Origin of the sequence: Chitinophaga japonensis (assembly GCF_007830125.1) — a bacterium.
GTDB lineage: Bacteria > Bacteroidota > Bacteroidia > Chitinophagales > Chitinophagaceae > Chitinophaga > Chitinophaga japonensis.
This window is the reverse complement of sequence record NZ_VLLG01000002.1, coordinates 1,701,264-1,758,934: the sequence shown is the minus strand read 5'-3', so window position 1 is coordinate 1,758,934 and position 57,671 is coordinate 1,701,264. Positions and strand designations below refer to the sequence as shown.

Below are 57,671 nucleotides of genomic sequence, written 5' to 3'. Positions count from 1 at the left end.
TGCCGGGTTTCGGAGTTATACAGTGCCCAGCCGCCCAGGCTGTATGGTGTTTTATGCCAGGCAATGGAAAAACCGGTCTCAAACTCTTTTGCGTACTGCGGGTGTATCATACCGCCTTTTTCCAGGGCCAGTTGCCGCCGCTGCTCCAGGGATAGCGCGCCTACTTTAGCGGCGGTTTCATAAAAATTATAATAGCCGATCAGTATGCCTTTCTTTCCCAGGTAATCATTGGAGGGATAGAAGATCTGCGTCAGCTCATTGTTGGTATGCGTAATGCCGCCGTAAATGCCCTCATCCTCTTCCCAGAAGCGGCGTTTGAACTGCAGCCCCATTTTGCCGGTGGTCATATAAGGTATATAATCGATAGCGCGGCTTACGTCCGACGAAAAGTTATGATCAATATTGCTCAATACCGGCAGGGGAATGGTGCAGATGCAGATATCGCCGGAGAGCTGTTTTTCCCCGTTCTTATCCCGGTAGGTAACCCGCACGCCTTCAGCCTGGTTGTGAATGGCGCTTACCTTGCAGCCCAGGCGGATCATGGGCGCCACTTTCTTTTCCAGCGCCGCAGCGATCCTGTCCATACCACCGATAGCCTGGAACATGGTCATCTGCAGCTCGTACGTATATTCCGCCACGTTATAAAAGTCAGGGTCCATCAGGCCGGAGCTGATAATATCCGCCAGCCGGTAAGGGTCGGCAATCGTTCCTACCTGCGCTCCTGCTCCCGGCGGCGCAGTATACCCGCGGCGGCTGGAGGCTTTGTACAGCTTGTCTATATCCAGGCCGCCTTCTGCCCGCAGGTATTCAATGATCTTCTGCGCATCCTCTTTGGTAAGGCCGGCATCCACCTGGTGCTGGTCAATGGCCTTTGCCAGCATTTCGGTCATATAGCCGCGTAAGTCGTTATGTATTTCGCGTATCCTCACTTTTTTATTGGACAGGGGTCCCTTGCCTTCGCTGAAGTAGTAGGCCGCTTCGTTGATATTATTATACACCTGCAGGGGTACGCCCAGCTCTTTGCAGTAGTGTAACGTTAACGCATGATGGTGGGGAATGCGGGAGGGGCCTGCATTGAAATATAAGCCGTCGTCGAAAGTGGCGGTTTGCAGCGGCTGCTCCGTTTCCTGCAGGGCAGCGCCTTTGCGGATGCTCCAACAGCGGCCCCCCGTGCGGTTCCTGGCTTCGAGCAGGGTACAGCGGTAGCCCAGCTTGCTTAATTCATAGGCGGCTGTCATACCAGCAAGACCTGCTCCTAAAATAATGATGTGCTTGTTGTTTCCATTGCCACTTAGCTCGAAAGCATGTGCCGGGGCTGACCGTAGTAATCCTAACGCCATCATGGCCGGGTAGGCGGCAAAAGCCGTTTTACCGGCGGTAGTTAAAAATGCTCTTCTTGAAATTGGCATTGTTCAAAATACATTATCATATATTCTATATGCTTAAGTTAGACAAAAAAACTCATTTCACTTGTATAAATTACATGGATGTACAAACATTATCATAATGTATATGTTTAAATTAGGGTAAGAGACTGGCATTATTCTTGGTTTGTTCTCTCCAAACAGTAACTTTAAAAAAATTACAGTTATGAATACCATGAGAAAAATACAGCTCCTGCTCTTTGCAGCCGCTATCGGCATATGTGCCACCCTTGCGGCTACGGAAAGCCGCGGGCAGGGTATTGACACGGCAGTAAAGAAGGTAGGCAAAACAGGTAAGAAAATAGGCCAGAAAACCGCCTCCGTAGCGGTAAAAGGCGCTTCCCGGATCACAGATAATGTATATAAGGGCAAGGTAGGCCCGGATGGCCAGACGGTATATATCAATAAAAAGGACCGCAAGTATTATGTGGACGAAAAAGGAAAGAAAATATACCTGAAGGAGTCTGAATTACGTGATAAACCGGAGGAGTAGGAGGTAGGAAGTAAGAAATAGGAAGTAGGAAGTAGGATTACCCACATCTTACTTCCTACTTCTTATTTCTTACGTCTTATAATGACCGCCAATACCAGCAGCACCGCCAGCATCCCTGCTACTTTTGCCGCATTGGCATCATGCTGCTGCACTGCTTTCACCGCTCCCTTGTAGATGATAAACAGCATACACAGTAAGCCAGCAATCCTGGCGGACCTGGTAATTTTGAAGCCCAAAGGGATGGGCCTTAATCTTTGTTTGGATGGCATACCGATACTCTTTATTACTAAATACAACCGGAGCTATCAAACAGGGGGGTGCACACCACCTTTTACCTCACTGCTATCTGCAGCGGCACCAATGCCGTGGTCACGTCTTCTCCCTTGGTCGCTACCAGGTATAGCCGGCAGGCAGCCGGGTTTTCCGGTATCTGCAGCTTCAGGGAAGGCCCGCTGCCTACCTGCTTCATGGCCACGGCCTGGCCCCAGTAATTGGTCCTTACCAGTCTCCATTCAAACCGGACGTCCTGACCCGCACGGTCAGCCGCCAGCGTCCATTGCTGTTGCCTGCGCAGCAGGGCGCGGTAGGTGAGCGCTTCGCCAGGCTTTGTAAGCGCCGCCGGCCGTAGTACCTGCACCTCCGGCAGCAACGCCGTACCGGCAGGCAGGCCCCAGCGCGCACCCAACTGGTAATAGGCGGGCTTGTACCTTCCCCAGTGGTCCACAATACCATTAAAAGCCAGGTGTCCCCGTTCGCCGGCATCCTGCCAGGAGCCAATGAAAACAGCGCCGGTACTTGCAGGCAACTGCAGGTAATGCGGCACTGATACCTGGCTGATGAAGCAGGGCGCCGCCAAAGCCTTGATCTGTGCAATGCCGGCGGTGTCGCTGTTAATGATCAACCCGAATGCGTCCACCTCCGGCAACTGGCGCTGCAGCCGCCGTATAGTAGCCGCCAGCCGCTCATTCATGCTTACATCCATGGTCACCGGCCGGTAGGGGTCTGCCCGCTTTATACGGATCAGCAGCTTCTTCAGCCAGGCCATGTACGCCTGCTGCGGATACAGCGCTGCCGGTTGTGGAAACCGGGCGGCCAGTTGCTGCCACAGGGTATCGCCAATGTTCCAGGCCATAATGCTTTTATCGTCTTTCAGGGCTTTTACGGTGTGCATGATCTCCTCCGCCAGCGCATCCGGTGCAGGTATATTACCGGCGGCATCCGGCCCGGGAATATGAAAGCTGTAATGCACTTTCATGTGCAGGTCCTTTGCCACGGACAGGATATTCCGGTCGTACACGCCGGGGCCGGTACGCCGGATCACATTTACGCCCAGGCGCTGCATGGCGGTCAGGTCCTTTTCTATCTCCCGCCGGGTCAGCGCATGGAAATTCCGGTACCAGTGCCGGCCTTTTTCATAGTGCATGCCGCGGATGGTATCCATAAGGTGCAACCGCTGCCGGTCCGGGCTGTCATACACAGCCAGGGCGGGTATGGCGCTGTGCTTTCCCGGAGACGGTTGACCGCTGCCTGCACGGAACTTTGCTGTAGCCAGGGTAAAACAGGCGGCCTGGTCGCGCAGCTTCCAGTTCAGCACACCGCTGCCGGGCGCACCCGGTACATTGCTGTCTATATCCGAGTTAAACAGCACCGTCGCTTTTATTTCCGGGAACTCCTGCTGAATAGCCGCGAAGGCGCCATTCAGCCATTGCTCCTGGCTGCCGGGCGGGCCCAGGGAGCCGGTTTCCGCCACCATCACGGGCAGGCCTGCACGGAAAAGCGGGTGCCGGTGAAAGGGCGCATACAACTGTTTAAACGTATAATCGTTGCCATCGGGATTGAGGGCGCCATAATTCAGGCAGGTCACGCCTATCCAGTCCACATAGCCATGGCCGGGAAAATAATCGTCTATTGCGCCCGGTTTCCAGGGGCTCCATACCCACATTACATTATAGGCCTTATGCTGTATAAAAAGATCATGCACATGGCGCCAGGCGGCCCGGAACTCTTCCGGGGTATTCTCCCCGGCGGCGGACCAGGGATAGGAAGGATTATCCATTTCGTGCGCAAAGCGCAGGTACACCGGGCGGTGCAGGTCCCGCAACTGTTCGGCAAACTTGAGCAGGTAACGGTCAAAAGCCCCTTCGGTGATCCGGGCCAGCATCTTCTTTTCGGAGGATAGCTGTTCATGGCCGGCCGCCTGCCGGAATAGCGCCGCCCAGGGCTCCCAGGTGATCATGGGATAAGAGCCGTTGTTATAAATGGAGTCCAGCAACTGCTGCGGTACATAGCAGCGTTCCTCATCACCCCATGGAATGTATAATGATATAATGCCAAAATGCGTGTTATACCTGCGCTGGTAATCATACACATGCTGCAGGGAGGTACGACCGCCCGGGGCTGCAGGACTGAAAATGCCGGTATAGAAAACAGAACGCTCCTTTGTTTGCACCGTTACCGGTTCCGGCAACCTGGACGCGCCGGTCAGGAAATACAGGGCCGTGAAGGAAACAAACAGGATCAGCAGCAGGGCAAACCTGCGGATGCCGGTGTACAGGCCATGTCTCAAATGCCAGAGCTGCTGCTTGACCTGCAGCCAGTAGATAAAGGCCAACTTTATCACCGCTACCCTGGCCCTTAGCCGCCGTAGGTCACGCTGACGGCTAACCGCAATATTGAACAGCATAATAGCGCAGTTCATAGCCGCAATACCGGCCATCACCCAGGTATACGGATTCCAGTCCCGGTATAGGCCATATACAATCGCTGCAAGGGATGCCACGGCAATAGCGGCATTGGGAATATTCAGCCGCCAGTTATCCTCCCCGCTGTCATCTTTAGGCGTGGGTATGTAGGGCACTTTTTTACGCATGATGGTATACACCAGCCCAAGGATGTAGATCCACCAGGTGCCAATGAGCAGCAGGCCGCCTACCACATGGTTGCCCCGTTCATTTTCCCCCATTACCCAACGCTGCACAAAATGCCGGATGGCCAGCGTAGCGCTGAGAAAAGGCAGGCCTGTGAGCGCAAAGGACAGCAGGTCCACCCGGAACGGGATCAGGTCCAGCATCAGCGAAAGTATAGGCACCAGGAAGTTGATGAGGAAAATAACCCCTGAAAAATAGTGGAAAGGAATAGTGCCGTAATGCAGGCGCTGCCGCCAGGTAAATTTGCTGAACAGGCGCGGAAAGGAAGTCACCAGCAGCTCAAAGGTGCCGCGCGCCCATTTCAGTTGCTGCTTATAGTAGGCCGATAAGGTGGAGGGCACCAGGCCATAGGTGAGCACCTCCGGTACGTATACGGATCTCCATCCTTTGGCGTGCAACTGCATGGCCGTATGCATGTCCTCCGCCAAACCTGCTGCATGGCCGCCAATAGATGCCAGGGCCGTTCTGCGGAAGGTGCAGTTGGCCCCGATGGCCAGCACCGTGCCATAACGGTTCATGGTCATCATCATGGGGCCGTAGAACTGGAAAGTCTGCTGCGCCGCGCCTTTGGCGATCAGGCTGTCGCGCAGGTTGTCATAGGCCTGCACCACCTGTACAAAACCTACCTCCTCATTATTAAAGTGCGGTATGATGGGGTCCAGGAAACCCGGCAGCGGCACATGGTCCGGGTCCAGCACCACGCACAGCTCCCCGCCGGATTGCTTTAAGGCATTATTGATATTACCGGCCTTGGCATCCTGTTTATCCGTGCGGGTAACATGGTGCACGCCTAACTGCCGGCATACTTCCGCCAGGTAGGGATCATTGGCCTCATCGCACAGGTAAGTGCTATGCGGATAGCGGATAGCCTGTATGGCCTGCAGCGTTTCCACGATCATGGAGTAGGGCTCGCCGGCGCAGAAGGTGGTAAAGATGTCTACGGTAAACGGCCGGCCAGGTGGCGGTACGCGTGGTACCGTAATATAAAAGTAATGATACCACTCATGCAGTATACGCAGGCAGGTGAAAACGGTACCGGCCATCAGCAGCCAGTAGAACGGTGCATACCCTACCTGCAGCGGGTTAAACAGGCAATATAAAAAATAGCCCATCCCGGCTATGCCGATCCCTATCATCAGCCGCAATGTATATAGCTCCGCCCTGGAAGGTGGAACCGCTTTTTTGGGTGTTCGCATAATGCAATAGTTCACATGGTTAATCAACAACGTAAAAGGGGGTATTGGCCGTCGCAAAGTTTCCGTATCCGTCCATTACCTTTACATATATCCTGTAAGGGCCTGCTTTTGAAGGGGCCCTGAACGTCAGTGTATGGCTGCCGGCAGGCGCAAGCAGGGTATCCGGCATTTTCAGCGGGGCCAGACCGGTTTCGCTGAACCAGTCCTCCTGCCATATTTCCCATTGCAGTGCAAGGGTATCCGGCCCCCCGTTCTCCAGCAGTATTTCAGCGCGGTGCCGGGTACCGGGCGCCAGCATGATATTGTCCTGCGCGCCCTTATCATCTACCAGCATGTATTTCAATTGCGGTGCGGCATGGGCCGGAGCCCTGCCGGTCCACAGGTGCTGCATTACGCTCACCGCTTCCGTGGCGGCCGCCTGTTCATCAAACATGCTGAACCAGGTAGAGGTGGTTTCCTGCTTTTGTCCCCAGTAAAATACCAGCGCGCCCAGGAAGCCGGGCGCCTTCACCGGCAGGTGCCGGTGCAGCTCCCGGTAATGCTCCGCCTTCTTGGTGCTGGTGCTTTCAATGGGCGCATCCCACGCCGTGAGCGCGGACTCCCAGGGGCCATAAGTGCCCCATTCCGTCACCAGGAAAGGGCCGCTCCAGAGCCAGGCAGATCTTTTCAACTGTTTGTCCAGTGTCTTCAGCTTACCGAAGGTGTTAAAGGAAAGCAGGTCCAGGTCATGCACTTTCCACTTTACCAGCAATGCCTGTACGATATTGAAATTGGCGATGGTGGTAGTAACGGGATGGTCAGGGTCCGTGGCATGGATCATGTCCAGCAGGCGGTTGAATGTTTTGTAGAACGCGCTGTAACCGGGCTTGTAAGGAAAGCCCAGCTCATTGCCCAGGCACCACATCAGCAGTGCGGGATGGTCCTTATAACGCTGTACGGTACGGGTAAATGCGCGGTATTGCGCGCCTGTTCTGGCCGTATCCTTATAAAAGTAATCCAGGTAGCCGCTGCCGGGCATGGGCAGCCCCACGATCACGGCCAGGTGGCAACGCCGGGCCTCGTCCAGGATGGCGCCTATGTTGGTAGTGTCCCAGGTACGGATGGTATTGCCGCCTATTTGCTGCAGCCTGTCAAGATGGGTGTAACCGGATGCGCCCCTGATGGTGAAAGGCTTTCCGTTGCGATAAAGGGTGTATTGCTTTCCTGCTTTCTGGACAAAAACTTTCCGGTGGTTAATGGGAGATGATGAGGGCGTGTTACAATAAATCGAAAGCAAAGGAAGCACCCAAAGCAGGTATTTCCGTAATGTCATGGTTCTTCAATAAAAAAGCTATGGCGTACTTGTCCCTTTTAAATTAAGAAATGGTCAGATTTTTTTTGGTACTCATTCTAGCACTTTTCGTGCCGGATTTCCTAGCCAGGCCGCCTTTTTGTATATAAAACAGGAATATTGAGCGGCGCCTGGGCGGTGGTCACATCACTTCCCCGGGCGGCCACCAGGTACAGGCGGCAGGTGGAGGGGTCTTCAGGTATCTGCAGGCGCAGTCGCGCGCCGCTGCCCACGCGCTTCATGGCCACGGGGTTGTGCCACTGGTCCGTTCGTACCAGGTACCATTCAAAGCGCAGCCCTGCCTGCGGGTGAGCGGAGGCCAGTTGCCACTGGCTGTTACGGTACAGGATAGCATGGTAGGTCAGCGTTTCGTTATACCTGGTGAGGGCGGCGGGGCGGAGTATCTTTACGGGCGACAGCACAGGAACGGCTTCTTTCTTTACCCAGTACTGCTTCAAGTAGTAGTAATTGCGTTTGTGCCGCCCCCAGTGATCCACCAGGCCCTCGAAAGCCAGGTAATCCCTGTCGCCAATGTCCTGCCAGGCGCGTATAAAAGCGCTTTTGCCGCGGTTCCCCATCTGCACATATTGCGGCACAGATACCTGACTGATAAAACAGGGGGCGGTCAGACCGCTGATCTGCCGGGCGCCGGCAGTGTCCTCCTTCGGGATGATCAGCCCGAAAGCATCTATTTCCGGCACCTGCTGCTGCAACTGCTGTATTACATCCTCCAACTGGCCATTTACCCGCACGTCCATGGTGACGGGCCTGCCCGGGTCCTCCGCCCTGATCCGCGCTACCAGCTCCCCGAGCCATGCCGCACAGGCATACTGCTGATAGGTAAGGGTGGGCTTATAGAAACGGGCGGCCAATTGCTGCCAACTGGTATCCGCAATGTTCCAGGCAATGATGCTGCTATCTCCCTTCAGCTTTTTTACGGTAGCCAGGATATCCTGCGTTACTTTTTCCGGCCTGGCCGGCTCCGATGCCATTTCCGAAACATCTGGCACGCTAAAGCTGTAGTGCACCTTCATATTGCACTGCGCCGCTACGGACAGTATGTTCCGGTCATACACACCGGGACCGGTGCGTTTGATGGTATTGATGCCGGCCTGTTTCATGGCGGTAAAATCTTTCTGTATCTCCCGCCGGGTCAGCGCATGAAAGCTGCGGTACCAGTGCCGCCCTTTCTGGTAGTTCACCCCGCGGATAGTGTCCGGCAAAGCCAGGCGCTTCAACGGCGGCCGCGTAGCCGGCGCCAGGGCGGGCAGCCGGCCTGCTCTATCCGGGAACCCGTTGCGGTTGAAAGCACGGTAGCGGTCCATCACGCTCCTGGACAGGTTGCTGTCAATGCCCCCGTTATAACATACCAGGGCCTTTATTTCCCTGTAGGCGCGGTCGGCCGCTTCCAGGGCTTCCTTCAGCCTGGCTTCGCGGCCGGCGGCGCTACCGGCAGGAACGGCGCTTTCCAGCACCATTACCGGTAATCCTGAGCGGAAAACAGGGCTCCGGTGAAAAGGGGCGTAAGCAGTGGTAAAGGAGGGGTGGCGGCAGGGCACACAAAGCCAGTCCACATACCGGGCGCCGGGAAACCAGGCCGCTACCGCCTCCGGCTGTGCGATGCTCCATACCCATACTACGTTATACACCCCACGCTTTCCAAAATAATCGTGCACATACTGCCAGGCGGCCCGGAAAACAGCGGGGGCCTGCACGCCTTCTCCAGCCCACGGACCGGCAGGATCATCCGGCTCCGGTGCAAAACGCAGGTACACCGGTTTGTTCAATGCCTTTAACCTGGAGGCCCATAACGCCAGGTAGGGATCATAGTCCCCGGCAAGGATCTGCTGCAATATATTTTCCCGGCCGGCAGGCGGCATCCAGGTGATCAGCGGGTAAGAGCCGTTGGCGTAAATGGAATCCAGCAGCAATCCCGGCATCGCTGCACTGTCCCGGTTGTTCCAGGGCAATTGCAGGGATATGATATTGAAATGGCAGTTATAGTCCTGCTGGTAAGCATTCACCTGCTGCATGGCGGTAGACGCGCCGGGGCTATATATACCGGCGTAAAAGATATCCTGCTTCTGGATGCGCCGGCTCATGCGGGTAGGCATTTTGGAAGCGGCAGCCATAAAGAGGATGGTGGCGGTGAAAATGCAGATCAGCAACAGCAGGGCGAAACGCCGCACCCCGTTATAGACCCGGTGCCGGAAAAACCAGAAGCGGAGCTTCAGCAGCACTACATATTCCATTACGCTCCTGACCGTTCCGGACTGGTTGCGGATGCGCGCCAGTTGATGCCGGCGGCTGATGACGATGTTGAACAACATAATACCGCAGTTCATACCCGCAATGCCGGCCATTACCCAGGCAAAGGGGTTCCAGTCTGTATACAACCCGTATACGATCGCTCCTGCAGAGCAAAGCGCTACGGCGGCATTGGGAATGTTCAATGTCCAGCTATCCGGCTCACTGTCATCTTTAGGCGTGGGAATGTAAGGCACTTTCTTGCGGATAATGGTATATACCAGGCCAAGGATATAGATCCACCAGGTGCCTATCAGCAGCAGGCCGCCTACAATATGATTGCCCCGCTCGTCTTCCCCCATAACCCAGCGCTGCACAAAATGCCGGATGCCCAGTGTAGCCGTCAGAAAAGGCAACCCTGCCAGGGCAAAGGAAAGCAGGTCTACCCGCAGGGGAATAAAGCCCAGCACCAGGGAAAGCACCGGCACCAGAAAATTGATCAGGAAAACGATGCCCGATAAATAGTGGAATGGGATAATACCGTAATGCAGGCGCTGCCGCCAGGTAAATTTTTTGAAGAGCCGGGGGTAGGAAGTCACCAGCAGCTCAAAGGTGCCGCGCGCCCACTTCAGTTGCTGCTTGTAGTAAGCGGACAGCGTGGAGGGTACCAGCCCATAGGTGAGCACTTCCGGCACGTATACCGACTTCCATCCTTTTGCATGCAACTGCATGGCCGTATGCATATCTTCCGCGAGGCCGGCCGCGTGGCCGCCGATGGACTCCAGCGCCGTTCTGCGGAAGGTACAGTTGGCCCCGATAGCCTGCACCGTACCGTAGCGGTTCATGGTCATCATCATAGGGCCGTAGAACTGGAAGGTTTGCTGGGCAGCGCCCCTGGCAATCATGCTGTCGGACTGGTTGCTGTATGCCTGCACCACCTGTACAAAGCCGATGGCTGCATCATTGAAATATGGTACAATGGGGTCCAGGAATTCCGGCAGGGGCACGTGGTCCGGGTCCAGCACCACGCAAAGCTCCCCGCCGGATTGCTTCAATGCATTGTTGATGTTGCCGGCTTTAGCGTCCCGTTTATCCGTGCGGGTAACATGGTGCACGCCTAACTGCCGGCATACTTCCGCCAGGTAGGGATCATTGGCCTCATCGCACAGGTAAGTGTTATGCGGATAGCGGATAGCCTGTATGGCCTGCAGCGTCTCCACGATCATGGGATAAGGCTCGCCGGCACAGAAGGTGGTAAAGATATCCACGGTGAACTGCCGGCCGGGCGGTGGCGCCGGCGGCACCGTAATATAAAAGTAGTGGTACCATTCATGCAGTATGCGCAGGCAGGTAAAGAAGATGCCAGCCATCAGCATCCAGTAAAAAGGCGCATACCCCACCTGCCGCGGGTTCAGCAGGTAATAGAGCAGGAAGCCCATGCCGGCTATCCCGATCAGGATCATCAGCCGCAGGGTGAGCAGCTCGGTACGGGAAGGAGGATGTGCTTTCCTGGGTACTTGCATGATGCGCGAACAATTTTTATCTCAACAGGTGCTTCGTTATTCCTGTTCCACTACATAAAAGGGAGTATTGGCAGTAGAAAAGCTGCCCTGGCGGTCCGTTACCTTTACATATACCCGGTAGGGGCCTTCCTGCCGTGGCGCGGTAAACGTCCATTGACTGCTGCCGGTGATCAGGGTATCCTGCACTTTTACCGGCTGCTGCTTACCCAGCTCGCTGAACCAGTCCTCCTGCCATATTTCCCAATGCAGGGCGAGCGAATCTGCCGGTGCGTTCTCCATCAATATTTCCGCGGTTTGCGCAGTGTTGGCGGGGAAGATAATATTATCCATTGCGCCACGGCCGTCCAGCAGCATATACTTCAGGGGCGGTGCGGCGTGCGCGGGCGGGTGGCCGGTCCACAACTCCTGCATGACGCCTGCTGCTGCCGTCATCCCCCCCTTTTCATCCAGCAAACTGAACCAGGTGGGGGTTAGTTCCTGCTTTTGGCCCCAGTAAAATACCAGTGCGCCCAGGAAGCGAGGGTTGCGGGCCGGCAATTGCGTATATAATTGCTGGTATTGCTCCGCTTTTTTGGTACCGGTATTTTCCACGGGCGCGCCCCAGGCCGTTCTGCTCACCTCCCAGGGACCGTAGGTACCCCATTCGCTTACCAGGAAAGGGCCGTTCCAAAGCCATGCATACTTGTCCAATTTCCGCTGCAGGCCAGGCAACTGCCCGAATATATTAAAGGAGACCAGATCCAGGTCATGCACTTTCCATTTGATGCACAGCGCCTCCCATATACTGAAATTGATCATGGTAGTGGTAACGGGATGATCCGGGTCTGTAGCATGGATCATATCCAGGAGGTCATTAAATGCTTTTATAAAGGGACGATAGCGCCATTTGAAGCTGAATCCCGGCTCATTGCCCAGGCACCACATCAGCAGCGCCGGATGATCTTTGTACTGTTGTACCGTACGGGAAAAAGCGCGGTACTGGGCGGCTACCCTGGCGGTGTCTTTGTAAAAATAGCCGGTGTAATCGCTGCCGGGCATGGGCAATCCTACTATCACCGCCAGGTGGTGGCGCTGCGCCTCATCCAGGATAGCGCCTATATTGGTGGTATCCCAGGTGCGGATGGTATTGCCGCCAATGGCCCTCAGTTTCCCGGGATGCGTATAGCCGGCAGCGCCTCTTATGACAAATGGCTGCCCCTCACGGTAAAGCGTATACTGCTTTCCTTCTTTCCGGATAAAAACTTTGCGGCTATCTGCAGGGGCCGGGGAAGTATTGCATTGCGTGAAGAAACAAAATACCAGCGCCATCAAAATTAAACAGTATCCCCTTCCCTTTCTAATGCTGATCCACATGAATTCCTCTGTTAATCTCCAAATACCAGCAGCCGGATGACATCAGTGATGCATCGGGGCTATTGGTAATTTAACGAATTTAGCTGAACCGGCCTATAACATCTAAGTACATTCATCGGCGGCAGCGCTTTAACCTTCCAGCTCGCTCAGCTCCAGCCAGCGCATCCCTTTTTCATCCAGCAACGCCATCACTTCTCCCACGCGGCGGGTAAGGGGCTCCAACTCTTCATAGGGCAGGCTGCCGGCGGCCAGTTTGTCGTCGATGGATTTTTTCTCTGCTTCCAGTTTGGTCATCTCCTGTTCCAGCAGTTCCAGCTCCCGCTTCTCCTTGTAGGAGAGCTTGCGCGGCTTGCCGGCAGCAGCCGTGTCCGCTTTTGCTACATTCGTGTTATCTGCCGGCAGGGCGGATTGTTTGGTCGTGCTACGGCTTTCCTCTTTCTCCCATTCCCGGTACTGGGTATAGTTGCCGGGGAAATCGCGCACTACCCCATCGCCTTCAAAAACAAACAGGTGATCCACCAGCTTGTCCATAAAATAACGGTCATGGCTCACAATGATGATACAGCCCTGGTACTCCTGCAGGAAGTCCTCCAGGATGCTGAGGGTGGGCAGGTCCAGGTCATTGGTGGGCTCATCCAGCACCAGGAAATTAGGGTTGCGGAACAGGATGCTGAGCAGGTGCAGCCTTCTTTTCTCCCCGCCGCTTAGCTTGGACACGTAGGTGTACTGCTTTTCCGGGGGAAAGAGGAACAATTGCAGGAACTGGGCGGCGCTTACCCTGGTGCCGTCCGCCAGGGGAAAATATTCTGCAATGTTCTTTACAAACTCAATAATGCGCATGTCTTCCTGCAGCACCAGGCCCTGCTGGCTGTAGTAGCCAAACACCACGGTGTCCCCTACGTTGACCTTGCCGGAGTCCGGCTGCTCTATGCCCAGCAGCATATCCAGGAAGGTGGACTTACCGACGCCATTCCTGCCTACAATGCCTATGCGCTCCCCTTTTTTGAAGGTGTAATCAAAGCCTTTGAGGATATGCAGGTTGCCGTAGGATTTATACACTTTCTTCAGCTCCAGTATCTTGCCGCCCAGGCGGGTCATTTTCACATTCAGCTCCAGTTGCTGTTTTTCCAGGCGTACGCTGGCTTTCTCCTTTACATCATAGAAAGCGTCTATGCGGGACTTGGCCTTGGTGGTGCGGGCCTTGGGCTGCCGGCGCATCCACTCCAGCTCCTTGCGGTACTGGTTGCGGGCCTTTTCCACGCTGGCCTTATCGCTTTCCTCGCGGGCAGCCTTCTTCTCCAGGTAGTTCTCGTAATCGCCTTTATAGATGAATAGCTGCTGCTGGTCCAGCTCAATGATCTCATTACACACGCTATCCAGGAAATAACGATCGTGGGTCACCAGCAGCAGGGTCACATTCTCCTGGTTCAGGTAGCTTTCCAGCCATTCTATCATGGATACGTCCAGGTGGTTGGTCGGCTCATCCATGATCAGGAGGGTATGCTTGTGCTCAAAACCGATGTCTATCAGCACTTTGGCCAGGGCCACCCTTTTAAGCTGGCCACCGGAGAGGGTGCCCATGAGCTGGTCCAGGTGGTGGATGTTCAGCTTGCCCAGTATCTGTTTTACCTTGGCATCAAAGTGCCAGGCGCCCAGTTCATCCATTTTGGCAATGGCCGCCGCCAGCACGCCGGCATCCGGCTCCCGGCCTTCATCGGTCAACTGCTCGTATTCCTTGATGGCGTTGAGCACAGGGTGGTCGTAAGCAAAAATATTGGCCAGTATGGATCTGTTAAGGTCAAAATCCGCCTGCTGTTCCAGCATTACCACTGTTACTTCCTTATGGATCCATACCTTGCCCTCGTCCGGCACGTCTTTACCGCATAAAATGCGCAGGAGGGTGGATTTGCCGGTACCGTTGAGCGCCACCAGCGCTATTTTATCTCCCTCCTCGATATGAAAAGAAATATCCCTGAACAATGGCTTTTCGCCGTAAGATTTTGTAAGCCCTTCAACCGTTACGTAATGCATGGGGCGAAGATAGTAAATCTGGTTGCTTATAACTGGCATAGTGCTTGTGATTAACTGCGGATAGCAGTTTTTTGTTGCACTTTCAGAAAACTTTTTGTACATTCATCTGAGCCACTTTCTGACTGTAGTATAGTACCTGCCTTATGGGATGAAAACCTTGTCAGTTGCTATACGAGATCGGCCTTTATCCATTTGTTTATCGCTTACCTGCAAACTGCTGCTGTATGTATGTACCCTGAGGGCGTAAAAAAACCCCCCGTTGATCACGGGGGGGAAAAGCGCTTCGTAAGCCAGTGCGTTTTTAATTACTTCTTCAAGATAAGGTCCGGTCTTTCTTCCTGTGTTTTTCCGGTGACCATGCTAATCAACATATACAGCATGGTAATCAATAGAATAACAAGCAAATGTAGTACAATGGCAGGCATCATAGGTATGTTGTAATGGTTATTAATGCTACTATACTACTAATATAAGGCATTCCTTTGCCTTATGCACCTACCCTTTTGTGCTATTCTGCTGTCACCTGTCGCTAAAAATCGTAATAGAGTTGGCGGAAGCTGCTCCGCAATCCTACCTGGAAGATGAGTTCGTTACTTCTCCAGGCATCATTCCGTTCCTGGCGGCGGATAACGGATACCTCCAGGCGCATGTTGTTTTTAGGATTGAGCAGGAAGGCGATGGTGCCCTGCAGGTACAGCAGGTTGGTGGACAGCCCCTGGCCGATGCTGTTGCCATATTCCAGGGTGCGCGTTTCGTAGGATTTGAAAATGTCCTTCCCGAAATTGGTGCCCGTTGTATCCTGGCCATAATTCGCCAGCATGATCTGCCCCCGGAGGAACCAGCGCCTGTACTGGTAATCGGCAATATTTACCCATTCCACAAAATTGGCCCCCATGGGATGCGCGAGCGGCTGGTTATAATGGCCGTAGTTATTGAGGGTGGTACGTTGGGAGTAGGTGAAGGGCCTGGCAGCATTTACTTCCGTGAGTATATTCAGGCGGTTTACTTTGAAGATATTATTGGAGCGGAAGCCCAGTTGCCCGCCGAACTTATTTCCCCACCAGCCGTCACCGTTAGTTACCTCTTTCAGCTTGAACTCATCCAGCAGGAACTGGCCGTATAGGGCACTGTTGCGGCTGAAGGTGTATTTAGCGTTCAATCCCATAACAGCATTATCAGCCGAGCCTACGGAAAACTCTACCGGGCGCAGGAAAATGATGGGATTGAGGTAGCTGACATCGAAGCCGCGCTTGCCGGAGGAATCGGAATCCTGCCAGATCACCCCGCCGAAAAGGCCAACCGATATCTTTTTGCTCACATTCCAGTCCAGGTAATTGAACACGCCCCATTTTTTCCTATAACCGTTGTCGTAAGAGGCCTTGGGATAGCGCATATCGATGAACTGCGCCCACATGGTAGTGTATTGTATACGGCCCACATTGGCCACTATTTTCAGGAAGGGATAGTTAAAGGGCACGTCCGACAGCAGCATGGAGCGGTAGCCATCGCCTACAAAGTTCTTATCGTATCCCAACTGGAAGTTAAAATGTTTTCCCGCTTTATAGTTGATCAGTGCGGAGGCATAGGCAAAGTCAAAGGCATCCGTATTATAGGTTTTCCACTGCCCCTGCCCCGGTATTACTTTGGTAGCACGGGCATAGGCATCCACATACAGCGGGAACTTGCCCTGGTTCTCGTAGAATTCCGTGTAGAAGGTAAGGTTCTTTCCTATCCGGCCCCCTGCCACTACACCCCGGGTATTGAGCCAGGTGGTGCCGTTCCGGTTGCTGTGCCCTACCTGGAAGTCGGGCAGAAAGCTGGCATAGAAATCGTAATCGTCCCCGCTGAACTCCAGGAGATGTTCCCGGAACAGCTTGCGGTGCCACCAGGATCTTTTCCGGGCGGTATCCCCTGGCAACTCAAAGTTGGGCTGCACCATGTAATCCCTCAGGGAGGAGTGATAGCCGCTGCTGTCCGACATGGGTTGGTAAAAACCCAGCGAATACTGTCGGCCGGCGCTTTGGGCCTGCACATAGTGGCTGGCAGCCAGGCAGCAAATGGTAAGCAACGCTGATACATGGAGTTTTTGGTGCATAAGTAACGATTTGTGAGCTAAGGAGCAAAGATAGGAATATTACGAGACACAAAAGTAATGCCGGAAAGCTTCCCGGGGGATGCTCTGGAGGTTGGAAAAATACAGGGGATACTTTAAATCATTAAGACCTATTGCCCATTAGCAATGCTTTGTATGGTTTTATCCAATCCTTCCCGCAGTGTAAATGGAGCCTTATAACCCATTGAGGCTATTCTATCGGCGGAAAACCGGGTGGTAGCACAGAACTTTTTGATCCTGACAGCACTGATGGGTAACTTCTTATTGATGATTTTCGCCACCAGATCCAGGAAAACTCCTCCCAGGTACCCAATAGCATAAGGGATTTTTATAGGGGCCACTCTCTTATTTAATGATATACTTGCCTGCGCCACCAGCTCCCTGGTACTCAAATCAGGTTTATCGGCATAGTTAAATAGCTGGTATCCTGTAATATCCTGATCAATACAATACTTTAAGAAATGTACAATGTTTTCCACATAGGCCATCGACTTCTTGTTATTCCCGGAGCCGATCATCAGGAACTTTCCGGTGGCGATCTGCTTTAGCAGGTTGTAAACGTTCCCCCGGTTTCCCGGTCCAAAAACAACGGTTGGCCTTATAATAATTAATGTCCGATTCCCGGGATCCTTGTTATACCACTCTCTCAATACCTCTTCTGCCTGCCATTTACTTTTGCCATAATGGTTAAATGGGTCGACCGGATGTGTCTCTGAGGGGTTTTCCTTATTCAGGCCATAAACAGCTACAGAACTGGTAAAAATTATCTTTTTAATTCCCTTCTGATCCATAACATCCAGCACATTCCTTGTGCCATTGACATTCACCTCGTAATACAACGAAATGGGTTCCACATTGTCCTGGTGTTCTGCGGCCAATAATATTACCCATTCCGTTTGCTCAACAGACTTTTGTACATCGGATACATTACGTATGTCCGCTATCCTGGCATAAGGGATATTTACCGGCCTTTTATCTATAACACAGTATTTACTACCTGTTTCTCCCAATTTTTCTATTAAACTGGTCCCTATAAAACCAGCTCCCCCGATAATTGTAATATTCATAGGTTTGTTACTTTAACGGTAAAAGTCAAGGCGTGAAGAAATAGATTGCGGTAAAATAAGACTATTATCCGTTAAGGTTCCGGTCAAACCCTCTTTTTACAAAATGTTATTATTAATTTAAAATTGGAACATATTGATCAGCTCCAGCCGGTATGCTGCACCTGCTCGTATACCTGGCGGATACCCTCTTCCAGCCCGATGCTGGCTTTCCAGCCAAAGCTATGGAGTTTGGTCACATCCATCAGCTTCCGGGGCGTGCCATCCGGTTTGGAGGTATCGAAGGTAAGCGCGCCTTTATAACCCACGATCTCCTGTACGAGCCTTGCCAGGTCTGCAATGCTGATATCCTCTCCTACGCCAATGTTTACCAGCCCGGGCTCGTTATAGTTTTGCATGAGGTAAAAGCAGGCATCGGCCATATCATCTGCATGGAGGAACTCGCGTTTAGGCGCCCCCGTGCCCCATATCACCACTTCCGGGGCGCTGTTGACCTTTGCCTCATGGAACTTGCGCAGCAGCGCGGGCAGCACATGGGAGTTCTGCAGGTCGTAATTATCATTGGGACCGTATAAGTTGGTCGGCATCACGGAAATGAAGTTACACCCGTATTGATCACGGTAGGCATCGCACATTTTGATGCCGGCTATCTTGGCAATGGCATAGGGCTCATTGGTAGGCTCCAGCAAGCCGGTGAGCAGGTATTCCTCTTTGAGGGGCTGGGGAGCCAGCTTGGGATAGATGCAGGAGGAGCCGAGGAACATGAGCTTTTGCACGCCGGCTTTATAAGCATGATGGATCACATTGCTCTGGATCATGAGGTTATCATACAGGAACTCCGCCCGGTAGGTGTTATTGGCAATAATGCCGCCCACCCTGGCAGCGGCCATGAACACATAGTCCGGCTTTTCCTGTGCAAAGAAAGCGGCTACCGCCTGCTGGTCCCGCAGGTCCAGCTCTTTGGAGATACGGGTAATGATATTATTAAAACCGTCCTGTTGTAGTCTTCTAACGATGGCAGAGCCTACCATGCCGCGATGACCGGCCACGTATATTTTGTGCTGTTGGTTCATGGGCTATTCGAATTGGTTCAGTATTTTATAACCGGCATCTTTGAGCAGTTTTTCGCGCTGGAACAGCTCTATGTCTGCCGCCACCATTTCCTTCACCAGGGCGGGGAGGTCGTACTTCGGCTTCCAACCCAGCTTTGTCTGCGCTTTGGTAGGGTCCCCTATCAGGAGGTCTACCTCCGTGGGGCGATAGTACCGGGGATCAATGGCCACTACCTCCTGCCCGGGTTCCAGGGCAGTGATACCGGTGGCAATACTTTTGACGATCCCTTTTTCTGCAGCATCCTTGCCTTTAAACTCCAGTTCCACACCTGCTTCGGCAAAGGCCATTTTAATGAAATCGCGCACCGTAGTGGTAATACCGGTAGCAATCACGTAATCTTCCGGCTGGTCCTGCTGCAGGATGAGGTACATGGCCTCTACATAGTCCTTTGCATGGCCCCAGTCCCGCTGCGCGTCCAGGTTACCCATATACAGCTTGTCCTGCATGCCGGCCACTATTTTGGCCACCCCCCGGGTGATCTTGCGGGTTACGAACGTTTCGCCACGGAGCGGGCTTTCATGATTAAAGAGAATACCGTTGCAGGCGTACATATTATATGCCTCCCTATAATTGACCGTGATCCAGTAGGCGTACAACTTGGCCACACCATAGGGAGAGCGGGGATAAAAAGGTGTTTTTTCCGATTGCGGCACCTCCTGTACCAGGCCGTACAGTTCGGAGGTGGAAGCCTGGTAGATCTTTGTTTTATCCGTAAGGCCCAATAACCTTACGGCTTCCAATATTCTTAAGGTGCCAATCCCATCCGCATTGGCGGTATATTCGGGGGTCTCAAAGCTCACTTTCACATGGCTCATAGCCCCCAGGTTGTAAATCTCATCCGGCTGTACCTCCTGGATGATGCGGATCAGGTTGGTGGAGTCCGTCAGGTCGCCATAGTGCAGCTTGAAGTGAATATGCTGTTCATGGGGGTCCTGGTAGAGATGGTCTATCCTGTCCGTATTAAACAGGGAGCTGCGGCGTTTGATGCCGTGCACCTGGTAGTTTTTGTGCAGGAGGAGGTCGGCGAGGTAGGCGCCGTCCTGGCCGGTGATGCCGGTGATAAGTGCTATTTTCATGGATTGGAATTTTCTCTTTACTCATGTGCGTAATATATAATATCTACATACAAATCATGTTCCTACTTTTTCTAAACTTTTAAAATTTCATAATGACCTACATCCTCCCAATAAGAAAAAGCGGCGAATCTTACACGGCAATTTATTTCAAATGTGTTAGATTTATTTCCTTAATACTATGTGGGATCCTTTAATACCTAAATCATGCAAATCATAGGTCTTGAGTGAAAAATCATTATTGAGAGGGATTTGTTTTAGTACTTTAATGTCTTCCTCAGTAGGTAAAATTGGAGCATCTTCAACTAACTCGAAGCAAGTTTGCTGTATTATCTTCAAATAATCGCTATGCCGTAATCTATTTTGATAATGTAACGATGGATTATAGCGTTTCCATTCTTTTTCTGAATACCGTAGAAAATTATAAATAGAAATATTCTTATCAAAATAGGACCAATGATCCTTATAATCTATTGTAAGAGAAAGTATTCCCCCTCTTTTCAAAAGCCTATAACATTCGTTCAAGATTAAAAGTAATTCCCTTCCTGGAATGTGTTCAAAAGTAACGGACGATGATATAAAATCAATTGTTTCCTGCTTAAAGCCAGTATCTCTAGCATCTAAAGGAGCTTTGTACTTTATATTGTACTCCTTACCTAAGGTTTCCATGCATTTATCCTTATTTAGCGAGATACTATTTATTTTATCAAATTCAAAAGGTAGTTTATTTCTAAGTTTGACAAATTGACCTAGGGAATTTTGAATTAATTCTGGGGTAGCTAAATATTTTATATCAATGCAGGTAACTTCAAAACCAAGTAAACTGATAGATATAGGAATGATCAAGTCCCAACCGGCCCCAAACTCATAGTATTTATTACCATTATTTTTTAACTCATTAAACTCTTTGAATTTCCCATAGTGGGTAAAAGCATCATTTACTTTCCTCAAGAATTTTTCATCAGAAGCTGGTAAACTGTTAGTGATCCGTCTCTGAAAAAGATAATTCAGGTGTTCCCCATAAGGAATTTTGGAAAAAAATTGCTGTAATAGACATTTGTAGACAAAGTTCATATACGTTACTTTTATGCAGTGTTATAAATGTTCCGTCAACTCCTGCCAAATATTGCTCAATACTTTTCCAGTCTTTCTGATTTTCTTTTTAATGAGTAAAATTTTTGCCGTTCCCTGACCGCTTTATATGTATTTAATACAAGAAAACACGAGAAATATAAAAGAGCGGGTAAGATATTAGGCTTATGTAGTCGCAATACCTCCCAGTTATATTTGATTAATTTAAACTTATTGCTTGAAAGAGAATTGTCTCTTACAGTGTACTCAGCTAAAGGAAAAGTTATTCCTTTTGTTTCTTTTATTGCCTTTAAAATAGAAAGCCAAGTAGCCCAGTCCTGACGTTTGCGTATATTCGGCATATATACTTTACCCAACACTGCGGTATCATAAATAACTGTTAAGCATCCTATACGTGGATTAAGTAATGTGGCACTATAAGTAATCTTCAAGGGAGCCTTCCTCAGAATTTTGATTTCATCCTTAACAGCATAATACGCAGAATAAGTAAAGGACACCTCGTTGGTTAACATGAAATCAAGTTGGGTCTCCAACTTTCCAGGTAACCATACATCATCACCATCTAAGAAGGCAATAAATCTCCCACCGCTCGCTTTTATACCAGCATTTCTTGCAGCGGCCGCCCCTTGATTAACTTTCAACTTTATCAGTTTAATTCTCCTATCGGCTTCCGATGCTTCATGTACGAGTTTGCTGGTTGCATCTGTCGAACAATCATCGATGATGATTAATTCCCAATCGGAATAAGTCTGGTTTACTACTGATTGAATTGTCCTCCCTATATATTTTTCACCGTTGTATACAGGAGTTATAATTGAGACCATCTTATTTGCACTCGACATTGTGTTATTCCAGTTTGTCTTTCGGTTGATTGCTGTTAATTGTTTAAAGTCCGCCTTGCAGATTATTTTACCGTATCAGAAGATTAACTTTATCTTTAGGGTTGTCATTTAATATCATCTGCTTAAACCCACTAATTTTATTATTAGAAGCTTCGATTGTTTTAGAGTTAATAGCTGTATTATTTTTTTTTAGGTAAAGGAATACAGATCTATTGTCTGTATTTGTATGTTGATTTACAAAATCATTGTTCTTAATCTCCAGCTTTTTATAGTTTATAATTCTAAAAGCCTGAGCGTTTTTCTCATTCATAATGAATGAATTATTCTTTACTGTCAAATCCGATAATATGCATTTTTTATCTGCTTCTGTTTCCGGATTAACAAATATTCCATATTGCTTCAATCCATTAAACTGATTATTTTCTACATTTATATTCAGGGGATTAACAAAATTATAAGTCAATAGCACTCCCCCAATACCACCATATGCTCTATTTCTTTCTATTAGAATATTTCTTCCTCCTATGGATTTAAATACGTATTCAAACCCAGTGAGAGGTTGAGATTTAGTATAGTCTTTAAGAAAAATTGTATTATCTCTAATTATAATATCTGAGCTGCTTACTGCATCTCTCTTTCTGTTATTACTAATATAAACTGCATGCCTCATGATATAACCATGGGGGGAGTTTGTACCAATATTATTACCTTCTATTACTGCTTTATCACATTCGTTCAGAACAATACCATAGCCATAAACCCCCGCATATGTGGCATTCTTTAATGGTTGTTGATACATTCCGTTAAATGTACAGCCTTTTACAATTATACTTTTACAGCTCTGGAATCCAACTCCAGCAGAGGAACTATTAAAAGAACAATTTATAATATTTACTTTTATTATATTATAAAATTGCATACAAATAACTAATTTATTCTCACCCTCCTTCACATTACCTTCAAGTCTAAGTCCCTTAATAGTAATATCATTATAATGATTAGGCCCAAAGGTCTTCAGCATTTCCTTAACATTGGTATTAAGTAATACTGATTTCTGATTCACGCCAAGAAGTTCCTTATTGCTGTTAAGTGGTATGGTTCTGGATATCTTATATGTTCCCGAGGGAAAAAATATCACCCTTGCATTAGATCTAACTGCATCAATAATGGCTTTAGTATCATCATTTTTCCCATCTCCAACAGCCCCAAAGAGTTTTACATTTGCTGTATCTGCACCTGAATTAACTACATTCACTACCTCTTGCCTATGCAAAAAAAAGGTACACAGCCATAAGAAGCTCATGGGTAGAATCGTTAAACTATTCATGATATTTGAGTATATTATTATATATACTAATCACATATTCAACATTTTTATTCCATTCATATTTCTCCTTAACTAATTCCCTGCCAAAATTACCCATTTTCTCTCTTATTGTCTTGTCTAGATATAATCGTTCAATTGCCTCATAAATGGCATCTGCATTTTTTCGTTCAACAATTATTCCATTCTTTTCATGCATCACAACTTCTTTAAAGCCAGCAACATCTGAAACAATGACCGGAATTCCGCAAGCATTCGCTTCAATTACTGCAACCCCAAAACTTTCGCTGTCTAATATAGAAGGAAAGACAGCTATATTAAGTGAGTTATAAAATCCTACTATATCTGAGTGTTTTAATTTTCCCAGGAAAGTTGTATGCCCCGCAATTCCAAGTTCATCTGCCAATTTAACTAATGATTCTTTCAAAATACCCTCTCCTGCTATTTTAAGTTGTATGTCGCTATTTTGATTAGCATATACTTCTCGGAATTTTGCGTATCCCCTCAGTAAATATTCCACTCCATATTTTTCTTCCAGTGTTTTGGCAATTCCAATTACAAAACCTTTTGAATCTGCTTTCTGATCATATTCTGGTTTAAAGACGTTGGTGTCGACCCCAAAAGGAGTTATGTCAATACCCTTCTGTGTATACCGTCTTGTCTCATCCGCCATCACATGACTTGTTGACAAAACCAATGTTGCTTTGGATAAATTAAACTTAAGAATGTAGCGATGCAACAAAGATTTTATTGGGAAATCATACACATCACTTCCCCATACAGATAATACAAATGGTTTGAACCCCACCAACGCACCTATCAGTCCATAACTAGATGCAAAATGAGCATGTATAATATCAATTTTCTCCTCTTTAATTAATTGTTTGACTTTATTAACTAAACTAAGATAACTTAGCTTCCCAACTGCCTTTGCGTTCCTACCTGTTTGGGAGGCTGGTAATTGTAGAGAAATTATACGGATACCCTCGTTGTACAATGTTGGGTCATAGGTTGTAGCTCCCGCCAGAATAATTTTTATTCCTCTGTCATACAAAGCATTTGCCCACCTTATTGTATGAATACTACTAAGAGGGGCTAGCATTAAAATTTTAATTTCCATGCGGCTTATTAGCTTTTCTATTCGCGTAAAATACTGTTTTCATATATAATATAGGCCTATATCCTTTAAACAGCTTATAAAAGAAAAAAATCAGCACGATTAGGTAATATTCCCACATCCGCTTATACTTTTTATAAAAAAGTCTGGTTGAACTCTCCACTCGAACCAATCTTTCAAATTCTGACCATACATTTTTTGTTGTCCCCTTACCAATGTGTTGTACAGTACTATTAAGCCTTTCCACTGAACCCCCATAATTATATATTATATAGAATATATCCATATCCTCTGCATACATAAAATAATCTTCCGGCCATCCATTAATCTGTTCAAAAAAATCTCTATATATGATAATACTTGCTCCCAAATACCAATAATCAGGATTTTGTCCAAAGATGTATTTAAATATGTTCTTTATAGTAGGTATCAGATAGCGACTATGTGTAATCTTACCTAATTCGTCACTTATCCTGTTTACAAAAACCCTTTTCTTATCCTGGTTATTCTCTATTATTCTCTTATAATCAGGTTCGATAGACTTATTCAATATTGCGTCAGGGTTAATGAAATGCAAAATATCACCTTTTGCATGTACGGCTGCAATATTATTTCCTTTTGCAAATCCTAAATTGTGTTCAGATTTGATCAATACTATCCGTTTATCATTAAGTTCTTCAATAAAGAGATAAGAACCATCCGTTGATTGATTATCTAAAACTACTATCTCAAATGGAAAAGTAACTACATCAACAATACTGCTAATACATTCTTCCAGGAGTGTTCCTGAATTATAATTTACAATAATAAAACTTATGAGCATAACATTTGTCAGAATTTCAATTTTATCAAAAGAGATATCAAAATCAGCATGAAGAATGAGATAAGAAAAGTCGCAAAGGAAAAAGGATTGTAAATAGGCGTATAAAATACCCAAGCGAGTATATATATTTTTAGTGCTTGTCCCGTAATACTTCCCGATTTAAATATATATCCTATAATAATTCCAAAAAAAATGGGAGGTAGAATTATTCCTATAACCCCAAAGTCTTGATACAGATCCTTTACAATTGAGTAAATATTCGTTCTAAAAGGGATATACACCGGGTCAGCAATTAAGCTTACTCTTTCATTGTGAGCAATAAATCTATTATAAATATTTACTATTGGATTAAATGTGATGTCTCCGTACGTAAATTCAATATGTTGATGTTCATAATAGTTGGAAAACGCAAACAATGAGCTAAAATAGTAGGTGTAGACTGTGATGACAGAATTAAAGATTGGCGGTATATCATAATACAAGAAGTTTTTAAAGGCTGATACAGATCCTTCAAAATTATCAAAGCCACCTCTGATCATCCTAGGTAAATTAAGTATCAGAAATAAAGCAGTAATACCTATGATCACACGCAGGTTAATCCTAACTTTCCTAAACAGGATAAAATAAGCAAATAGGATAAACAAACAGTACAAAATTCCAATTCTGCCAAAGGTTAGCAAATCCGTAAATATAACAAGAATAAAAGTCAAAACAGATAACACAATGCAATATTTACGACGGGTGTAATGATATCCTATCAGTAACAATGCAAACAAACAATATAAAAAACTATTAATATATGTAACATAAACCGGAATGATTCCTTCAGATTGGCCAATGCTTGATTCTCTAATTACAAAGGAGTGTGCAAATATATAAACGAGGCTGCCGTAATGTTTAATATTCAGATACCAGGCTAACAGTGTTGTCATACAACAAATCATAAAAAGGATAATGACAACCGCTTTGAATTTTATGTTGACCGGTCTTTCGATCTTAATAAAGGGTAGTGCAAGGCCGAGAATGACACCATGCAGCAAACAAATAACATAAAGAAGAAAAAGCATCAAAGGTACCGCAGCAATTCCTGTATACTTAATGACAATATTCCCGAGCAATGAAAAAACAATATATCCTATATAAAAAATCAAAATTATACGAACTATCTTTGCCTCAGGTATAATTGTTGACTGTCTGTTCAATTCCATCGCTCTTTTCAAATCCCATTTCTTATCCTTCATTGTTCTTGTGTCTTTAATGAACGATATTTTAACAAAATCAAAATAAGCAACACTGCTTCTGCTAATAGCATTGAGTATGCCGCCCCTACCAATCCAATATAACAGGAGAGAAGTGATGCGGAAAAAATAGCTATCACTCCACTTATAACTACATAGAACATCAGGCTCTTTCTCTGATTCATATTAATAAGACCAGTGAATCCAAGTAAGTAGTTTACACCGCCTAGTGTTACTACAAAACTTAATATTCGCAAGCAAGTTGTTACCTCCCGATTCTGGGAATGGATAAATAACCTTATCCAATAAGGAGCCGTGAGGAAGACAAACACACTTACCAGTATAAGTCCAATTGAAATATATCTTGTTGGCCTTAAGATAGCTTTAAGTTTTCCGGAAATTGTTTCATATGTTTCCAATTTTCTGCTCATGTAAGGAAAGAGAGCTTGCGCCAAAGAATTAACAATAGCCTGTAATCCTTTTATAAGTTTTTCTGCAACGGAGTAGTATCCAACAGTCACGGCATTAGTAAAAAAACCTAGTAAAATTGGATTTGCACTTCTATAAAACGATATAGAAAAATTCGATATAAAAACTGGGAAACTGTCTCGCAACTGATACTGTATCTCCTTTAGACTAACACGCTTAATGCTGATTTTATAGCTATAGCAGGCAATAAAAATTCCGATGCCGCTACTAATAATAAATCCCAGGCCCGTAAAAACAGGTACCAATAAATAGTCGCTTTCTTTTTTAACGAAGATAAAAATCATCAACGTAAACAAGATCTTCGCAATGAGGTTTAGGACAGTCAGGTGCTTCATCTTCTCTATTCCCTGAAAAAACCAGGTGGGTAGGAATGCATATCCAATAACAGTCAGATAGGTCAAATAAAATAACATACTATTATCACGGAAATCAGGAACAAGCCAGATAATAACAGCAAGTACAAATATGCCTATAACTATAATAAACAGCTTAATAAGTAGTACTGCAGAAAAAACTGATGATATTTTGGATAAGTCATCTCTATGAATAGCAATTTGCCTGGTAGCAGTCATATTAAAGCCATAATCAACCAAAATCTGGAAATAATAAATAACTGCCTGAGAGATATTAATAAGCCCATATTTTTCTGGATGTATAATCTTCAGCAAATATGGAATAGCGATCAAAGGTAGTATTCCATTTAAGGCTTGTATAATTGACAAGGAGAAAAAGTTTTCCAGTATAGACTTATTATAAATGAAAAAACTTCTTATAAGATTTCTATTTTTAATGAATCGAAACATTCTTACCTTTTTCTCATTTTAGTAATGTCCTGCTACATTCTTATAGTCTTCCATCAGTTAATCTACGATCTAATATTGCCTTAACATCAAAAATAACGGTGTGCTCTCCTTTTCTAATTGACTTATAATCAAAAAATTTAAACTCTTCATGGGCAACCGCTACAATTATAGTGTCATATTTTTGGGTTACTTTATTCAATAAAGTAATATCGTATTGCTTCTTGACATCCTCTTTAACTGCATATGGATCATAGACATCTACAGTAAGTCCAAATTGCAGAAGCTCCTTATATATATCAATAACCTTTGAATTTCTTATATCAGGGCAGTTGTCTTTGAAGGTAATACCTAAAATAAGAGCTTGTGCCCCCTCTATCTTTTCACCTTTCTTGATCATTAGCTTAATTACCTTATTGGCAATAAACATTCCCATGTAATCATTTACCCGTCTTCCCGACAGAATTACCTGTGGATGATATCCCAAAACCTCTGCTTTATGCGCTAAGTAATAAGGATCAACTCCGATACAATGCCCCCCTACTAAACCAGGTGTATATTTCAAGAAGTTCCATTTTGTTGCCGCTGCTTCTATAACATCATTTGTGTCAATCCCTATTTTATCAAAAATAAGGGCCAACTCATTAATAAAGCTAATATTGACATCACGTTGCGCATTCTCTATAACTTTGGATGCTTCTGCTACTTTGATGCTCACAGCCTTGTATGTACCTACCTTAATAATACTTCTATACAAGGAATCAACTACTTCTGCTATTTCAGGAGTTGAACCAGAAGTTACTTTCTTTATTTTTGTTAGTGTATTCACTTTATCGCCCGGATTAATGCGCTCAGGCGAATATCCACAGAAAAAGTCCCTGTTGAATTTTAATCCCGAGTTTTGCTCCAGTACGGGAACACATTCATCCTCAGTACAACCTGGATATACAGTGGACTCATATATAACGATATCACCCTTCTTCAATACTTTCCCTAACATTTTAGTAGCCTTCAAGAGATGGGATAAATCCGGAGCTTTAAACTGATTAACAGGTGTTGGTACTGTTACTATATATGTATTATACTCTCTGAGATTTTGTTGACTACTTGAAAGGAACAAACCTTTGTTATGTGCCGGTTCTCTTCGTAGTACTTTAGAAAGCTCTTCTATATTCGCCTCTTTTGTAATATCTTTCCCTGAGTATAAGTCTTCAATTCTTCTTTTGTTAGTGTCGAATCCAAGGACTTTGTACTTCTTACCGAATTCAATAGCTAGTGGCAATCCTACATAACCAAGCCCAATAACTGCAATTTTATGTAAAAAAGAGGGCATAGGTCTGTGCTTTACTGTGTTATAATCTTCCTATAAGCTTGTAAAGAAGATATTCCCAGTATTAATAAGAATACTCCCAGAAATCCTCCAAGAAGCATCCCTGGTAAAATGCCTAACTTTTTTCTCTCCAAAGGAAGAGTAGGAATATCAACAATCTGTATTATTGGTGACTCCTGTGCCATTGCCATTTTACTGATCTCTAAGTTTTTGAGTACTTCTGCATATATTGTCTGTAATACATACTTGTCCCTTGCAGCCACCTCTGTGGATACACGGGCTAAGTTTCTAGCCGGGTTAAGATTCATATCCTGAGCTGATGCGACTGAGTATGTCTTTTGATTTAATAGAGCCTCTATTGAATCTGCTTTCCCCTGAAGTCTGTCAATAGTTGATTGAGAACGCTGCGTCTTCGTCTTCACATAGAAAATTGTTGCTTCATTGACCAGCTTTTCTACAAAGTTTTTTGAAAATACTTCATTTTTTGTTGTGCATTCAACAACAATAAAGTTAAGTTGCTTATCAGGCTTAACGATAGTAAGATTTTCTTTAAGTAGATCTTTATGTATAACCCCGAGGATGCTATCTTGTTGAAGACTAAATTTCCCCCTTTTTAAAGAGACGGGAAAATGAATATTCTTTAATCCTTTCTTTCTGGACCATGACTTTCTAAGATCATTCATCTCAATATAAAGATCAGCTAAAGTCTTCTTTCTACCATTAACTTGAACTGGCAACAATAGTGTTTTCTCAATCATTAACTTTGATTTTAAAAACTCAAGTATGTTATCTCCTGAAAAAATGCCACTACTCCCGCCTATTCCCAAATTAATTCCAAATTGACTGGCGATCCCTGCATAAGCACCTAATGGGTTAGAGTCGCTGTCCTCCAACACAAATGAAAGTGTTGCTTTGTATTTGGGCGCCGTAGCTAATGAAAAAAAAAGCCCAAGTACGGCCCCAATAACTCCCGCTAAAATTAACCACAAACGTTTACGCCATAAATACTTAATCCATTCTACTGTTTTGAGAATAAAATGTTTTAAGGAAGTATCATCTTCTTGCATAGGTGTAAAAGATGTTGAGGATTCCATATAGACCTGATAAATTTGGATGTTACCGGATTAGTTAATCTTATCCAATAATGTAACAATAATTAATGCTACTGACGCCAACCCACTCGCTATACCTATAGCCTCCGGCCCCCTCAATCCCTTTCGCTCTTTCTTGCTCGGCACATATATCTCCGCACCCGGCTTCACCTTAGGATAGCTGTTGAAGAAAAGGACTTTCCGCGTATTCTTTACCTCACCATTGGCATATACAATATAACTACGACGCTTTAAAGCCTGGGTAGTAAAGCCGCCGGCCCCGCGTACATAATCCCGGAAACCAATACTTTTATCAAACCGTACCTTTTTGGGGAAGTAGATCTCCCCGAAAACCTGCACCGTCTGCAGCTTCTTAGGTATTTTCAGCACATCCCCTTCTTCCAGCAACAGGTCATACTTGGAACCGGGGTTCTTTAGTATCTGGTCCAGGTTAATACCCAGCAGTTGTTCCTTGCGCTCCATAGCGATCTTCAGCCTGGCGATGTCCGTGCTATCTTCCAGTTTATTATAGAACACCTCCAGCTTGTTGGTAAGATAAGCGCTGTCGGATTCATTCACAAAGGTTTTGCGCAACAATACAGCCCCTTCCGGGTAAGCCTCGGGGCGCAGGCCACCGGCACGTTGAATGATGTCAGAAATACGTTCCCGCTTGGAATTGATGGTATACTGACCGGGATATAATACTTCGCCTCCTACTTCGATATTGGCTTGTTCCGCATAAGATGGCGATTTACGCACCGTCACCTCATCAAAAGGCTGCAGGCTAAACGCTGCTGCATCCGGGTTATTGCTCAGGTCCGCATTAATATCAAACTGCCGGATAATGGCCATCCGGGTATCTGAAGAATCGGCTATATTATTGCGTATACGCCGGGCTATCTCCACGTGCTTCAGGGAAGCGGCATCCCTGAGGCCCCCAGCTATCAGGATCAGGTCTTCCAGTTGCATGCTGTCTGCATATACGTACTGACCGGGCTGGTTCACCTCCCCGTGGATCCTCACCTGGTACGGTTCCCGCAGGTCTATCTTGGAATACACGATCACGCTGTCCTCCCGCTGCAGCGACAGGTTTTGCCGGCCACTAATGACATCCTGCACATTAAAGCTGATCATAGCCGGTGTATAATCATCCTGCAAACGGCGGATCACGCCGCGGGATAGTGCGGCTTCTTCTTTTACCCCGTCCGCCTTGCGGATCAGGTCCCCCACGGTCATGCCCTCTTCCAGGGCATAATAACCAGGGTGAAACACGGCGCCACTAATAATTACACGATTGGTAAAGCGGTTCAATATGGAGTCTATAAAGAACTTATCCCCGGATTTCAGGCGAAAGCTGGCCACCTCATCGGCCGACACGTTCACGACTTCCCGCTGCCGGTTTGTGACACGGTTGGCGCGTATCACCTCCCGGTAGGCTTTGTCGGTATAGCCACCGGCATAATCCAGTATCTGCTGCAGGGTTTCATTTTCTTTTGCTTCAAAGATAGCGGGGCGTTTCACCTCACCTACCAGCTCCACGCGGGTCTTGTAAGGGTTTATCTTTACAATATCCTGGTCCTGTAATACAATGTTATTGGTAAGGTCGCCATGCGCCAGGAAGTCATACAAGTCAAATGTTGCCGCCGTCTGCCCGTTGCGGATCACTTCTATATTCCGGAAAGACCCGTTCTCACCGGGGCCGCCGGATACATACAGGGCATTGGCTACCGTAGCCAGGCTGGGCAGGCTGTAGGTGCCCGGCCGCTCTACTTCTCCTATCAACAGCACCCGGATGCTGCGGATATTACCCAGGGAGATCTGTACAAAGGTGTTACCCGTTTTAATACCTCCATAAATAGAAGAGAGCTGCCTGGTAATCCGGGTACGGGCCTCTTCCATGGTAAGGCCATTCACATATACCGGCCCCAGGTAAGGGATGCGTACATGACCATCCGGCGTAACTTTCAACTGGTGTTGTACTTCGGAATAGCCGTATACATCTATAATTAATTCATCATTAGCGGCGATACGATAGTTGGGAGGCGTAGGCATGCGCAGGTTCGGCTCAAAAGTAAGGTTCTTGTTACTGAACAGCTCCGTTCCGAATATTTTCCTGCGGCGCAACTCCCGCTCATAGTCCTCCCGGCTTTGCAGCCGCTTCAGGCGCTCATTCCAGTAATCTGTAGAGTCATTTACCTCGCGCATCTGGTCATCATAATCCCCATCACTGCTATCCTTGCTTGTTTTACCAGTCAATTCCTTGTCCAGTCCCATTTGTTGAATGCGGGCCTTCAGCTTGCTGACTTCCGAATCCGGTATTCCATTCTGGGCGGCATACGCATCTATCTGATCGAAAGAAATATTACTTTGCTTCATCCTCGCTACCAGTTGGCGTACCTGATCATCGGACAAATCATCCACCTTCATCTGTTTTAACTGTTCTGCGGACATTGTTGACGGCACCTGCGCCAGGGCAGTTACACAAAAACCAGCAATCAGGCACAGTTGTAACAGTAATATCTTCTTAAGCATGAATTTATCGAATATACTTTCTCGAATTTTTTAATATGATAGCCTCCCTACTCCATCACCAGGCTGCCGGGTCGGGGCAAACCAGGTGCAAATCTATTAAAAATAACATATTTGCATTGACCGAATGAAGCCGGGTATGAAAAACCTGCCTTTTATCGGGGAAATCAACGGAATTCATCCCGGTCACAATTAAATTTTAGTTAGTCCCGATGTATCTGCGATATCATCTGACATTAAAAACCATCACTAGCCGTATGAAAATCAAGCAAAATACTCGTTTCTTCCGACATGACAGGGTTTATTTTTTAGGAGATCTCCCGGAAATTGTTTAAATTAGCTATCAGCTAAAATCCTACCAGCATGTCATCCCCCGAATTTGCTGACCTGTTGCTCCACCAGTCAGATTTTCTGAAGCCTTTTGCTATAGTGCTTACCAGAGATTCGGAGGCCGCCCGCGACCTGTACCAGGAAACCATGTACCGCGCCCTGATGCACCAGGAAAAATACATGGAAGGCACTAATATACGTGCCTGGCTTTTCACCATCATGCGCAACCTGTTCATTAACCATTACCGCCGCAGGGCCAAGCAACAACTGTTCCAGGAGCAGGCGCTCCGGGACCTTGCCCGCCTGCAGCATTCCTATGTCATTAACGAGGCTGAAAGCAGCCTGCGGATGAAAGATATTCAATATGCCATCTACCGGCTCCCGGTATTGTTCAAACGTCCCTTCCTGCTCTATTATGAAGGCTTTAAGTATTACGAGATCGCCGATATGCTCCATGAGCCCATGGGCACCATTAAAAGCCGGATACATTTTGCACGGAAAATGCTAAAGCAACAGATCGCTTCCTGATGACCGATTCCCAACGCTTCCTGTCCCTCGATGTATTTCGGGGCCTTACTGTGGCCGCTATGATCCTGGTGAATAACCCGGGTAGCTGGTCCTATGTCTACACGCCGCTGGAGCACGCCACCTGGCACGGCTGCACGCCTACCGACCTGGTATTCCCTTTTTTCCTGTTTGCCGTGGGCAATGCCATGAGCTTTTCCATGAAAAAGTACGCAGGCCAGGGGCATGCCGCCGCACTAAAAAAGATCGGCCAGCGCACCCTGCTGATATTCGGGATAGGGCTGCTCCTGAACTGGTTCCCCTTTTTCCGCTGGAACGGGGAAAACCAACTGGTGCTCAAGCCCCTTTCCCAGCTCCGTATTATGGGGGTGCTGCCGCGTATTGCCCTCTGCTATGGGTTTGCGGCGCTGATCATCCATTTTGCGGGGGAACGGCGGTCTTTTGTCATAGTCGGCTGCCTGCTGCTGGCATACTGGTGGCTGTTGCCGGCTTTCGGGCAAAGCGATCCCTATAGCCTGGAAGGGTATGCCGGCCTGCGGCTGGATAAATGGCTGCTGGGGGAACAGCACCTGTACAAAGGGGAAGGAGTGCCTTTTGACCCGGAGGGTATTCTCAGTACCCTGCCGGCCATCTGCAATGTTATTTTTGGTTACCTGGCAGGCTCCTACATACAACAGAAAGGCAAGGATTACCCGATGCTGTGCGGGCTGCTGATCGCGGGCTGCGTGCTGGTATTTGCGGCCCTGTGCTGGAACCTGGTATTTCCTATCAATAAAAAGATATGGACCAGCTCCTACGTTTTATATACAACAGGCCTCGCGCTGCTGGTGCTTTCCATACTGATGTACGCCATCGAGTTCCGGGGCTGGCGAAAAGCCGCCTCCTTCTTCGAAGTATTCGGTAAAACCCGCTCTTCATTTACGTCATGTCCGGCGTGCTGGTAAAACTCTACCTGCTGCTGCGCACCGCTCCGCAGCAAAACCTGTACGGGTGGCTATACACCCACGTTTTCCGGCCCATCGGCGGCAACTACCCTGGTTCATTGCTGTTTGCCCTGTTCCATGTAGGCCTGTTCTGGCTGCTGGGCTGGTGGATGGACCGGAAAAAGATCTACATCCGGGTATAGACTAATCCTCCCGGCTGCCATCATCGGCCATGCGCACAATTTTAGGCTGGAAACGGCCTACCACATCCACCAGGCTGCTCTGGGCGGCCATCACTTCGTTGATATTCTTGTACGCTGCCGGCGCCTCATCCGGGCCGCCGCCTATCAGCACCACGCCCTGCTCCGTTAACTGCTTGTTCAGCTCATGCCGGGTGATGGTTTGCGCGGCCTTTGTGCGGGATAACTGTCGCCCGGCGCCGTGGGAGGCGGAATGTAGGGATGCGGCCTCGCCCCTGCCCCGGACAATATAACCGGGGGCGGTCATGGAGCCGGGTATGATGCCCAGCACGCCTTTGGCCGCAGGCGTAGCTCCTTTCCGGTGCACGATCAGCTCCTGCCCGTTGTGCATTTCCTTCCAGGCAAAATTGTGGTGGTTTTCCACCCGGGCCAGCAACTGCGCCCCCATAGCTTTTATCAGCCGCCGGTGGATCAGGTGGTGACAGGCGCTGGCATAGTTGCCGGCCAGGTTCATGGCCTGCCAGTACTCCTGCCCCGCTTCACTGTCCAGCTCCAGCCAGGCCAGGTGCTGCGCTTCCTTTGGCAGCGGGCACAGCTCGCGGGCCAGGCGGGTATAGTGCGTGGCTACCTGGGCGCCCAGGCCACGGGAACCGGAGTGGGACAGCAGGCCCAGGTAAATACCTGGCGGGAGGTGACAATCGTTGGTGCCGGTCATGTGAACGATGCCCCATTCCACAAAGTGATTGCCCCCGCCGGAGGTGCCCAGTTGCCCGGCCGCCCGGTGATGCAGGTGCCGCAACAGGGGAATTTCCCGGAAAAGCGGATCTTCCAGCACCGGATCGTCCGTAAGGGTTTCCCAGGAGGCGCCGGAACCGAAGCGGGTATGGGTAGTCAGCTCCCGTATGAAGCTATCCGCCCGCTTTTCCAGGGAAGCCACCGGCAGGTCCACTATGCTCAGGCACATGCGGCAACCGATGTCCACCCCCACCCCGTATGGGATAACGGCATTGCTGGCGGCCAATACGCCGCCTATGGGCAGGCCATAGCCCTGGTGAGCATCCGGCATCAGCGCACCGGCCACGGCCACGGGCAGCCTTACGGCGTTGTTCATTTGCTGCAGCGCGCCGGTTTCAATAAAGCCTGCGCCATATATTTCATAGGGCACAGGAATTTCCTTCAGCGGGATATCCTTATCCTCCTTCACCTCTATCAGCCTGCCCGCTACTTTTCTTAAAGCATCGTCGCACAGGTATGCCATAGGGTCTGACAGCACCTGCCGCAATATCTCCAGCGCGGCTTCTTCACTATGGTGCCTGAACCGTTGCTCCATTTGGGTGATCGCCACACTGATGGCCGGCCCCTCTGGGAAGCCGATGTTGCGTAACGCTTTTCCGGTGAGTTTCAGTTTCGACATAACGGTAGCAGATATAATGGTTTTACAATTTTTGCTGCGCCGTATTCAGGGCTTTACCAGTGCTCAGTCAGCCTGTGAGGTGGCCGCCGGCCCCTGGTAAAGGTGAATACATGCGCAACGGCGCGTTGCGCGGGTAATGGGATCAATCAAACAGAGACAAAAAAAATATCTTACGAAAAAACCCTGCTCGTATGCACGGACAGGGTGGCCTTGTAACGCAGACGGTTGTTGCATCACGTTACGGCATACCTTGCCCTCCTGACCCTGACCTTGTCAAAATCATGCCCGGTCATCCGGCAGCATCGGGTTATGTTTACTGGTACACTGATCATATTCCGGTAACAAAAAAACCCGGCCTTTTTTACAAGCCGGGCTTCGTTGTTATATGCACAAATCACTTTGTTCTATCGATAGTTATAACATGCCCGGCATCTCCGATTATCCTTCTTAATAAAGGACGCTGGTGCGGTGTGTATGTTTAGATGCATGTGTCGCATGTTACAAATGGTTTGATGATTTATTTATACAGCACAAAGATAAAACGATTCCTGGTGATCACCTCATCTTTTTCCTCTTTTTTTTAAAAATTTTCGTTTAGCCATTTACGATAGGTTAGCGCGCCATCCGCCTGCCGGCGGACGGCACGCTGCTATAAATGAACTCGAAAGCAGGAATAACAACAACAGATGATTATGCTGGTCGACCGTTTATATTAGTTCCTCCATACCACTGGTACTGAACTGCTTTTCCAGCCGCTGCAACTGGCGGATGTGCCGCTCAATATGCCTGGTCAGGAAATAGATGTACTGGTATATATCGAGCTTGCCCAGATCATTGACGGACATATTGGTAAATACCAGGCGCCCTTCGCCGTTCTTCAGCAAACTAAGGTTATACATACATTGCGCATACTGCTGCTTCAGTATCACTCTTACTTCCTGCAGGTCCTTTAACCCGGTAGGTTCCATGTGATCCGGGCGAATCCATCCGAAAGACTGGCTGCCGATCACGTCTATCTGGTCAAACTTGCTGAAGTAATCACCGGGCAGGATCACGGTATGCCCGTTACTTTTACGCTCCAGCGCCCTGCGGGTGGACTTGTTGATGATGAGCAGCAGGAAATAATTGGTAAGGCTGATGTGCTCCAGCACTTCATGAGCGTTCCACTGATCAGGTCCCGGTTTAAAATCCAGTAAAGCCGGTTCTTTATCAAACCAGGTATCCAACTCCCTGAAGTTGGTCAGCAAAGCCTCTCTGACTACTTGAATTACATTTCTCATGTTCTACGCTGTTTGGGGTTATGCACCTTACCTGATCTGTTGGTACCGGTTAGTACATAACTATATTATAAAAAATAAAAAGCCCGGCTCGCTTTCCAACGGCCGGGCTTTTATATCAAAACAGATGCCTGTTTTACTATACTAGACCATAACCGTGTGGATATCTGGACATACAACTCCCCTGTTGTGTTATATAACTGTTCTTTAACAGTATATATACACAGTAGACAGTTGCTTCAATACGTTTTGTCTGGTGCTCAGTCATCATTTACTAACTACGCTAAAGCAAAAAGTCCCGCACATTCTCTGCGGGACTCTTGTTATATCACTTGATAACTTATTCTGTTAACAATTGGTGCAACACGCCCGCAACCCGCTCCTGACTTGCTTCTTCAGCTTACAGGACGCCGCAGTAATAATATGTTGTTGGTTGCGTGACATTAATTTCATTTGTTAAGACAAAGATATTTTTATTTTTTTTATTAAGCAAAATCCAACACAATTTTTTTTGCAGAATTAATAATTTTTTTATAAATGCCGGTCCACAGTCCACTGATCACAGCACAAAGGAGTGCGGCCGGCTGTTATCCTGCTGCCCGCTCACCGCGCACTGTAACCCGTGGTCCGTGAACCAGGTATCAAAAAAGGCTTAATTGTTTCTGCGGTCGCCGGAACAGGGAGGTGTCAAACTCAAAGCGTTCATTATTAAGGCCATGCTTCCGGGTGTGTATCTTAAACTGCTGGCGGATCAGGTCTGCTATATTGCCGTCTCCCCGCATGCGCCGGCCAAACTCGCTGTCATTCACCTTCCCGCCATGCATGCTTTCTATCAGGTGCCATACCTTATCCGCCCTGTCGGGAAAGTTCTTATACAACCAGTCATTAAAGATGATCTTCACTGCATCATTGAGGCGGACCACGGTATAGCCGGCAAATTTAGCCCCGTTACGGGCTGCCATTTCCAGTAACTGCGGCATTTCATGATCGTTCAGGCCGGGGATCATGGGCGCGGTCATCACGCCTACGGGCACCCCGGCGTCCGTTAGTTCCCGCACAATGCGGAAACGCTGCTCGGCGGTGGTGGTACGGGGCTCCATTTTCTGGCGCAGCTCTTCCTGCAGGGAAGTAATGGACACGTATACACATACCAGCCGGTCCTTGGCCAGTTGCTGCAGCAGGTACTTATCCCGGAGCACCAGGGCGTTCTTGGTGATGATGCCCAGCGGCTGCCTGTATTCCAGGGCCACTTCCAGCAGTTGACGGGTAATGAACATTTTGCGTTCCAGCGGCTGGTAACAGTCTGTATTGCCGGACAGGCCAATAGGCTTGCCCGTCCAGTTCTTATTATCCAGGAACTTGCGCAGCAGCTCCGGGGCGTTCTTTTTTACGATGATCTTGCGCTCAAAATCCAGCCCCGCGCTCAGGCCCCAGTACTGGTGGGCATTCCGCGCATAGCAGTAAATGCATCCATGCTCGCAGCCCTGGTAAGGGTTCATGGAATACCACATGCCCACATCCGGGCTTTCCACCTTGTTGACCAGGTTCTTTGCATGCTCCTCTATGATCTGCGTAGGTACATCCGCCTGCCACCATTCGTCGATCCCTTCCGGATGCTCCTGTGCATACTCATTCCTGAGGTATTTGTTCTTCGGATTCAGTTGCGCGCCTCTTCCTTTATAATACGGGTTTCCAGGTGCACCACCTTCTTCAAAAGGCAATGTCATAACACTAATATTTTTAGTAAAAATACTAAATATTTTAGTGCGCCAAAAATTAAATAATCCCCATCTGCTGCATCAGGAAAGTAGCGTTCTTGTTGTGGGCAATGCCTTCGCGGATGCGGTAATCGAAATAGAGGTGGTTTTGCTCAATGGTGCTTTCAAAGCAGTAGTTCTTAATGCGTTGGGGATGCGCCTGTTCCAGTTGCCCCAGCTCCAGGTCATGGGTGGCGATCACGCCCATACAGTTGTACTGCAGCAGGTGCGTGATCAGTTGACGGGAGCCGGTGAGCTTGTCGGCGGAGTTGGTGCCTTTGAGTATCTCATCCAGTAATATAAATACCGGCCGGCCGGTTTGCAGCGCTTTCACGATCTCCTGCAGGCGCAGCAGCTCCGCCTGGAAGTAAGAAGTATGCCGGGCAATGGAGTCCTTGATGCGCATGGAGGTCATAATATACAGGGGAGTACAGCTAAATGCAGCAGCGCATACCGGCGCACCACACATGGCCAGCAGCAGGTTACTGCCCACGCTGCGCAGGAAGGTGCTTTTACCGCTCATATTGGAACCGGTAATGATCAGGTAATGCTGGGGATGGCCAATAGCAATGCTATTTGTTACACACTCCCCGGCAGGTATCAGGGGATGCCCTACTGCTTCGGCTTTCAGCCCCTGGTGGTCATTCAGCTCAGGGAAAACATAGCCGGGATGGTTAAAGGCAAAAGTAGCCAGGCTGTTCCAGGCCTCCATACGGGCAATAACCTGCAGCCAGCCCTCCACCTGGTGGCGATGCTGCATTTTCCACTTATCCAGGCTGAACACGCAGTGGATGCCGTACAACACGATGGAATTCAGGAAGACGCCCACGATTAGGTTGAGGTTCTGATCCAGCGCATTGCTGATCCGGGCCAGGCGGTGCAGCGCTACATCCGCCACCGCGGCCTGCTCCTGCTGCGCTTTTAGCAAGGCGGCCGCTTCCAGCGGTTCTTTTTTTACCAGGTGCAGCAGCAGGCCAAACTTGCGGAGTATCTGCTCCTTGCTGCCCAGGTGCTCATGCTGTTCCTTGATCTTCTTAGCTGATATACCCAGTATGCCCCAGTTGATGACCAGGAATAAGGTAGCCGGGTAGTACTGGCCCGTGTAGATATAGAGAATGATGCAGGCCAGCAGGCAGGCGGGGCTGATCCAGCTCAGCAGGCGCAGCCAGCGCTTGTCCAGGAAAGCAACGGGCAGTTGCAGCCATTTGTGCAGGGCCACCCGGTCGCCGGGCGCTTCCTTTGCCAGCATCGCATGTGCGGTTAGCAACTGCCGGAACTCCACGCGGGGCGCCAGCTCCCTGACGGCCGCCTGCAGCGCCTGTATGGATGCTACATCCTGCAGCGGAAACTGCAGGGAACGGGCCAGCTCCTCCCGCCCCAGCAAGGTACCGGTACGGTTCATATGCTGATACAGGGAAGCAGGGCCAAATACATCCAGGTCTGAAGTGAAAGGGTGTTGCTCATTGATAAAGCTGCTGCCGTCCTCAAAAAGGGATTCGTTTGCAGACAGCAGGTGCAGCTCTTTTTCGTTGATCTCCTGCAGGGTTTGCAGCAGTTGCAGGCGATCCTTCTCCCGCTGGTACTTAGCCAGGGCATATATAAATATGGCCAGCAGGATGCCCAGCGGCAAAAGCCAGGCGGCAGGAAAATTCTTTGCAATATACTGCCAGGCGCTTGCCAGCATGCCCACAAAGCACACCAGCCTCACGGCGCTGAGCCACTGCAGCCGGCGGCGGGCCTGCGCTACCTGCTGCTGCAGGCCTGCCAAACGTGCTGCATATGTTTTTCCAGGGGCCATAGGAAGCGAAGATATCAGATGCTGTATTGCCGTTTCAATAATTCCGGGTACTCATGGCTTACTTTCATGATCAGCTCCCCGAAGAGGGTATTGGCCCAGGCAAACCATTTACGGGTGAACTTCTCCGGGTTGTCCTTGTGATAGGACTCGTGGATAAAGCCCGTGCCGCCATCGGTATTGCGCAGGGTGCGGATACATTCGGCAATTTCCTCCTTGTTGGAAGTAGTCAGCCCCTTCATAATAATGCTCATGGGCCAGATATAATCTTCGCCGGTGTGCGGGCTACCTACGCCATCGCCATATTTCCCTTTATAAAACCAGGGATGGAAGCTGCTCCATACAAAATGCCGGGAGGCCTGGTACAGCGGATCATCCGCCGTGGTATATCCCAGGTAGGGAATGGACAGCAGGCTGGGCACGTTGGTATCATCTATGAACAGGCGGTTGCCGAAGCCATCCACCTCAAAAGCAAACATATGCCCCAGTTGCGGGTGCTCCACGATGGCATGCGCTTTAATGGCCCGGTCCACTTCATCCGCCAGGTCCGTACAGGCTTTGGCGAAGGCGGCATCCTGCCATACGGCCGTGCTGATCTCCGCCAACTGGCGCAGGGACACTACGGCAAACATATTGGAAGGGATCAGGAAGGGGAATACCGTGGCATCGTCCGAAGGACGGAAGATAGACACGATCAGTCCTACAGGGGACATAGGCGCGCCATAACCGCTGTTGGGCACCGTATCGGACTGTATGGGCGTTACCCGCTGGAACTTGTACGGACCTTTGCCTTCCTTGCGCTGCTGTGTTTTGAAGGTGTCCAGGATCAGGCGGGCGGCTTTGCGGTAGTTATCATCCAGCACTTTGGTGTCGCCGCTGATCCTCCAGTAGTTATAGGCCAGGCGCACGGTATAGCAGAGGGAGTCTATCTCCCATTTGCGCTCGTGCAGCTCGGGCTTCATCTCCGTCAGGTCTTTTTCCCATTCGCTGCCGGTAGGGCCTTCATTGAAAGCATTGGCATAAGGGTCTATCAATATGCATTTGGTCTGGCGGTTCACCACACCGGCTATCAACTGCTGCAGCTCCTTATCCTCCTTTATCAAGGCAAGATAAGGCCATACCTGGGCGGTGGAATCGCGGAGCCACATGGCATGGATGTCGCCGGTGATCACGAAGGTATCGGGCCGGCCGTTCTCCATTTTAAAATTCACCGTGGTGTCAAGGGTGTTCGGGAAACAGTTCTCGAACATCCAGGCCAGCTTGGGATCCGCTATCTGCTTTTTTATGCTGACAATCGCTTTTTCCACTGCCTGGCTGGTGAACTTGCGCTGCGCCAGCGGGGGGCGCTGGGATTCAAAACCGTTCCAGCCAAACACCGCTTTCGGGAAGCCCAGCCCTACGGCGCCTGCCAACAGGCTGCTGTTGCGTATAAAATCTCTTCTTGCTACCATAGATAAATGCTTATGGAGGCACAAGATAGAAAAATAGTTGGAGTCTAAAGGGCCGGCAATCCTTCATACATTTCCGGCGCCATTACCGCTTCACTATAGGGGTCCGTGCGGTACAGCGACTTCACCGGCCAGTATTCCAGCGCATCCGGCGGCATTTCATAGCTGATGATCCGTTGCAGGTCCAGGTCCGTCAGCGCAGGGTTCAGCCATTCCTTTTCCAGCTCCGGCGGCAACATCAGCGGCATGCGGAAAGGGTTGTCGCCGGAGTTATGGATCTTTCTCATCACCTCGTTGGCGTTGCGGATCAGGATGGCAAAGGTGCCGGGCAGCTCGCCGTGCACATTGGGCACATGGGAATAATTGAAAAGCCCCGGCAGCAGGAACACCGGCCGGTGCTTCAGCCGGATGTAGTAAGGCACCTTCTTTTTCCAGCCTACATCCCTGAACTCATAGAAACCGGTAGCGGGCACCAGGCAGCGGTTTTGCCGGATACGGTGCCAGTAGGAATTCCGGTCGCCCAGCACCCGCTCGCTGCGGATGTTCAGCATCCAGTTGCGCTCTTTCCGGAGATTCTCCGCTTTCATATAGGGGGCGATCACGCCCCATTCAAACTGCTTTAGCTGCAGGCGCCCGCCTTCACTGGTCACCACGGGCCATTTCGGGTAGGCCTGTCCCACCATGTGATAAGTGGGATGGAAGGGAATATCCAGCGATGTTGTATCCAGGTCCGGCAGCAGCTCATAAATAGAGGCGATATCGGAGGAAAAAGAAAGATGGTAACACATAGCGATTATATTTTTTCCAGGTCATTGAGGGAAATCTGTATTTCACGATCGCCGTTCTGCAGCCGGATGATCAGCTCACCAAAATGCAGGCTCAGTTCGGCGTTGATGGGCTTACCCCTGCCCGGGCGCCAGCCGGCCCTGGCAATGTATTGCTTGATACCGGCTACCAGGTGCGCCGGCGGCTTCCACTCCCGGTCCTTCAGCCGGTTAAGGTACACGCGGTACCCTGCCGGCTGGGCGGCCGCCTTGTAGAGCTTTTCCCGCTGCAGCGGCTCCTGCGCATTGTACAGCAGTTTCCTGGGATCCTGCCGGATAGCGTCCAGGTGCTGTTGGGCGGCGTCCGGGTCCAGGTAGGGTGTGAGCAGGAAAGCTTCCTTACAGGAGGCGCCTGTTTTGCCCCGTGGGTAGGACTGCCTTATGAAATACGCGTGCCCCTGCAGGAGCAGTTCGTCCAAGGCTTCCTTGAAAAGCAATTGCAGGGGGTTGTGCATAGGTTGCTATATCGCTGTTACGGCTTCTGTGCTTCCATGAGCTTATGCAGCCCCATCATCTGCTGCATGGTATGTTCCATGCCATTGGAGGAGCCGTCCAGGAAGATCACATTGCCTTTGGAGTTTTCCGCAAAATCCTTGATCGCTTCTGTCCACATGGAAAAGAGGATCACGGAGGTGTCCATGTTGGCCTGCTGCATTTCCCGGGCCGCCATGGTCATACCCTTGGCCACCTCCTCCCGGAACAGGGCCACTCCCTGGCCGCGGAGCTGGGCGGCCTGTCTTTCCGCTTCGGCAGCTATCTTGATGGCGTTCCCGTCTGCTTCGGCCGCCTTGGTCTTGGTGATCAGCAGGGCCTGGCCTTCGTTTTCCGCCGCGGCCTTCAGGTTATTGGAGGCTACCACCTGGGCCATAGATTTCATAATGGCATCGTCAAAGGTGATATCGTTCATCTGCAGGTCCAGGAGGTGATAGCCCCAGCCTTCCAGGGTTTTATCTATCTGCTCCTTCACACTCTCGGTGATCTCACGGCGCAGGCCCAGTACTTCGGACTGGCGCTTGGTGGCCACGTAACCACGGATGGAACCTTCTATGGTGCGTATCAGCGCCTGCATGAAGCTGCGCTCATCCATAAACTTAAAGGCCACATTCTTGATGGTCTCTTCCTCCTGGTTCCATACGGCATAGAGCAGCATGGCCTTGAAATACACATTGGCCTGGTCTACCGTAATGGCCTGGAACTCCAGCTCCACGGAGCGGTTCTGGATGGATATACGTTTGAATATCTTTTCTATCAGGGGAATTTTAAAATTAAGCCCGGGGTAAAGGCTGCGGTTATACTTACCGAAAATAGTGGTAACCGCTATTGAGCCCTGCTGCACGGTCACGAAAGAGGAAAACAGCACCACTACTATGAGCAGTATAAGGGGCACCGTAATAAAAAGATTGTCCATAACAGGTAGTTTAGGGATTTTTTGGGGGTAAATATAATTCTTTTCCTGTATGGAGCAGATGAGCAAACAAACAATGGACGAAAGGGCTGAGCTAAAAAAACAACGAATGAACAATCAATGATCTGTAATGTTTTTTTGTCCCTTACATCCTTTGTTTATTGCTGAAATAAATGAAAGCGTCGTCCAGCTCAATTTGCTTTAGCTGACAGGCCAGCCTGGTTTTGAGATCAGTGGCCGCATCCTTCATCCGGTTGTATTGATCCTTCAGTGTTTGGTAGCGGGCCATTATTTCCTCGGCTGTAGCGGAGTGCTCCAGTTCCAAAATATTGTATGCATTTTCATCGGTTATCATAGCAATAGGGGTACCAGTTAATATTTATGATTCACTAATTTAATGGAGTTTGCCCGGGGAGAAAATACCCAAGCTTGGGTATTTTTTGGGCAATTTTGGCCTGTTGCCGTCAGTTAAAGCCTATTTTCCGGGCCAGAGCCACCAGTTCCGTGGCATTGCGCACCTTGAGCTTTAAGCGGATATTCTTGCGATGCGTTTCCACCGTGTAGCGGCTGAGGTTCAGTTGCCCGGCTATTTCCTTATTATTCAGCCCGCGCACCGCCAGGGTGAGCACGTCCTTTTCCCGGGTGGTGAGCTTGCTCAGCAGGGTCTCATTCTGCCGGCGCAGCACATCGCTCATGGCGTCTGCCAACTGCTCATCCGTATCCATGGCAATGGTAAGGTCCAGGAAAGCGCAAATCACCTCTTTTACCGCACCCTGCTCGTCACGGGAAAAAGGAACGGCCATCCCCACCAGCCAGCGCCAGTCGTCCTGGCCTTTTTTCCGCATACGGGTCACACCGCCGAAGATCTGCTTGTTGTGCTTAAATGACTGCCGGGCAATACCGGTCAGCTCAAAATCGTCGGGGTGCATGAGCTGCCGGAAAAACTCCACTCCCAGCGTGTTCATTTCCTGCAGCGAAAACCCGGTAGCCTCTTCCATGCTGCGGTTGCACCAGCTAACGGTGTGGTGGGTGGGATCAGATGTATAAAGCATGGCCGGAACATGATGCAGCATATTTTCCAGCCGCTGTACGCGCTCTGTTAACAGTTCATTTTCCTTTTGCAAGGTTTCGAGGGAAAGATTTGGTCTCATGCCCGGGTTCTCTGACTTCATACATAAAGTTTTAAACAAACAATAGTGAAACTAGGTTCCCAACGCGCCAGGATATACGAAACACGTATATTAAAATCTGTTACAACACTTATTCTGTAAATTTAAAATAAAATCCTATATGAGCAAGTTAAATTGTTGGGCCGGCAGACGGCAGACTCCGCAGGTTTGATATTTCCCCTATTAGGCAGTAAATTTGAGACCCGTAATTTTTACACTTTATTCATTAACCATAAAAAAACTGAGTTATGGCATTTACACTTCCGAGCCTACCGTATGCTACTGACGCTTTGGAACCGCATATTGACAAAACTACCATGGAAATACATCATGGCAAGCACCACCAGGCTTATGTGGACAACCTGAACAAAGCGATCGCCGGTACGGAGCATGAAAATAAATCACTGGAGGAACTGGTAGCCAATGCCGGCAAAATAAGCGCGGCTGTACGGAACAACGGTGGCGGTCACTGGAACCACAGCTTCTTCTGGAAGATACTGGGCCCCAATGCAGGCGGCGAGCCCAAAGGTGCGCTGGCAGAGGTGATCAACAGCACTTTCGGCTCTTTTGACGCCCTGAAGGAAAAACTGAATGCCGCAGGCGCCGGCCGCTTCGGCTCCGGCTGGGCCTGGCTGATCGTAAAGGACGGCAAGCTGGAGGTAACCTCCACTCCCAACCAGGACAATCCCCTGATGGATGTAGCTGAAGTAAAGGGTACGCCTATACTGGGCGTGGACGTTTGGGAACATGCTTACTACCTGAAATACCAGAACCGCCGCCCGGAATACCTGAAAGCATTCTGGAACGCAGTAAACTGGGATGAAGTGAGCAAGCATTATGAAGCTGCTGTGAAGTAAAATTCCGAATCCCAAATTCCAAAGGGTATATCGGTGCTTAAATAAAAAGGAAGCGTGCTGTTAATAGCAACGCTTCCTTTTTGTTTGGGGTTTGGAATTTGTTATTTGGAATTTTTATAGCTCTTTCACCTTCACATTCCTGAACCACACTTCGCTGCCGTGGTCCTGCAGAACGATATGACCTTTCTTAGTGCCGCCATAGCCCCTGGCATCCTTCCACTTACCGGTTTCCTTTGCGTTCTTCCACTCGGGGGAGCCTATTTCATACTCCGCCGTTTTCTGGCCGTTCAGCCAGTGCTCCACATGACCGTTATTCACAACAATGCGGGTATGGTTCCATTCGCCAACCGGTTTCGCCGCCGCCACCAGCGGTGCGCCCATGGCATAGTTGGCGCCGGTTTTCTGCCAGTCTTCCAGCTTCTCGGGAAAATTATTATCATCTATCAACTGGTACTCCGGGCCGCTCAGGTAAGGCGCGGCATATTCTTCTGAAGCCAGGTAAATGATACCGCTGTTGCCCTGGGGGGCGATCTTCCACTCTGCCTGCAGCTCAAAGTTCTCAAAAGTGCTATCCGTTACCAGGTCTCCCCTTTTATCGCTCTTGTCCTTTTCACTGCCCAGGCAGTGCAGCACACCGTTTTCCACTACCCAGCTATTGGAGGTTTTGCCTTTGTAAATATGCCAGCCGTCCAGGCTCTGACCGTTGAACAGCAACTGCCAGCCATCCGTTTTTTCTATCTCTGTCAGCGTATTATCCACTTCGGGCGCAGGCGTCACCGTATCCCCGGCCACCGTTACAGAGTCGGATGTATCCTCCGGATTAGCGCCACTGCCACAGGATATAGTTGCCATAGCTAATACGGATAAGGCGGGAATAAATAATTTCTTCATGATCATATGCTTTATTTATTTACAAGTTTCAGTTGCTGAGGGTCCCATTGAATGATCTTGTTCTGGAAATAGCTGTCGTTGCACAACAGGGCCGGCGCGGCTGCGCGGTAGCCGAACAGCGCGTCTTCATGCACCTTGCCGCCGGTACGCATCGCATTGAACAGGTTATAGAAGTGATCGAAGTGAGCGCCTTTATAGCCCTCTTCCGCTACATACTCCAGCTTTTCCGGGGGCAGCATCTCCTTGCGGTCGTATACATACTGCTTGCCGCCATTGGCTGCGCCTTCCTTGGTTTGCAGCAGGGGATCATCGGCTGCAGCATAGGTCTTGTTGCGGTACAGCGTTACCTTCTCCCATTCTACGGTCATGGAGCCCTCGCTGCCTACCATGCGCAGGTAGTTGGTGCCGCCGGTGCCATCCACAAAGTTAACGCGCAGGGAAAGGTTAAAGGCCGGGTGCACTTCCGTTTCCGGGTAGTCGAACATACCCAGCATAATGTCGGGCACTTCACGCCCGTCTTTCCAGTAGCGCAGGCCGCCGGTAGCCATTACCTTGTTGGGGCCGATGGAGCCGGTCACAAAATGCAGGCTGGAGAAAAGATGTACGAAGAGGTCGCCGGATACGCCGGTGCCATAATCGCGGTAGTTGCGCCAGCGGAAGAAACGCAGCGGATCAAAATCGCGTTTGGTGGTGTGGGCCAGGTATGCGTCCCAGTCTACGGTTTTGGGAGAAGCATCGGCCGGGATAGGATATTGCCAAGCGCCAAAGGGCGACATACGCGCCCAGAAGCCTTCTGCATAGTTCAACTGGCCAATGGCGCCTTCCTTCAGCAGTTGCCGGGCTTTTTCATTACCCAGGGAGCTCATGCCCTGGCTGCCTACCTGATACACTACCTTGCCGTTCCTGCGCTGGGCTTCCACTACGGCAGGTCCTTCACTGATGTCGTGCACCATGGGCTTTTCGCAGTACACGGATTTGCCCTTGTTCATCGCTGCCACGGAAATATCCTTGTGCCAGAAGTCCGGCGTGGCAATGATCACGGCGTCAATATCATTCCGTTCCAGTATTTCCCGGTAATCGCGGGTGGTATAGATATCGTTGCCCCATTTCTTTTTAGCATCCGCCAGGCGGCCGTCGTACAGGTCGCAGGCGGCTACCAGCTTTACGCCGGGCACGGTGATGGCGGTATTGACATCTGCAGTGCCCATGCCACCGGCGCCGATCACGGCCAGTTGTACCTGGTCGTTGGCGCTGTACTTTTCGTTGGCGCGCGACAGTGAGCGGATATTCCGCTGCCGGTCTGCGGCTGTTATGATGTTGGGCAGCAGGGAAGCGCCTACTACGCTTTTGGCAAATTTGCTGATAAAGCCCCTGCGGGATTGATTAGGTTTTGGCATGCTTTTCATCTGTTAATTTTCGTCTTTTTACGGTCAGATGGAACCTCGCATTAACATGTCTTTATAGGAAAAATGCTATGCTCGGTTTCTGAATTGTAATGATGTTAAGTTCCGGATGCGTGGTGATTACATTTGGTTGCCACTAAGTTGTTAATTTATAATTAAAATGCCGGAAATCATAATTCTTTTGCAGCCTCCGTTATTCCCAGCCGGGGTTTTGCCCCAGCGCCGGGTTACGTTGCACCTGTGTAAGCGGAATGGGCCAAAGATAGTTCTTCGGGTCCACGAAGCGCCGGTTGCTGTTCACGATCATGTACCCGTCTGCATCCACCGGCACGCTTTCCACATAAGGCTGCATATAGCCGGGCACAAATGCTTTTTTCATGCCTTTCACATCTTCGGCCAGCAGGCTGCCCTGCTTCCAGCGCAGGATGTCAAAGTAGCGCTGCCCTTCCAGGGCCAGCTCCACCCGGCGCTCACGGCGTATTTCCTCCCGCACGTTCAGGCCCCAGGCGGCCAGCTCCGACAGGATCATATGATGCATGCCTACCCGGTCGCGTAGCAGGTTGATGGTCATATCCAGGTCAGCCTGCGTGAGCTTGCCCTGCATTTCGCGGGCTTCCGCGTAGTTCAACAGTACTTCCGCATAGCGCATAATATGGATGTCGTTCTGGTCTTTATTGTAGGTGCCTACCGCGGACACCTCCACATACTTGGTAAAATAATAGCCGGTAGCTGTTACACATCCCTTTTTATCGGAATTGAACTTGGGCAGGTTAAAGATGGCGGAGGGGGCGGCATCCTGGTCACCATCATCCTTGCCGCCCCATTCCGCGCCGGGGGCCAGTATGGTCTGCGCCATACGGGGGTCCCTGTTCTCAAATACATCGGCGTACTCCTGTTGGGCGCCTTCATTGTACAGCGGCGATTTTTCAATCGGCATGCCATCCGTGCAGAGGTAGGTGTTTACCAGCGACTGGGTGGGACAGAAACGGGAGGTCTGGTCCGGCACCTGGCATTCACGGCTCATGTTGTGCGTGGCTACATCTATCAGGTAGAGCCTGGCGAGGATCGTTTCCTTGTTGGCGCCGGCAGACAGCCTGCCTTTGTGGGAGAACAGCTCGTTATAGCTGTTGGCCCCACCGGCTGTATAAAGATGGTATTCATTCAGGTCCATTACGGCTTTGGCGGCGGCTTCCGCTACATCATACTTCCCGTAGAACAGCGCCACGCGCGATTTCCAGCCCAGCGCCGCGCCTTTGGTAATGCGGCCCAGGTCGGCCGCATCATAGGATACGGGCAGTTCCGCCGCGGCGGAATCCAATTGCTGCAATATAAAATCCGCCACCTGCGCACGGGGCGTGCGGGGGCCGTACACCTGTTCATCACCAATATTCAGCGTGTTGGTCACCAATGGCACATCGCCAAAGAAGAAGCTCAGGTAGCTGTACAGGAAGGCGCGCAGGAACCTTACCTCCCCCGCAAACTGGTTCATTTTTTCATCGCGGATGCCCTGCGCTTTCCGGTAGTTTTCCAGGAAGTGATTACAGCGGCGAATACCGGCATACTGGTTCGCCCATTCTGAGTTGAGCGTACCCAGCGTAAAGTCATAGTTACCCGTGGAGATCGCCAGATAATCGGACATGGGCGGGTAAATGGCATTATCCGCCAGCTTCTCCATATCCACTACATTCTTTCCCTTGAGATAGGCGTAACAACCGTTGACGGCCTGTTCCAACTGTGCTTCTGTTTCCCAGAAGCTCTCATTGGTCACGGCATCCAGGGCGCCGCGATCCAGGAAATCCTTTGAGCAGCCTGCAAGGCAGCAGGCCAGTACGCCTGCTATGCCCCACAGGGTGATGCGTATAGAACGGAATATATGCTTATGCTGCATGGCAGTAATTATTTAAAGTTAATGTTAAGACCAAACACGAACGTTTTTACCTGCGGGTAGGTGCCGCCGTTAGTAATGATGGTTTCCGGGTCGTATGCATAGAAATAGTCTGTTTTGGTGAACAGGTTGTCCGCAGACACATACATCCTGAGCTGTTGTATACGCAGCCTGCTGGTCCACCTGGCCGGCAATGTATAGCCCAACTGTATGTTCTTCAAGCGCAGGTAGGCCGCATTCTGCAGCCAGTAGTCCGACTGGCGGGCGGTGGTATTGCGGCTGTCCAGGTAAGTGAAGCGCGGATACCAGGCGTCGGTGTTCTCCGGTGTCCAGCGGTCGCGGTGCACCTCCTGCGGGTAAGAGCCGAAAGCCTGGAAAGTATGCAGGCCAATGCTGTTGATGTAGCCGTTGCCCTTGCCTACGCCCTGTATAAAGAAGGAAAAGTCCAGGTTCTTCCAGCCCAGTTGCCCGCGGAAGGAATAAGTATAACGGGGAAAAGCATCGCCTATCACTTCACGGTCCTTATCCGCCGTAATGATACCATCTCCGTTGAGGTCGCGGTACTTGAGATCGCCGGGGGCTACCTTGCCTTTGTCCGCGTCAAATATGGGGAAATTGGGCGTGAGCCGGCCGGTGGAGGGATCTTTGGTGAAATCGCTTTCCTGTGCCAGCCCGTCTGTACGGTAGCCGTAAAAAGCATCAATGGGATAGCCTACCTGCAGTATGCGTTCGTCCAGCACCGGCGGGGCGCCGCCCAGGTTCAGCATTTTGTTCCTCACGTCGGAGAGTTGGGTCGTAAACCCGTAGGATACCTCATTGACCTGGTCTGTCCATCCCAGACTCAGCTCCCAGCCTTTGTTGGATACCTCGCCTGCATTCTGGTCCGGCACCTGCAGACCTAATACATCCGGCTGCGGCACTTTTAGCTGGATATCTTTAGTGCGCTTGTCAAACCAATCGCCGCTGAAAGTAAGGCGGTTCTTAAAGAAAGCCAGGTCTATGCCGAGGTTCAGCATATTCACTTTTTCCCAGCGCAGCAGCGGGTTGGCCAGAGTGGTCTGCGCCATGCCCCGGGTAAGTTCCTGCCCTATGGGCATGGTGCTAACACCCGTCAGCACCTCCAGGTAAGGATACCACTCGGAGTAAGCTACCCCATCGGCGCCGTACTGGTTGCCCAGGCTGCCGTAGGAAGCCCGTAGCTTGCCTTCGCTCAGCCAGCGTGTAACACTGCTGTTCTTAATAAAATTCTCCTGTGTAAAACGCCAGCCGGCAGAAGCGGACGGAAAAGTGCCGTAACGCCGGTCCGGAGCATAGCGGGAAGATCCGTCATAGCGCACATTCAACTCCAGCAGGTATTTTTCATCAAAATCGTAGTTCAGGCGGCCAAACCAGGAGCGCAGCGCATACTGGTAGGCATCGCCTGTGGCATTGGGATTATCGGAACCGAGGCTGAACACCGGCACCTCATCACTGGGAAAATTCTGTTTGCTGGCATAAAAGGACTCATAACGATAGGTTTCCTGCTGGTAGCCCGCCAGCGCTTTAAAGTTATGGCGCTGCAAGGAAAACGAATAGTTGAGCACGGTAGACAGGTTCTCCATGCGGCCGGTATGGTCCCTCATTGCCAGTTGGTTGCTGGTAGCATTGGTGTACCAGAAATCACCGGAGTCGGGATAATAGTAGTCTATTTTGCGGCTGAAGGCGGCATTGCGCTGGTTAATGATATTGGTGCCGTATTGCACAGTAAAGTCCAGGTTCTTCCAGATATGCACTTTTGCGGATACATTACCGGTCACTTCCTGCGACTTAAACTGGTCATATCCCCCATCTGTGGCCATGGCAACAGGATTGCTGGAACCGCCGCCGTAGCCCCAGGTGCCGTTGGTGAACTTGACCGGGTTGAGGGGCGACATAGTAAGCGATGAATAAATAGGGCCGGAGTTGTAGTCGGTCTGCCCGGCGGGCTGGTTCCGGGTACGGTCTATATACCCCAGGTTAGCGTCAATATCCACAATGTCAAAGAGGCGCAGCGCATTTAAACGTACCCTGGCATTGTTACGCACCGCCCAGTAGTTATCACCTGTCACCAGTCCCTCCTGGTTCTGCCGGCCATAGGAAAGGTAGTAGGTAAGATCGCGGGAGCCGCCGTTGAGGCTCACGTTATGCTGTTGCTGCGGTGCATAGCTTTTATACAACGCATCGGGCCAGTTGGTATTGGCAAAGAAGTCCGGGTCCGAGCCGTCCTTTACCTTCTGTATATCCTCTTCTGTATAGGTTTCCGGCAGGTTCACATTACGCTGCGCCTCGTTGAGCATTTCCATGTATTCTGCGGCGCCCAACATTTTAGGCTTTGCATAGGGTTGCTGTATACCGTAGTAGCCGTTGTAGCTGAGCACCGGCTGCTGGTTCTGCTTCCCTCTTTTGGTTGTGATCAGTATAACGCCATTCGCCGCCCGGGAACCGTAAATGGCCGCGGAGGCGGCATCCTTCAGTACTGAAACGCTTTCTATGTCCGCCGGGTTCAGGTAATTAAGGTCGCCGGGCACCCCGTCTATCAGTATAAAGGGATTTGAATTATTGGTAGTACCGGTACCGCGTATACGCAGGGTAGCATTGGATGCGCCGGGAAAGCCGGTGTTATTGATGGCAGTAAGGCCGGGCAGTAATCCCTGCAGGGCGGTAGACATAGAAGTAATGGGCCGGCCGGCCAGCTCCTTTTCGCTTACGGAGGCTACGGCGCCGGTAAGATTCACTTTCTTCTGGGTGCCGTACCCAACTACCACTACCTGGTTTAACTGGCGCATATCCTCATTCAGCACCACATCTACCTGCTGCTGGTCGCTTACCGGTACCTCTTTGGGCAGGTAGCCTACATAGGAGAACAACAATATCGCATCATTGCCCGGTACATTGATCTCAAAGCGGCCGTCCGCATCGGTAACGGTACCATTACCCGTTCCTTTTACGGTTACCGTTACGCCGGGCAGGGGGATATTGCCGGCACCTCTTACCATGCCGGTAATACGCCGTACCTGGATGCGGCTCCAGCGGCTGCCGGCCAGGGCCGCGCTATGCAATGCACTAAAGCCGGGCCGTAACAGCGGCAGGGCGGCCCCATTACCCGGGTTGCGATCGTTATCGCCTTCCTGTGGTTTAAATTCACCGGTAGCGGAAATGGCGAACTGCTGGGCCGTGATCTGCTTCAGCTTCAGGCCGTAGGGCCGGATCACGGCTAGCAGGGAAGGCACAAAGGCTTTTCCCCTGAAGTCCTGCCTGCCTGTATTGACCTTCAGTTGCAACAGTTCCGACCTGCAGATGAAACTTACATCATGTTGCTTTTCTATACGCTGCAGAACTTCTCCTAAAGTTTGCAACTGCTTGCGTTGGGCCTGGTAGCCGTAAACATGGTGCATGGCGGTACCTGCCGTTGCAAAGTCCTGTGCCTGCAGCGAAGACGCCACCAGGCAGGCGGCATAGAGCAGTGCGCACCTTCCTGCTGTTTTTAACGGTACAATTGTCAGCATATCAGGGAATTTTATTTTTTATTTCTTTGGTTGAATAAAGAGCGTATCTGCTTTTTTCTCAATGGTGATGTTCAGCGCAAATGACAGCGTTTCGAGCAACAGCTTTTCATCCTTCACACGCAATCCGCCGGAGAGCTGCGCCTGTGCCAGCTCGCGGCTGCTGATCTTTACATGGTACCCGTAGATATCCTCTATGTAAGCAGCCATTTCTTTGAGCGTTACATGCTCCAGTTGCCGGCCTTCCTCTTTCCATACGGCATACAGGTCCGCATTGACCCGCTTGCGGACGATCTTATTCTTTTTGGCGGAGTACTGCACAAAATCGCCGGGGGAGAGATACAAGGGCGTTTCCGGGAGATCGCTGAAACGGATCTTTATTTTACCGGTGTTCAGCGTGATGTTGGTAAATGCCTGGCCTTCCTTCACATTAAAGGAAGTGCCCAGCACGTCTATCTCCATATTGGCGCTGTGCACTACAAAAGCACGCGCCAGGTGCGCACCGGCGGCAGCCGGCCTGATATCGAAGAAAGCCTCGCCCTTCAGCCAGACCTCGCGCCTGTCTGCCTGCTGCCAGTTATCGCGGAATGATATCTCCGCGTTTGCATTCAATATTACTTCCGAGCTATCCGGCAACCATACCCGGCGCACACCGTCTGCCAGCCCGGTATACTGCACCATGCGGGACTGCTGCTGCCAGAGCTGCCTTCCGGCCATCGCCAGGAAACCCAGCACCACGGCAGCAGCGGCCCACCGTCCTGCTTTCCGCAGGCGGCGCACCTTTACCGGGGCAGCCGGCTCCTGCTCCAGGCCGGCGATCATGGCCAGGTTGCGGGCCAGCGCAGCCTCCACGGCGGCCGCCGTGGGCAACGTTTCTTTAAAATGCAGCCCTTCTATGAAAGCACGGGCCTCGTCCGTCTGCTCTTTTTTGTGGGGGTGCGCAGCTATCCATTGCCGCCAGCAGGCATCGCTTTCCGCATCGGGAAACCTTACCCACTGCAGGAAACGGTCGTCCGCAATAAAATCATCGGTACTGTAGTGTTCGTAATCTTTTGGTAGCTCCATTTACTGTTATTACACATACAGGAGCCGGGCGCAGGCAGTTTTACCCCATGCGGCGGGAATTTTTTTTGTGGGGTACAAATATTTAAAGAGAACCGGGAAGGCGACTGCTGCAGATGAACAGGGATAGCTGCATACTGCCCAATGCTGCAGCCATGGCCGTGAGGGTCAGCAAGGCCTTCATCAGCGGTGCGCTGTGATAGGTTTCGCGCAAAAGGGCAATAGCGCGGGCCACCAGCTTATAGGTAGCCTTTACGGAAATATCGAGGATGCCGGCAATTTCCTCGTAGCCCATATTCTCATAAAAGCGGAAAAAGATGGCTTCCCTTTGCCGGGGCGTTAAGCGCTGCATGGCGCTGCGCAGCAGCAGCAACTGTTCCTGCTGCTCCTCCACCGCCACCCGCTGCTGCTCCGCAGATATTTCCAGCGCGAAAGCGTCCTCCACGGCTTCCGGCATATCTTCCTGCAGCTTTTTATGCTGCGCCAGCAATTTTAACAGGTGATGGCGGAAGGATACGAAGAGATAGCTTTTTAATTCACGGACAGCCACCATCTTTTCCCGGTTGGTCCAGAAATGCACAAAGATCTCCTGTATGCCGTCCTCCACGAGGGCGGCATCTGCTGTAAACCTGCAACCATAGTTGAATAAGCGGGGATAGTACAACCTGTAGATACATGCATATGCATCTTTATCCCCCCTTTTGCAAGCCTCCCATATAGCAGGATCCATGTGTTGTTGCTCGATCATCACATCAGACTGGAAAACGTAAAATTATCAATCGCGGCCCGGCCGTTATGTTATCTTTCGATTAAGAACCCGCTCAGAAGTGACTTGTATGATGCTACAACGTGAAATTTATAAAGTACCTGTGCCATTCGCTGCTCACAAGCTAATAAAAAAAATACAATTTCAATAATAAATAGCAAAAGCCGCATACAGCGGGTGCATGCGGCTTTTGCCTGTTATAGCCAATGATGTTTACTTCAATAACTCATGATACCTTGCAGACGACTGCAGCAGTTTCGCAGCCTCGTTCACCTCGTTGTCCCAGGCCAGCGACCTTTCTATACGGCCTTTCTGCAGGTAGTAGCGGTTCACGATCTCTTCTTCCAGCAGGCGCCTGATCTCCGTTTTATGTTTCAGCAGGTCCTGCTTTTTATCATGCTTTATTTTTTGCTGCAGGGCGGCATATTCCGCAGCTACCGCATCATAATATTTTTCCTTGCGGGCAATGGCTTCAAAATTTTCCAGCGCATCTTCACTCTGCGTCTTGTAACTGTAGTCCTTCCCATCCAGGAAGCGCACAAAGTCTGCAAACTCCTCTTCCGTGAGGGAGAACCTGCCGGCATCGGCTATCTGCGGATGTGCGTAGTAGTAGCGGGTGGCATAGTCAAAAATGTATTGCTTGCGCAGCAGGGTAATGGCTACCTGGCTCAGGTATACGGGCGCTACCGGCGCATCCGGCTCTATGCCGCCGCCATCCCTGACCTTACGACCACCCAGGGTAGTGAATGACCGGCGCAGGGAATCGGGCACATAATCCACCTCGCCTTCCGGGTTACGGTGCGAATAATCAATAGCCTGTATGCAGCGGCCGCTGGGCGTATAATATTTGGCGGTGGTCACTTTCAGCTTGGCGTTATAGGGCAGGGGGCGCGTGGTTTGCACCAGCCCTTTGCCAAAAGAACGCTGGCCCACCACCAGCCCGCGGTCCAGGTCCTGCACGGCCCCGGCCACAATTTCCGCGGCAGAGGCGGAAGAGCGGTTAGTGAGCACGGCCAGGGGAATGCCGGCATCCACAGCGGGCTGCGGTGTTTTGTACTCCCGGTCCCAGTTCTTCACTTTCCCTTTGGTACTTACTACCAGGCGGTTCTTTTCTATAAATATATTGGATACCGCTACGGCTTCGTCCAGCAGGCCGCCGGGATTGCTGCGCAGGTCCAGGATAACGCCCTTCATGGCGGGATTTTCCTGCTTCAGCTTTTCAAAGGCCATCTGCACCTGGGCGCCGCTGTTCTCGGTAAACTGCACCATTTTAATATATCCCACGTCATTACCTACCATGCCGGCATAGCTCACCGGCCGTACATTGATCTCCTCCCGAACGATCCGGCGGGTAATTTTTTCACCGGTCAGCGGGTTTTGCAGCTCCATGTTGAGGGCTGTGCCGGGGGCGCCTTTGAGAATACGGCTGATCTCTTCCTGGTCCATGCCGCGGGTGGGCTGGCCATCCAGGGACACCAGTATATCGCCTGGTTTTACGCCGGCTTTGAACATGGGGCTGCCTTCATAAATATCCGTTACCACGGTGCTGTCACCGCTGGTATTGATGGAGGCGCCTACGCCGCCATACTTACCGGTGGCCATGAACTTGAGATCGTCCAGGTTCTCCTCCGACACAAAATCGGTATAAGGGTCCGTT

Annotated in this window: 43 protein-coding genes (2 of these 43 cut by a window edge); 5 read left to right on the top strand and 38 right to left on the bottom strand. The window is 49.8% G+C overall.

Features of this window, described 5'->3' with window-relative positions:
• A protein-coding gene (locus LX66_RS07175) for a flavin monoamine oxidase family protein (protein WP_145711295.1) crosses the window boundary here: on the bottom strand, positions 1-1,409 show its 5' portion. Its footprint begins 181 nt before the window's first position; only the first 1,409 of its 1,590 coding nucleotides appear in the window; its start codon is at positions 1,407-1,409; its stop codon lies beyond the left edge, outside the window.
• A 181-nt stretch (positions 1,410-1,590) separates the two neighbouring features.
• Here LX66_RS07175 and LX66_RS07170 point away from each other — a divergent pair, with 181 nt between their 5' ends.
• Positions 1,591-1,917 carry a hypothetical protein gene (locus LX66_RS07170; protein ID WP_145711293.1) on the top strand — a complete coding sequence of 109 codons (327 nt, stop codon included), beginning with the start codon at positions 1,591-1,593 and terminating at the stop codon, positions 1,915-1,917.
• A gap of 62 nt (positions 1,918-1,979) precedes the next feature.
• Here the strand turns inward: LX66_RS07170 and LX66_RS28525 are convergent, their stop codons facing one another.
• From LX66_RS28525 to LX66_RS07075, 20 genes are all read right to left on the bottom strand, one after another.
• On the bottom strand, positions 1,980-2,105 hold the full coding sequence (locus LX66_RS28525) for a hypothetical protein (RefSeq protein ID WP_262713209.1): 126 nt from the start codon (positions 2,103-2,105) through the stop codon (positions 1,980-1,982).
• 143 nt (positions 2,106-2,248) lie between these two features.
• Entirely contained in the window at positions 2,249-6,040 is a 3,792-nt protein-coding gene (locus tag LX66_RS07165) for a glycosyltransferase (protein WP_145711291.1), read from the bottom strand.
• A gap of 19 nt (positions 6,041-6,059) precedes the next feature.
• Positions 6,060-7,352 carry a glycoside hydrolase family 2 TIM barrel-domain containing protein gene (locus tag LX66_RS07160; protein WP_145711289.1) on the bottom strand — a complete coding sequence of 431 codons (1,293 nt, stop codon included), beginning with the start codon at positions 7,350-7,352 and terminating at the stop codon, positions 6,060-6,062.
• Positions 7,353-7,453: 101 nt separating this feature from the next.
• Complete coding sequence (locus tag LX66_RS07155) at positions 7,454-11,140, bottom strand: glycosyltransferase (RefSeq protein ID WP_145711287.1); 3,687 nt, start codon at positions 11,138-11,140, stop codon at positions 7,454-7,456.
• A 36-nt stretch (positions 11,141-11,176) separates the two neighbouring features.
• Entirely contained in the window at positions 11,177-12,448 is a 1,272-nt protein-coding gene (locus LX66_RS07150; RefSeq protein WP_158642561.1) for a glycoside hydrolase family 2 TIM barrel-domain containing protein, read from the bottom strand.
• A gap of 174 nt (positions 12,449-12,622) precedes the next feature.
• The gene (locus LX66_RS07145) at positions 12,623-14,563 is read right to left on the bottom strand and encodes an ABC-F family ATP-binding cassette domain-containing protein (protein ID WP_244620322.1); all 1,941 of its coding nucleotides are present in this window, start codon (positions 14,561-14,563) and stop codon (positions 12,623-12,625) included.
• Positions 14,564-15,053: 490 nt separating this feature from the next.
• Positions 15,054-16,619 carry a hypothetical protein gene (locus LX66_RS07140; protein WP_145711283.1) on the bottom strand — a complete coding sequence of 522 codons (1,566 nt, stop codon included), beginning with the start codon at positions 16,617-16,619 and terminating at the stop codon, positions 15,054-15,056.
• A gap of 128 nt (positions 16,620-16,747) precedes the next feature.
• Positions 16,748-17,704, bottom strand: coding sequence for an NAD-dependent epimerase/dehydratase family protein (locus tag LX66_RS07135; protein WP_145711281.1), 957 nt, complete (start codon positions 17,702-17,704; stop codon positions 16,748-16,750).
• A gap of 137 nt (positions 17,705-17,841) precedes the next feature.
• Positions 17,842-18,774, bottom strand: a complete 933-nt coding sequence (fcl, locus tag LX66_RS07130; protein WP_145711279.1) for a GDP-L-fucose synthase — start codon at positions 18,772-18,774, stop codon at positions 17,842-17,844.
• A gap of 3 nt (positions 18,775-18,777) precedes the next feature.
• The gene (gmd, locus tag LX66_RS07125; protein WP_145711277.1) at positions 18,778-19,890 is read right to left on the bottom strand and encodes a GDP-mannose 4,6-dehydratase; all 1,113 of its coding nucleotides are present in this window, start codon (positions 19,888-19,890) and stop codon (positions 18,778-18,780) included.
• Positions 19,891-20,052: 162 nt separating this feature from the next.
• The gene (locus LX66_RS07120) at positions 20,053-20,961 is read right to left on the bottom strand and encodes a methyltransferase domain-containing protein (RefSeq protein WP_145711276.1); all 909 of its coding nucleotides are present in this window, start codon (positions 20,959-20,961) and stop codon (positions 20,053-20,055) included.
• Positions 20,962-21,017: 56 nt separating this feature from the next.
• Positions 21,018-21,821, bottom strand: coding sequence for a glycosyltransferase family 2 protein (locus LX66_RS07115; RefSeq protein WP_145711275.1), 804 nt, complete (start codon positions 21,819-21,821; stop codon positions 21,018-21,020).
• A 67-nt stretch (positions 21,822-21,888) separates the two neighbouring features.
• A complete protein-coding gene (locus tag LX66_RS07110) occupies positions 21,889-23,076 on the bottom strand; it encodes a glycosyl hydrolase family 28-related protein (protein WP_158642560.1) in 1,188 nt (395 codons plus the stop codon).
• Positions 23,077-23,140: 64 nt separating this feature from the next.
• Positions 23,141-24,265: a glycosyltransferase gene (locus LX66_RS07105; RefSeq protein WP_145711272.1), complete on the bottom strand. Its 1,125-nt coding sequence runs from the start codon at positions 24,263-24,265 to the stop codon at positions 23,141-23,143.
• Positions 24,255-25,085, bottom strand: a complete 831-nt coding sequence (locus LX66_RS07100; RefSeq protein ID WP_145711271.1) for a glycosyltransferase family 2 protein — start codon at positions 25,083-25,085, stop codon at positions 24,255-24,257. Before LX66_RS07100 ends, LX66_RS07105 begins: the two co-directional genes overlap by 11 nt.
• An 8-nt stretch (positions 25,086-25,093) precedes the next feature.
• A complete protein-coding gene (locus tag LX66_RS07095) occupies positions 25,094-26,326 on the bottom strand; it encodes an O-antigen polymerase (protein ID WP_145711270.1) in 1,233 nt (410 codons plus the stop codon).
• A complete protein-coding gene (locus LX66_RS07090; RefSeq protein ID WP_145711269.1) occupies positions 26,323-27,615 on the bottom strand; it encodes an oligosaccharide flippase family protein in 1,293 nt (430 codons plus the stop codon). Before LX66_RS07090 ends, LX66_RS07095 begins: the two co-directional genes overlap by 4 nt.
• Before the next feature lie 40 nt (positions 27,616-27,655).
• On the bottom strand, positions 27,656-28,945 hold the full coding sequence (locus LX66_RS07085) for a nucleotide sugar dehydrogenase (protein ID WP_145711268.1): 1,290 nt from the start codon (positions 28,943-28,945) through the stop codon (positions 27,656-27,658).
• Positions 28,946-28,956: 11 nt separating this feature from the next.
• A complete protein-coding gene (locus LX66_RS07080; RefSeq protein WP_145711266.1) occupies positions 28,957-30,036 on the bottom strand; it encodes a GumC domain-containing protein in 1,080 nt (359 codons plus the stop codon).
• Positions 30,037-30,066: 30 nt separating this feature from the next.
• Positions 30,067-32,565, bottom strand: a complete 2,499-nt coding sequence (locus tag LX66_RS07075; RefSeq protein WP_145711265.1) for an SLBB domain-containing protein — start codon at positions 32,563-32,565, stop codon at positions 30,067-30,069.
• Between the two features lie 360 nt (positions 32,566-32,925).
• Here LX66_RS07075 and LX66_RS07070 point away from each other — a divergent pair, with 360 nt between their 5' ends.
• From LX66_RS07070 to LX66_RS28560, 3 genes are read left to right on the top strand one after another with little or no spacing between them, the layout of a single operon-like run.
• Positions 32,926-33,420, top strand: a complete 495-nt coding sequence (locus tag LX66_RS07070; protein WP_145711263.1) for an RNA polymerase sigma factor — start codon at positions 32,926-32,928, stop codon at positions 33,418-33,420.
• The gene (locus tag LX66_RS07065) at positions 33,420-34,361 is read left to right on the top strand and encodes an acyltransferase family protein (protein ID WP_317130564.1); all 942 of its coding nucleotides are present in this window, start codon (positions 33,420-33,422) and stop codon (positions 34,359-34,361) included. Before LX66_RS07070 ends, LX66_RS07065 begins: the two co-directional genes overlap by 1 nt.
• On the top strand, positions 34,343-34,543 hold the full coding sequence (locus LX66_RS28560) for a hypothetical protein (protein ID WP_317130563.1): 201 nt from the start codon (positions 34,343-34,345) through the stop codon (positions 34,541-34,543). The genes LX66_RS07065 and LX66_RS28560 overlap by 19 nt, the downstream gene beginning before the upstream one ends.
• 1 nt (position 34,544) lies before the next feature.
• Here the strand turns inward: LX66_RS28560 and LX66_RS07060 are convergent, their stop codons facing one another.
• From LX66_RS07060 to LX66_RS07015, 10 genes are all read right to left on the bottom strand, one after another.
• Positions 34,545-35,954, bottom strand: a complete 1,410-nt coding sequence (locus tag LX66_RS07060; protein WP_145711262.1) for an RtcB family protein — start codon at positions 35,952-35,954, stop codon at positions 34,545-34,547.
• Positions 35,955-36,661: 707 nt separating this feature from the next.
• Positions 36,662-37,234, bottom strand: a complete 573-nt coding sequence (locus tag LX66_RS07055; protein ID WP_145711261.1) for a DinB family protein — start codon at positions 37,232-37,234, stop codon at positions 36,662-36,664.
• A gap of 638 nt (positions 37,235-37,872) precedes the next feature.
• Positions 37,873-38,958, bottom strand: coding sequence for a PA0069 family radical SAM protein (locus tag LX66_RS07050; RefSeq protein WP_145711260.1), 1,086 nt, complete (start codon positions 38,956-38,958; stop codon positions 37,873-37,875).
• Between the two features lie 49 nt (positions 38,959-39,007).
• The gene (locus tag LX66_RS07045) at positions 39,008-40,786 is read right to left on the bottom strand and encodes a MutS-related protein (RefSeq protein WP_145711258.1); all 1,779 of its coding nucleotides are present in this window, start codon (positions 40,784-40,786) and stop codon (positions 39,008-39,010) included.
• Between the two features lie 14 nt (positions 40,787-40,800).
• The gene (locus tag LX66_RS07040) at positions 40,801-42,234 is read right to left on the bottom strand and encodes a glycoside hydrolase family 125 protein (RefSeq protein ID WP_145711257.1); all 1,434 of its coding nucleotides are present in this window, start codon (positions 42,232-42,234) and stop codon (positions 40,801-40,803) included.
• A gap of 44 nt (positions 42,235-42,278) precedes the next feature.
• Complete coding sequence (locus tag LX66_RS07035; protein ID WP_145711256.1) at positions 42,279-43,019, bottom strand: SOS response-associated peptidase; 741 nt, start codon at positions 43,017-43,019, stop codon at positions 42,279-42,281.
• A 5-nt stretch (positions 43,020-43,024) separates the two neighbouring features.
• Entirely contained in the window at positions 43,025-43,510 is a 486-nt protein-coding gene (locus LX66_RS07030) for a hypothetical protein (RefSeq protein WP_145711255.1), read from the bottom strand.
• 17 nt (positions 43,511-43,527) lie between these two features.
• Positions 43,528-44,463 (bottom strand): SPFH domain-containing protein, encoded by a 936-nt coding sequence (locus tag LX66_RS07025; RefSeq protein ID WP_145711253.1) that lies wholly within the window; start codon positions 44,461-44,463, stop codon positions 43,528-43,530.
• A gap of 142 nt (positions 44,464-44,605) precedes the next feature.
• Complete coding sequence (locus LX66_RS07020; RefSeq protein ID WP_145711252.1) at positions 44,606-44,815, bottom strand: hypothetical protein; 210 nt, start codon at positions 44,813-44,815, stop codon at positions 44,606-44,608.
• A gap of 109 nt (positions 44,816-44,924) precedes the next feature.
• Positions 44,925-45,632, bottom strand: a complete 708-nt coding sequence (locus LX66_RS07015) for a LuxR C-terminal-related transcriptional regulator (protein WP_145711251.1) — start codon at positions 45,630-45,632, stop codon at positions 44,925-44,927.
• Positions 45,633-45,877: 245 nt separating this feature from the next.
• On the opposite strand from LX66_RS07015, the gene LX66_RS07010 reads away from it, so the two are divergent.
• Positions 45,878-46,486 carry a superoxide dismutase gene (locus LX66_RS07010; protein WP_145711249.1) on the top strand — a complete coding sequence of 203 codons (609 nt, stop codon included), beginning with the start codon at positions 45,878-45,880 and terminating at the stop codon, positions 46,484-46,486.
• A 114-nt stretch (positions 46,487-46,600) separates the two neighbouring features.
• On the opposite strand, the gene LX66_RS07005 is transcribed toward LX66_RS07010, so the two are convergent.
• The 7 genes from LX66_RS07005 to LX66_RS06975 form a co-directional block, all read right to left on the bottom strand.
• Positions 46,601-47,338 carry a 3-keto-disaccharide hydrolase gene (locus LX66_RS07005; RefSeq protein WP_244620321.1) on the bottom strand — a complete coding sequence of 246 codons (738 nt, stop codon included), beginning with the start codon at positions 47,336-47,338 and terminating at the stop codon, positions 46,601-46,603.
• A gap of 50 nt (positions 47,339-47,388) precedes the next feature.
• The gene (locus LX66_RS07000; protein ID WP_145711247.1) at positions 47,389-48,774 is read right to left on the bottom strand and encodes a Gfo/Idh/MocA family protein; all 1,386 of its coding nucleotides are present in this window, start codon (positions 48,772-48,774) and stop codon (positions 47,389-47,391) included.
• A gap of 199 nt (positions 48,775-48,973) precedes the next feature.
• Positions 48,974-50,668 carry a RagB/SusD family nutrient uptake outer membrane protein gene (locus LX66_RS06995; RefSeq protein ID WP_145711245.1) on the bottom strand — a complete coding sequence of 565 codons (1,695 nt, stop codon included), beginning with the start codon at positions 50,666-50,668 and terminating at the stop codon, positions 48,974-48,976.
• Between the two features lie 8 nt (positions 50,669-50,676).
• Positions 50,677-54,189, bottom strand: coding sequence for a SusC/RagA family TonB-linked outer membrane protein (locus LX66_RS06990; RefSeq protein ID WP_145711244.1), 3,513 nt, complete (start codon positions 54,187-54,189; stop codon positions 50,677-50,679).
• An 18-nt stretch (positions 54,190-54,207) separates the two neighbouring features.
• A complete protein-coding gene (locus tag LX66_RS06985) occupies positions 54,208-55,251 on the bottom strand; it encodes a FecR family protein (protein ID WP_145711243.1) in 1,044 nt (347 codons plus the stop codon).
• Positions 55,252-55,333: 82 nt separating this feature from the next.
• Positions 55,334-55,978, bottom strand: coding sequence for an RNA polymerase sigma factor (locus LX66_RS06980; RefSeq protein WP_158642558.1), 645 nt, complete (start codon positions 55,976-55,978; stop codon positions 55,334-55,336).
• 249 nt (positions 55,979-56,227) lie between these two features.
• On the bottom strand, positions 56,228-57,671 hold the 3' portion of the coding sequence (locus LX66_RS06975; RefSeq protein WP_145711240.1) for a S41 family peptidase. It continues 221 nt past the right edge of the window; the window shows 1,444 of its 1,665 coding nt (coding positions 222-1,665); its start codon lies beyond the right edge, outside the window; its stop codon occupies positions 56,228-56,230.

What these genes read in the sequence shown, in the direction of transcription:
- LX66_RS07170 (WP_145711293.1), top strand. Translation starts at nt 1,591, where the DNA reads ATGAATACCATGAGAAAAATACAGCTCCTGCTCTTTGCAGCCGCTATC.
- LX66_RS28525 (WP_262713209.1), bottom strand. Translation starts at nt 2,105, where the DNA reads ATGCTGTTTATCATCTACAAGGGAGCGGTGAAAGCAGTGCAGCAGCAT.
- LX66_RS07165 (WP_145711291.1), bottom strand. Translation starts at nt 6,040, where the DNA reads ATGCGAACACCCAAAAAAGCGGTTCCACCTTCCAGGGCGGAGCTATAT.
- LX66_RS07160 (WP_145711289.1), bottom strand. Translation starts at nt 7,352, where the DNA reads ATGACATTACGGAAATACCTGCTTTGGGTGCTTCCTTTGCTTTCGATT.
- LX66_RS07155 (WP_145711287.1), bottom strand. Translation starts at nt 11,140, where the DNA reads ATGCAAGTACCCAGGAAAGCACATCCTCCTTCCCGTACCGAGCTGCTC.
- LX66_RS07150 (WP_158642561.1), bottom strand. Translation starts at nt 12,448, where the DNA reads ATGGCGCTGGTATTTTGTTTCTTCACGCAATGCAATACTTCCCCGGCC.
- LX66_RS07145 (WP_244620322.1), bottom strand. Translation starts at nt 14,563, where the DNA reads ATGCCAGTTATAAGCAACCAGATTTACTATCTTCGCCCCATGCATTAC.
- LX66_RS07140 (WP_145711283.1), bottom strand. Translation starts at nt 16,619, where the DNA reads ATGCACCAAAAACTCCATGTATCAGCGTTGCTTACCATTTGCTGCCTG.
- LX66_RS07135 (WP_145711281.1), bottom strand. Translation starts at nt 17,704, where the DNA reads ATGAATATTACAATTATCGGGGGAGCTGGTTTTATAGGGACCAGTTTA.
- fcl (WP_145711279.1), bottom strand. Translation starts at nt 18,774, where the DNA reads ATGAACCAACAGCACAAAATATACGTGGCCGGTCATCGCGGCATGGTA.
- gmd (WP_145711277.1), bottom strand. Translation starts at nt 19,890, where the DNA reads ATGAAAATAGCACTTATCACCGGCATCACCGGCCAGGACGGCGCCTAC.
- LX66_RS07120 (WP_145711276.1), bottom strand. Translation starts at nt 20,961, where the DNA reads ATGAACTTTGTCTACAAATGTCTATTACAGCAATTTTTTTCCAAAATT.
- LX66_RS07115 (WP_145711275.1), bottom strand. Translation starts at nt 21,821, where the DNA reads ATGTCGAGTGCAAATAAGATGGTCTCAATTATAACTCCTGTATACAAC.
- LX66_RS07105 (WP_145711272.1), bottom strand. Translation starts at nt 24,265, where the DNA reads ATGGAAATTAAAATTTTAATGCTAGCCCCTCTTAGTAGTATTCATACA.
- LX66_RS07100 (WP_145711271.1), bottom strand. Translation starts at nt 25,085, where the DNA reads ATGCTCATAAGTTTTATTATTGTAAATTATAATTCAGGAACACTCCTG.
- LX66_RS07095 (WP_145711270.1), bottom strand. Translation starts at nt 26,326, where the DNA reads ATGAAGGATAAGAAATGGGATTTGAAAAGAGCGATGGAATTGAACAGA.
- LX66_RS07090 (WP_145711269.1), bottom strand. Translation starts at nt 27,615, where the DNA reads ATGTTTCGATTCATTAAAAATAGAAATCTTATAAGAAGTTTTTTCATT.
- LX66_RS07085 (WP_145711268.1), bottom strand. Translation starts at nt 28,945, where the DNA reads ATGCCCTCTTTTTTACATAAAATTGCAGTTATTGGGCTTGGTTATGTA.
- LX66_RS07080 (WP_145711266.1), bottom strand. Translation starts at nt 30,036, where the DNA reads ATGGAATCCTCAACATCTTTTACACCTATGCAAGAAGATGATACTTCC.
- LX66_RS07075 (WP_145711265.1), bottom strand. Translation starts at nt 32,565, where the DNA reads ATGCTTAAGAAGATATTACTGTTACAACTGTGCCTGATTGCTGGTTTT.
- LX66_RS07070 (WP_145711263.1), top strand. Translation starts at nt 32,926, where the DNA reads ATGTCATCCCCCGAATTTGCTGACCTGTTGCTCCACCAGTCAGATTTT.
- LX66_RS07065 (WP_317130564.1), top strand. Translation starts at nt 33,420, where the DNA reads ATGACCGATTCCCAACGCTTCCTGTCCCTCGATGTATTTCGGGGCCTT.
- LX66_RS28560 (WP_317130563.1), top strand. Translation starts at nt 34,343, where the DNA reads ATGTCCGGCGTGCTGGTAAAACTCTACCTGCTGCTGCGCACCGCTCCG.
- LX66_RS07060 (WP_145711262.1), bottom strand. Translation starts at nt 35,954, where the DNA reads ATGTCGAAACTGAAACTCACCGGAAAAGCGTTACGCAACATCGGCTTC.
- LX66_RS07055 (WP_145711261.1), bottom strand. Translation starts at nt 37,234, where the DNA reads ATGAGAAATGTAATTCAAGTAGTCAGAGAGGCTTTGCTGACCAACTTC.
- LX66_RS07050 (WP_145711260.1), bottom strand. Translation starts at nt 38,958, where the DNA reads ATGACATTGCCTTTTGAAGAAGGTGGTGCACCTGGAAACCCGTATTAT.
- LX66_RS07045 (WP_145711258.1), bottom strand. Translation starts at nt 40,786, where the DNA reads ATGGCCCCTGGAAAAACATATGCAGCACGTTTGGCAGGCCTGCAGCAG.
- LX66_RS07040 (WP_145711257.1), bottom strand. Translation starts at nt 42,234, where the DNA reads ATGGTAGCAAGAAGAGATTTTATACGCAACAGCAGCCTGTTGGCAGGC.
- LX66_RS07035 (WP_145711256.1), bottom strand. Translation starts at nt 43,019, where the DNA reads ATGTGTTACCATCTTTCTTTTTCCTCCGATATCGCCTCTATTTATGAG.
- LX66_RS07030 (WP_145711255.1), bottom strand. Translation starts at nt 43,510, where the DNA reads ATGCACAACCCCCTGCAATTGCTTTTCAAGGAAGCCTTGGACGAACTG.
- LX66_RS07025 (WP_145711253.1), bottom strand. Translation starts at nt 44,463, where the DNA reads ATGGACAATCTTTTTATTACGGTGCCCCTTATACTGCTCATAGTAGTG.
- LX66_RS07020 (WP_145711252.1), bottom strand. Translation starts at nt 44,815, where the DNA reads ATGATAACCGATGAAAATGCATACAATATTTTGGAACTGGAGCACTCC.
- LX66_RS07015 (WP_145711251.1), bottom strand. Translation starts at nt 45,632, where the DNA reads ATGAAGTCAGAGAACCCGGGCATGAGACCAAATCTTTCCCTCGAAACC.
- LX66_RS07010 (WP_145711249.1), top strand. Translation starts at nt 45,878, where the DNA reads ATGGCATTTACACTTCCGAGCCTACCGTATGCTACTGACGCTTTGGAA.
- LX66_RS07005 (WP_244620321.1), bottom strand. Translation starts at nt 47,338, where the DNA reads ATGGCAACTATATCCTGTGGCAGTGGCGCTAATCCGGAGGATACATCC.
- LX66_RS07000 (WP_145711247.1), bottom strand. Translation starts at nt 48,774, where the DNA reads ATGCCAAAACCTAATCAATCCCGCAGGGGCTTTATCAGCAAATTTGCC.
- LX66_RS06995 (WP_145711245.1), bottom strand. Translation starts at nt 50,668, where the DNA reads ATGCAGCATAAGCATATATTCCGTTCTATACGCATCACCCTGTGGGGC.
- LX66_RS06990 (WP_145711244.1), bottom strand. Translation starts at nt 54,189, where the DNA reads ATGCTGACAATTGTACCGTTAAAAACAGCAGGAAGGTGCGCACTGCTC.
- LX66_RS06985 (WP_145711243.1), bottom strand. Translation starts at nt 55,251, where the DNA reads ATGGAGCTACCAAAAGATTACGAACACTACAGTACCGATGATTTTATT.
- LX66_RS06980 (WP_158642558.1), bottom strand. Translation starts at nt 55,978, where the DNA reads ATGGATCCTGCTATATGGGAGGCTTGCAAAAGGGGGGATAAAGATGCA.